Source organism: Aurantimonas litoralis (assembly GCF_026153195.1).
In the GTDB taxonomy this organism is placed as follows: domain Bacteria; phylum Pseudomonadota; class Alphaproteobacteria; order Rhizobiales; family Rhizobiaceae; genus Aurantimonas; species Aurantimonas coralicida.
On record NZ_JAPFBM010000012.1, the window covers coordinates 57,672 to 113,860 of the forward strand.

Below are 56,189 nucleotides of genomic sequence, written 5' to 3' on the forward strand. Positions count from 1 at the left end.
AGAGGTTGTGCGGGTCCGCGACCGCGTCGCGCGTAACCAGCCAGGGGCCGAGCGGGCCGAAGGTGTCGTGGCTCTTGCCCTTGGTCCACTGTCCCTGGCGCTTGGTCTGGAAGTCGCGCTCGGAGACGTCATTCATCACGGCGAAGCCGGCGACATGATTCATCGCGTCGGCTTCCGAGACGTATTTCGCCTTGGTGCCGATGACGACGGCCAGCTCGACCTCCCAGTCGAGGGCCTCGGAGTTGCGCGGCATCTCGACGTCGTCATTCGGACCGCACAGCGCGTTGAGCGCCTTGGCGAAGACGATCGGCTCGGTCGGCGGCTCGGCGCCGGTCTCGGCGGCATGGTCGGAATAGTTCAGGCCGATGCAAAGGATCTTGCTGGTCTGGCCGACGCAGGGACCGAAGCGTGGCGAACCGTCGACCGCCGGCAGCGAGGCCGGATCGAGCGCGGCGAGCCTGGCGATGCCGGCGTCGGACAGGATTTCGCCGGAGATGTCGGCGACGTGGCCGGAGAGATCGCGCAACTGGCCGTCGGCGTCGATCATGCCGGGTTTTTCCTGGCCCGCGGGGCCGTAGCGAACGAGTTTCATGGCGTCCTTTCGCATTGTGTCGATGGGTTGGGGAGGGATCAGTAGACGGCGCGGCCGCCGGAAATGTCGAACACCGCGCCGGTGGTGAAGGAACAGTCTTCCGAGGCAAGCCAGGCGATCATCGCGGCGACCTCGGCCGGCTCGAGAAAGCGCTGCAGCGGGATCTTCGAGAGCATGAAGTCGATATGCTCCTGACTCATCTGGTCGAAGATCGAGGTGCGCGCGGCGGCCGGGGTGATGCAGTTGACGAGGACGCCGGTGCCGGCGAGCTCCTTGCCCAGCGACTTGGTCAGCCCGATCAGGCCGGCCTTGGACGCGGAATAATGCGAGGCGTTGGGATTGCCTTCCTTGCCGGCGATGGAGGCGACGTTGATGATCCGGCCGTAGCCGGCGTCCATCATCAGCGGCACGATCGCCCGGCTGGTGATGTACGGCGCAATCAGATTGACCTCGATGGTCTTGCGCCAGACGTCCGGCGCCAGGTCCCAGGTCTTGCCGTTGCCGCCGGTGATGCCGGCATTGTTGACCAGGATGTCGATCTTGCCGGCGGCGTCCATCGCCTGCTGCGTCGCGGCGGCGACGGCCGCCTCGTCGGTCAGTTCGACCGCCGTGCCGCTGGCGCGCGGGCCCAGATCCGCGACCGCCTTGTCGACCGCCGCGCCGTCGATGTCCCAGAGAACGACGGATCCACCGCTCTCGATGATGCGCTCGGCCGTGGCATAGCCGATGCCGCGCGCCCCGCCGGTGATGACAGCGATGCGGCCTTCGAGATCGATTTTGTTCATGACATCCCCCCAGAAGTCGCGCCGATGGCCGTTCGCACCGTCCCGCCGAGCCGGTGCCCGCGGCTTCGCCGCCATCGCGTTCCCGCCGGGATGCCATATCCACCCGGCGGTTGCAATGTATACGTTGATGCGGCGACGGGATGGGCCGGTCTGGCCGCGCCGGCAGCGGCGGCCCCGTCGGCATTGTCGACCGACACGGCTCGCCGATCCGCGGGGTAAGGTACGACTATAGACCATAGTCGAAGCAATTTGCGGTTGCCTCCGGACGGTACTTCACGCAATCATCAGACCATTGCAGGGAGGGGAGGCTCGGCAAGGTGCTTCAGGCGAATGCGCGGACGATGCATGGAGAGCGGGCCAGCCGCACCATGAGCCTGGCGGCCACGTTTGGCCGCCGGATCGCGTCCGGCCGCCTGGCCTGCGGCGAGGCACTGCCCACCGAAAAGGAGTTGCAGACGCAATACGGGGTCTCGCGGACCGTGGTGCGCGAGGCCGTCCGCCATCTGGTCGCCAAGGGTCTGGTCAGCGTCGGTCCGAAGGTCGGCACGCGGGTGCGCGAGCGGATCGAGTGGAACATGCTCGACCCGGACGTGATGGGCTGGCACCTGACCGCCGCGATCCGGCGACCCTTCATCGAGTCGCTCTACGAGATGCGGCTGATCAACGAGCCCCAGGCGGCGCGGCTCGCCTGCGACCGGATCTCGCCGGAGCAGGCGGCGCGGCTCCAGGCGGCAATGGCCGGCATGCGCGAGAACCCGCGCGGTTCGCCGGAGCTGATCGCCGCCGATCTCGCCTTTCACCGGGTCATCCTCGAGGCGACTGGAAACCCCATGCTGGTGTCGCTCGGCGCGATGATCGAGCGCAGCCTGTCGATCTCCTTCTCCCTGTCCTGGCGGCAGAACCCGCAGGAGGAGACGCTACGCCAGCATGGCCGGGTGATGGACGCCATCCTCGCCGGCGACCGGGAGGCGGCGGAACTGTTCATGCGAAGGCTCATCGAGAGTGCCTTCAACGACGTCATCCTCGCCCTCTACGCCGATGACGGCAGCCGGGGTGACGATGCAGGCGAGGCCGGCGATACCGATGCCGGCGGCCGCGAACGGGATCACGGCGCAAGGTCTGCGCCGTGACGGGAGCATTGCAGAGGGCGCGTCATGCGCCGAACCAAGGTCCAGGGAGGACAATCATGAACGTGACGAAGACGCTGATCGCGGGGCTTGCCGCGACGGTCATGGCGCTGTCGGTGCCGCTCGGTGCGAGCGCGCAGGACAAGGGCACCGTGGGCATCTCCATGCCGACGAAATCCTCGGCCCGCTGGATCGCCGACGGCGACAACATGGTCAAGCAGTTCGAGGCGGCCGGCTACGCCACCGACCTGCAATATGCCGAGGACGACATTCCCAACCAGCTCGCCCAGATCGAGAACATGGTGACCAAGGGCGTCGACGCGCTGGTCATCGCCTCGATCGACGGCACGACGCTCTCCAACGTGCTGGCCAACGCCGCGGCGATGGACATTCCGGTGATCGCCTATGACCGCCTGATCCGCGACAGCGAGAATGTCGATTACTACGCCACCTTCGACAATTATCAGGTCGGCGTGCAGCAGGCCGAGTCCCTGGTCGCCGGGCTGGAGCAGCGCTTCCCCGACGCCGAAGCCTGGAACGTCGAGCTGTTCGGCGGCTCGCCGGACGACAACAACGCCTACTTCTTCTACGACGGCGGCATGAGCGTGCTGCAGCCGCTGATCGACGAGGGCAAGGTCAAGATCGTCTCCGGCCAGATGGGCATGGACACGGTCGGCACATTGCGTTGGGACGGCGCGGTGGCACAGGCCCGCATGGATAACCTCCTGTCGGCCAATTACACCGACCAGCAGCTGCATGGCGTGCTGTCGCCCTATGACGGCCTGTCCATCGGCATCATCTCCTCGCTGAAGGGCGTCGGCTACGGCTCGGGCGACCAGAAGATGCCGATCGTCTCCGGTCAGGACGCCGAGGTCCCCTCGGTCAAGGCGATCCTGCGCGGCGAGCAGTATTCCACCATCTTCAAGGACACCCGCGAGCTCGCCAAGGTGACCGTGAACATGGTCGATGCCGTGCTGCAGGGCAACGAGCCCGAGGTCAACGACACCAAGACCTACGACAACGGCGTCAAGGTGGTGCCGTCCTACCTGCTCAAGCCGGTGCTGGTCACCGAGGAGAACTGGGAAGAGGTCCTGGTCGGCGGCGGTTACTACACCGAAGACCAGATCAAGTAGGGCGATCCGGCGGGCGCTGCCGGCGTCCGCCCTCGCCATGCCGTCGCCGTTCACCAGAGCGGCCGCGGCACCCTGACGGACGGCCGAAGCGCCGTGACCCATCCATTCGGATCGAGGCGCCGCTTGCGGCTGCCGATCTGCCGGAAGAGCCGCCATGACGACCATCCTGGAAATGCGCAACATCACCAAGACCTTCCCGGGTGTGAAGGCGCTGGACGATGTCAGCCTGAGCGTCGAGGCGGGCGAGATCCACGCCCTTGTCGGCGAGAACGGTGCCGGCAAGTCGACGCTGATGAAGGTGCTGTCCGGCGTCTATCCGCACGGCTCCTATGACGGCGCCATCACCTATCAGGGCGAGGAGTGCCGCTTCTCCGGCATTTCCGATTCCGAACGCCTCGGCATCATCATCATCCACCAGGAACTGGCGCTGGTGCCGCTCCTGTCGATCGCCGAGAACATCTTCCTCGGCAACGAGCGGGCGACGAACGGCATCATCGACTGGAACGAGACCTTCTCGCGCACCCGCGAGCTGCTCGCCAAGGTCGGGCTGAAGGAATCGCCGACGACGCTGGTCACCGATATCGGCCTCGGCAAGCAGCAGCTGGTGGAGATCGCCAAGGCGCTGTCCAAGGAGGTCAAGCTCCTGATCCTCGACGAGCCGACCTCCAGCCTCAACGAGACCGATTCAGAGGCGCTGCTGAAGCTGCTCCTGGAGTTCAAGGCGCGCGGCATCTCCTCGATCCTGATCTCCCACAAGCTGAACGAGATCGCCAAGGTCGCCGACACCATCACGGTCCTGCGCGACGGCAGCGCCGTCTCGACGCTCGACTGCGGCACCGGCACGATCAGCGAGAACGACATCATCCGCGACATGGTCGGCCGCAGCCTGACCGACCGCTTTCCGCCGCGCGAGCCGAAGATCGGCGAGACGGTGCTGGAGGTGTCGAACTGGACGGCGCACCACCCGATCCATTCCGACCGCAAGGTGGTCGACGACGTCAGCCTGCATGTGAAGCGCGGCGAGGTTGTCGGCATCGCCGGTCTGATGGGGGCCGGGCGCACCGAGCTCGCCATGAGCCTGTTCGGCCGTGCCTATGGCGTCAACATTTCCGGCGAGGTGAAGATCGACGGCCGCAAGGTCGACGTCTCGACCATCTCGCGGGCGATCGACAACGGCCTCTGCTACGTCACCGAGGACCGCAAGACCTACGGCCTCGTCCTCGAGGAGACGATCCGGCGCAACATTCCGCTGGCCAATCTGCCGGGCGTCGCCAACGGCATCGTGCTCGATTCCGAGAAGGAGACGGCCGTCGCGCGCGACTACCGCGACCGGGTCCGCATCAAGAGTTCGAGCATCGGCCAGGAGGTGATCAACCTGTCCGGCGGCAACCAGCAGAAGGTGGTGCTGTCGAAATGGCTGTTCGCCGGCCCGGAGGTGCTGATCCTCGACGAGCCGACGCGCGGCATTGATGTCGGCGCCAAATACGAAATCTACGCGATCATCGCCCAGCTCGCCGCCAGCGGGAAGGCGATCATCGTGATCTCGTCGGAAATGCCCGAGCTGCTCGGCATCACCGACCGCGTCTACGTCATGAACGAGGGCCGCTTCGTCGGCGAACTCCCCACGTCAGAAGCCACGCAGGAGAAGATCATGGCGATGATCATCCGCGCCGGGCACCGAAACCGAGGAAACAGCGATGTCTGATCAGGCGACGCAGCAGATCGATCTGGAAAAGGACCGGGCCGCACCCGGCGCGTCCTGGGGCTTCGTGCGGCGGCACATGCGCGAATACGGCATTCTCGTCGCGCTCGTCGTCATCATGGCCTTCTTCCAGATCATGACCGACGGCATTCTCCTGAAGCCGATCAACCTGACCAACCTCGTCCTGCAGAACAGCTACATCATCATCATGGCGCTGGGCATGCTGCTGGTGATCGTCTCCGGCAACATCGACCTGTCGGTCGGTTCGGTGCTGGGCTTCGTCGGCGCGCTCGCCGCGGTGATGATCGTCAACTGGGACATGAACTATGTCCTGGCCGGGGTCATCTGCCTGTTCGTCGGCGCGGTGATCGGCGCCATGCAGGGCTACTGGATCGCCTATTGGCGCATTCCCTCCTTCATCGTCACCCTGGCCGGCATGCTGGTCTTCAAGGGTCTGACGCTCTGGCTCCTGGCCGGCCAGTCGGTCGGGCCGTTCCCGCGGGGCTTCCAGCTGATCTCCTCGGGCTTCCTGCCGGACCTCTTCGGCGGCGAAGACATCAACCTCTTGTCGCTGGCTCTCGGTGTGGCGCTGGCCGGGCTGATCCTGTTCCTGGCGGTGCGGGCTCGCATGCGCAGCCAGGCCCATGGCGGCGAGGACGAGCCCTTCGCCTTCTTTGCGGCGCGGATCGTCATCGTCGTCGGCGCGATCCTCTATCTCGCCTGGATGCTCGCGACCTTCCGGGGCTTCCCGAACGTCCTCATCGTCATGGCGCTGCTGATCGCGCTCTATTCCTTCGTCACCTCGCGCACGACCATCGGCCGGCGCATCTATGCGCTGGGCGGCAACGAGAAGGCGGCCAAGCTTTCCGGCATCAAGACCGAGCGGCTGACCTTCCTGACCTTCGCCAATATGGGCATGCTGGCGGCGCTGGCCGGCCTCGTCTTCGCTGCCCGCCTCAACACGGCGACGCCCAAGGCCGGTCTCGGCTTCGAGCTCGACGTCATCGCCGCGGTCTTCATCGGCGGCGCCTCCATGTCCGGCGGCGTCGGCACCATCGTCGGCGCGGTGATCGGCGCCTTCATCATGGGCGTGATGAACAACGGCATGTCGATCCTGGGCATCGGCATCGACTACCAGCAGGTCATCAAGGGCCTCGTCCTGCTGCTCGCCGTCATCTTCGACGTCTACAACAAGAACAAGGGGTGAGCCGGGTGCGCCGCCAACCAGAAGCGCCTGCGGCCGGGCCTGACGACCGCCGGCTTGCCGGGAGCCGCTCCAGATGACCCCGCCGATCCGGCTCGGCCTCGTCGGCGTCGGCAAGATCGCCCGCGATCAGCACATTCCCTCGATCGGCCGCAACCCGGCCTTCGAGCTTGTCGCGACGGCGAGCCGCAGCGCCTCCGTCGACGGGGTCGCGCGCTTCGCCACGCCCGCCGAGATGCTCGACGCCATGCCGCAGATCGACGCGGTCGCCCTCTGCGTCCCGCCCCAGGTGCGCCATGTCATGGCGGCCGACGCGCTGCGCCGGGGCAAGCACGTGCTGCTGGAAAAGCCGCCCGGCGCCACTCTGTCGGAGGTCGCGCATCTCGCCGATCTGGCGGAGACGCAAGGCGTCAGCCTGTTCGCCACCTGGCATTCGCGCTTTGCCCCCGGCGTCGCGCCGGCGCGTCGCTGGCTTGCCGGACGGCAGGTGCGATCGGTGCGGGTGGAATGGAAGGAGGATGTCCGCCACTGGCATCCGGGCCAGGACTGGATCTGGGAGCCGGGCGGGCTCGGCGTCTTCGATCCGGGCATCAATGCCCTGTCGATCGTCACAGACATCCTGCCGGAGCCAATGTTCCTGACCGGCGGCGAACTGTCCTTCCCCGAGAACCGCGCCGCGCCCATCGCCGCCTCGCTGCGCTTTGCCGGCGCGTCCGGTGCGGCGATGAATGCCGAATTCGACTGGCGCCAGACCGGTCCGCAGACCTGGGACATCCATGTCGGCACCGATGCCGGCGATCTTCTCCTGTCGTCGGGCGGCGCGCGCCTGTGGATCGACGGGGAATCGGTGGTCGATCAGGCCGAAGCCGAATATGACGGCATCTATGCACGCTTCGCCGAACTGGTGGCGAGCGGCGGGTCCGACGTGGATCTCGCGCCGCTCCGCCATGTCGCCGACGCGTTCATGCTGGGCCGCCATCTGACGGTCGAGCCGTTCCACGATCAACCGAACCGGGACACTGCATGAACGCCTATTGCGCGGCCGTCGACTGGGGCACCACCAGCTTCCGTCTCTGGCTGCTGGACGCCGCCGGCGAAATTCTCGCCGAACGCCGCAGCGGCGAGGGCATGCTCGCCGCCGGGCCGGACGGCTTTGCCGCCATTCTCGACGCGCATCTGTCGACCGTCGGTGCGTCGGCCGACCTGCCGGTCATCGCCTGCGGCATGGTCGGTGCGCGCCAGGGCTGGGTCGAGGCGCCCTATGTCGAGACCCCGGCGACCGCCGCCTCCATCGCCGCCAGCGCCTGCCGCGTGCCGGGCCTGGAGCGGCCGGTGCACATCCTGCCCGGCGTCGCGCAGCGCAACGCGTCGACGCCCGACGTCATGCGCGGCGAGGAAACCCAGATCCTCGGCCTGCCCGAGCGGGCCGGCGGAACGGGCGGCCTCGATCTCGTCTGCATGCCGGGCACCCATTCCAAATGGGTCGCGCTGGAGGCGGGCCGGATCGCCGGCTTTGCCACCTTCATCACCGGTGATTTGTTCGCCGCGGTGGCCAAGCACACGATCCTGCGTCATTCGGTGGCCGATCCGGCCGCGCCCTTCGATCGGGCCGGCTTTGTCGACGGCTTCCGGGCCGGGCTGGAATCGCCCGCCGAAGCCACCAACCGCATGTTCGCGATCCGCGCCGGCGGGCTCCTGGATGTCGGTGCCGGCGGCGACGGCGGATCGCAACTCTCCGGCCTCGTTCTCGGCCTCGAATTCGCCGGCGCCCGCAGCCGCTTCGGCGCGACGCCGCGGGTGACGCTCGTCGCCTCCGGCCAGCTTCTCGACATCTATACGGTGGCATGCGAACTGGCGGGCATCGAAGCCGTGGCCGCCGATGCGGACGCGGCGGTGCGCCGCGGCCTCTTCGCCGCCGCCAGGGAGATTCTCGCATGACCGACCTTCGCTCCGCTCCATGGCCGACGCTGAAGCGCGACCTCGTCGCGATCCTGCGCGGCCTGACGCCGGACGAGTGCGAGCCGATCGTCGGCGCGCTGCTGGAGGCCGGCTTCGAGGCCATCGAGATTCCGCTGAACTCACCGGACGCCTTCACCTCGATCGCCGCCGCAGCCCGCATGGCGCCGGATGGCGTACTGATCGGCGCCGGCACCGTGCTGACGCCGGACGACACCGACCGGCTGCATGCGGCCGGCGGCCGGCTGCTGGTCAGCCCGAATGTCGACCCGGCGGTGCTGCATCGCGCAGCGGTCCACGGCATGGTGACCATGCCCGGCGTCTTCACCCCGACCGAGGCGCTGGCAGCGGCGGCGGCGGGCGCCTCGGCGCTGAAATTCTTCCCGGCGAACGTCCTCGGGCCGAACGGCATCAAGGCGATCAGCGCCGTGCTGCCCAAGGGCCTTGCGGTGGGCGCTGTCGGCGGCGTCTCGGAAGCGGATTTTGCCGCCTATGGTGCCATCGGCGTCCGGCATTTCGGGCTCGGCTCGTCGCTCTACAAGCCGGGCGACGAGGCGGCGACGGTGCGCGCGCGCGCCGACAAGGCAGTCGCCGCCTATGACGCGGCGTTCCCCGCGGGGCAGTAGGCGCCTTTCAGCGAACGTCCCTTAGCTCAGACGCCGAGGGCGCGCTTGTCGTCGATGACCTTGCCGTCATTGGGCAGGGTGCCGTCCTCGGCAAAGGCGACCTCGCCGCGCACCCGGCATTCGGCGCGGATCGCCTCGGCCACCGTTTCTGCGAAGGCCGCGCCGCGCTCGGTGCTCTCGATATGCAGCAGCAGCGTGTCGCGGCCGCCATCCTCGCCCACTTCCAGCCGCGCCCGGGCGATCTGCGGGAAGCGCCGGACGATATTGGCGACCTGGCGTGGATGCACGAACATGCCGCGCACCTTGGTGGTCTGGTCGGCCCGGCCCATCCAGCCCTTCAGCCGGCGGTTGGTGCGCCCGCACGGGCTCTGCCCGATCATCACAGCCGACAGGTCGCCGGTGGAGAAGCGGATCAGCGGGTAGGCGGCGTTGAAGGTGGTCACCACGACCTCGCCGACCTCGCCGTCGGGGACCGGATCGCCGGTGCCGGGGCGCACGATCTCCACCAGCGCATCCTCGTCGATCACCATGCCGTCGCCGGGGCCGGCCGCCTCATAGGCGATCAGGCCGAGTTCGGCGGTGCCGTAGCACTGGCGCACCGCGATGCCGCGCTCGGCGTACCATTGCCGCAGATTGGGAAACAGCGGCCCGCCGCTGACCAGCGCCCTGGTCACCGAGCTGAGCGCCACGCCGGCCGCATCGGCCTTTTCCAGGATGATCTTCAGGAAGTCCGGAGTGCCGATATAGCCGCGGACCCCAAGCCGGGCGAAGGCCTCGACCTGCGTCTCCGTATTGCCGACGCCACCCGGAAACACCGCGCAGCCGATCGCGGCGGCGGCGTGGTCGAACATGAAGCCCGCCGGCGTCAGATGGTAGGCGAAGCAATTGGCGACGATGTCGCCGCGGCGAAAGCCTGCGGCATAGAGCGCCCGGGCCATGCGCCAGTGCTCGTGTTCGGCCTCCGGCTCGACGATCGGGCCGGGCGACAGGAACAGCCGGCGAAAGCCGCCGGCGCTCTGCGGCGTCAGCCCGCCGAAGGGTGAGTGGGCCTCCTGCATCTCGATCAGGTCGGACTTGTAGAGGACCGGCAGGGCGGCGAGCGCCGCCCGGTTTCCGATGGTGTCGGGATCGATGCCGGCGAGGCTGCCGGCGTAGTGCGGCGACGTGGCAATCGCATGCCGCAACTGCACGCGCAGCCGCTCGAACAGGTTGGCCTCGCGGGCGGCGGGGGCGCGGGTCTCGCGGTCGTCGAAATGGTCGCTCATGCCGGAGCCTTCCGGGATCGTTCGGTGCAGGTCGGGGGCAGGGCGCGCGGCGCCGTCATAGCCATCTCTTGCGCCGGCGGAAGCTCTTGACGTTCTTGAACGAGCGCCGCTCGCCGCCGCCGAGATAGAATTCCTTGACGTCCTCGTTGTCGGCGAGCTCGGCGCCGGTGCCGTCGAGAACGATCTTGCCGTTCTCCATGATGTAGCCGTAGTCCGCCGCCTTCAGCGCCATGTTGGCGTTCTGCTCGACCAGCAGGATCGAGATGCCGAGCTCGCGGTTCAGCCGCCGGATGATGCCGAACACCTCCTTCACCAGAAGCGGCGACAGGCCCATGGACGGCTCGTCCATCAGGATCAGCTTGGGCTTGGCCATCAGCGCCCGGCCGATCGCCAGCATCTGCTGCTCGCCGCCGGACAGATAGCCGGCGAGGCCGCTGCGCTCGCGCAGCCGCGGGAAGAACTCGTAGACCTGTTCGATCTCCTCGCGGATGTTGGCCTTCGGACGGGTGAAGGCGCCCAGCCGCAGGTTCTCGGTGATCGTCATGTCCTGGACGATGCCGCGGCCTTCCATGACCAGGAAGATGCCGTTGCAGACCTTCTGGTCCGGCGACATGCGGGTGATGTCCTGGCCCTCATAGGACACCGAGCCGCGGGTGATGGCGCCGTCCTCGGTGTGCAGCAGGCCGGCAATCGCCTTCAGCGTCGTCGACTTGCCGGCGCCATTGGCGCCCAGCAGGGCCGTTATCTGCCCGCGCTTGGCGGCCATCGACATGCCGCGCAGGACGAGGATGACGTCGTTGAAGACCACCTCGACATTGTTGAGGGCGAGAATGTCCTCGGCCGGGGCCGTTGCGGGCTCGGGGGCGGAAAGCGGCTCTGCGACGGTCATGGGGGCGACCCTTTTCGTTTCCCTGGATGCGGCCGGCCGGGACGCGGGACGTCCCGGCCGATGCGGTCGGGCTTACTGGCCGAGCCAGTCGTCGCGGCGCGGCAGATCGATCTCGGCGATCTCCTCGATCTCCGCCTTGCCGTCGGTCATCGAGCCGGAATTGATCGCCACGGTCATCAGGCCGCGATGATCCTCGGGGGTCCAGGTCGAGGGCAGGCAGACGCCTTCCAGCCCCTCGGGCACCCACTCGCTCTTCTGGTACATGCCGTCACGGATGCCCTTGCCGGTGATGCCGCCATTGGCCTTCGCCCACTCCATGGCTTCCTTCATGTAGTAGGCCGCGCAGACGCCGCGCAGGTAATGGTGGGTCGGCCGGTCGCCGACCTGCCCGCCGCCGTTTTCGAGGATGGTCTTGACCAGCGCCATGCCCGGCACCTCGGCGCCGTAGAACGGCGTCGAGGTCGGGAAGATCAGGTTCTGCGCCTCGGCGGCTTCCACCGTCTGGTAGTCGCCCGCCCAGGGGTTGCCCATGTAGGTCGCCTCGACGCCGACCGTGTTGCAGGACTTGATCAGCGAGACGACCGAACCGCCGAGATTGCCCATGTAGACGTACTGCGCGCCGGTATCCTTGATGGTCAGGCACTGGGCCTTGAAGTCGCCCGGTGCCAGCGGCACCACCACCGGCGGCGCGACCGTCATGCCGAGCTCCTCGGCATAGGCGGCGCAGGCCTCCTTGGGGGCGTTCGGATAGGGATGATTGTCGCCGGTATGGACGAAGGTCGGGTTGTCGATGCCCTTGCCCTTGGCATCCTCTGAGGCCCACTGCACCAGCGCCCGGCAGGCGTCGGAATAGGACGGGCCGTAGAAGAAGTTGAACGGCGCCGGCAGCTTGGTGTTGGGGTTCTTGCCGCTCGGATCGGTCAGATGCGCCGAATAGGAGCCGGAGATGTTGGGGATCTCGTCGCGGGTGATGAAGGTGATCAGCGCCTCGGTATCGGCGGTGCCCCAGCCCTGCAGCGCGACCATGCCGTTGCCGATCCAGCGCTTGTAGAGCGAGATCGCCTCGGGGACCTTGTAGGCGTAGTCGACCGTGTCGAGCTCGACCATGGTGCCGTCGATGCCGCCATCGGCATTGATCTGCTTGAAGGCGTCGGTGACGCCCGGCGCGTACTGCTTGCCGACGAAGGAGGTCGGGCCGGTATAGTCGGCGAGATGGCCGACGAGCACGCTGTCCTGCGCCTGCGCGGTGCCGAGCATCGTGCCGGCGGCGAGCGCCACGCCGGCCAGGATCTTCAGTTTGGTCATGTCTTCCTCCCGTTCGCGGACTGGTTCGATCCGAAGGCGGCGGTGCCGCGAAGCCCGCCGGACCCGGGGTGCCCCGTCCGGTCTGACGCCGGGTTCGGGGCAAGAATGGCTAGTGCGAGAAGGGGAAGAGCTTCCAGCTGGCCCGCATCAGCCGCCAGCGATGGACAAGCCCTTCCGGCTCGAGCACGAGGAACAGGATGATCGCCGCGCCCACCGACATCTGCTTGATGTAGGCGGTGCCCTGGGCGATGGCGGGAAACACGTCGGCGAGGCCGTTGGCGAAGATCTCCATCACCTGCGGCAGGAGCAGGATGAAGGCCGCGCCGAGCAGCGATCCCGAGACCGAGCCGAGGCCGCCGATGATGATCATCGCCAGGAACTCGATCGACAGGAGAATGGTGAAGCCCTCGCCGGAGACGAAGCCGAGATAGTGGCCGTAGAGGGCGCCGCCGATGCCGGCGAAGAAGCTGGAGATGCCGAAGGACATGATCCGGTAGCGGGTCAGGTTGATGCCCATGATCTCGGCCGAGAGATAATGGTCGCGCACCGCCACCAGCGCCCGGCCGTCGCGGGTGCGGGCCAGATTGGCCACCGCCAGGAAGCAGATCACCACCCAGAACAGGACGAGGTAGAAATAGCGCTCGTCGGTGTTCAGCGGAAAGCCGAACAGGGTCGCGGTCTCGGCCAGCGAGCCATAGGGGCCGCCGGTGAACCATGCCGCCCGGCCGAAGAAATCCTCCAGGATGAACTGCGAGGCGAGGGTGGCGATGGCCAGGTACAGGCCCTTCAGTCGCGCCGCCGGAATGCCGAAGATCATGCCGACCGCCGTCGTCATCAGGCCGGCGAGCGGGATCGCGATGAGCACCGGGATGCCCTTCGACGCGATCCAGGCCGAGGCGAAGGCACCGAAGCCGAAAAACGCGCCGTGGCCGAGCGAGATCTGCCCGGTCATGCCGGTGAGGACGTTGAGGCCCAGAGCGGCGATCCCGTAGATGCCGATCAGGATCATCTGCGACAGGACATAGCCGCCGAAGACCAGCGGCATCAGCGCCACCAGCACGACGAGGGTGACCACCGCCCATTGCTCGAAATGGGTGCGGAACAGCGACTGGTCCGCCTTGTAGCTGGTGCGGAAGTCGCCGGCCGGGCGCGGATTGGGAACGTGGGCCATCAGATGCGCTCGATGTCGGGCGTGCCGAACAGCCCGTAGGGACGGATCATCAGGATCACGATCAGGACGTAGAAGGGCGCGACCTGGTACATGTTGCCGACCTGCAAATACTGGCCGTCGACGAATTCGGCGAGGTTCTCCAGAAGCCCGATGGTCAGCCCGCCGACGATCGCCCCGACGATGGAGTCGAGGCCGCCGACGATGACCGCCGGGAACACCTTGATGCCGATGATCGCCAGCGAGTTGGACACGGCGCTGACGAGGCCGATGACGACGCCGGCGATGCCCGAGACCACCGCCGAGATGGCCCAAGCCATGGCGAAGACGCGGCCGACATTGACGCCGAGCGACTGGGCGACCTGCTGGTTGTAGGCGGTGGCGCGCATGGCGAGCCCCCAGCGCGAATAGCGGAAGAACCAGAAGAACATCACCATGACGATGAGCGACAGGACGAGGCTCATCAGATAGGCGGTCTCGACGTTGAGGCCGCCGATGGAGACGGTGCTCCGGTCGAAGACCTGCGGGAAGCGCACCGCGTTGTTGCCGAAGATCCAGTTCATCAGCGCCCGCATGAAGATCGACAGGCCGATGGTCGCCATGATGACCGAGATCACAGGCTCGCCGACGAGGGGGCGCAGCAGCAGCACCTGCACCAGGATGCCGAACAGCGTCATGAAGACGAGGGAGAAGATGAAGGCCAGCCAGAAGGGCAGGCCGAGGGAGACCACGAGGGCGAGACACACCCAAGCGCCGAGGACGACGAATTCGCCCTGCGCGAAATTCACCACCTGGGTCGATTTGTAGATCAGCACGAAGCACATCGCGACGATGCCGTAGAGCATGCCGACGATGACCCCGTTGATGACGAGCTGGAGAAGGAGTTCGGTGTTCATTCGGCTGCCTCCTGCCTGTGGCCCGCATCCGGTACCAGCGTCTCGATCGGCAGCGTCGTGACGATCCGCTGCTTCGAGCCGTCCTGGAAGTGGATCACCGTGTCGACGTCGACGTGGTCGGCGCCGGAATAGAGGCGGGCGATGATGTCCTCGTATTTCTCGGCAATCACGCTGCGCCGGACCTTCTTGGTGCGGGTCAGCTCGCCGTCGTCGGCGTCGAGCTCCTTGTAGAGAAGCAGGAACCGGGCGATCCGCTGCTGGGCGGGCAGCGTCGCGTTGACCCGCTCCACCTCGGCGCGCAGGAGGTCGTAGACCTCGCGGCGGGCGGCGAGGTCGGAATAGGTGGTGAAGGAGATCCGCCGCTCCTCCGCCCATTTCGAGATGATCGGGAAGCGGATGCAGATCATCGCGGTCAGATAGTCCCGCCGGTTGCCGAGGATCACGGCCTCGGCGACATAGGTCGAGAATTTCAGCTTGTTCTCGATGAATTGCGGCGAGAAGCGCACGCCCCTGGCGGTCGTCGCCAGATCCTTGATCCGGTCGATGACAACGAGATGGCGCTTGTCGGTGAGGTAGCCGGCGTCGCCGGTCTGGAACCAGCCCTCGGCATCGAGACTGGCCGCGGACTCGGCCTCGTTGCGGTAGTAGCCGCTCATCATGTTGGGATGCTTGACCAGCACCTCGCCGAGCCCCTCGGGATCGGGGTCGCGGATCTTCAGCGCGCAGCCGGGCATCGGATAGCCCACCGTCTCGTTGTCGACCTCGCCGTCCTTGTGGATGGTATGGGCGCCCATCGCCTCGGTCTGGCCGTAGAGCTGCTTCAGCGGCACGCCCATGGCCTGGAAGAAGCGGAAGGTGTCGGGCCCCATCGCGGCGCCGCCGGTGGCCGCGGATTTCAGATTGGTGAAGCCGAGCCGGTCGCGCAGGTGCCGGAACAGGAGAAGGTCGGCGGCGCCCGAATGGCCGCCATGCGCGACCGCGGCCATGCCCTTGGCGACGCCCCAGTCGTAGATCGCCCGCTTCCAGCGCTTGCTGTCCATGATCCGGGCGCGGATGTCGGCGGCGACCGTCTCCCAGACGCGCGGCGAGAACAGGACGAAGGTCGGCCCGATCTCGCGCAGGTCGGCCATGGTGGTCTGTTCTTCCTCGGGGAAGTTCACCTTCATCCGGGCAAGGAAGTTCCAGGCGACGGAATACATCTGTTCCATCACCCATGAAAGCGGCAGCACCGCCACATATTCGTCGTCCGGCCCGCGCGGATCGGCCCGCAGATAGCTTGCCGCATGGCCGATGAAGGCGGTGCCGGTCCACATGGCGAGCTTGGGATGGGCCGTGGTGCCGGAGGTGGTGCACAGGATCGCGACGTCGTCGCCGCGCGTCGCGCCGACCATGTCGCGCCACAGATTGGGCGAGAGGTCGAGCGCGTCCTTGCCGGCCGCCTCCAGCGTCTCGATGGGGATCAGCCGCGGATCGTCGTATTTCCGCATGCCGCGCGGGTCGGTGTAGACGATGGCGACGACGCTCGGGATGGCGTCGCCGAGCGCCAGCAGCTTGTCGACCTGCTCCTCGTCCTCGGCGACGACGATCTTCGGCTGGGCATAGTCGAAGAGGTAGCGGATCTCCTCTTCCAGCGCGTCGCGATAGATGCCGAGGCTCATCGCCCGGCAGGCATGGGCGGCGACCTCGCCCCAGACCCATTCCGGCCGGTTGTCGCCGATCAGCGCGACGATGTCGCCGGGTCCGAGGCCGAGGCCGGCGAAGCCGACGGCCATGCGCGCGACATGCGTCTCGACGCTCTCCCAGTCATAGGGCACCCAGATGCCGAATTCCTTCTCGCGCTGGGCGATGGCCTTGGGGTGCAGGAGGGCGTTGTGGGCCAAGAGCTTCGGCAGGGTGTCGAGACCGGCGGCCTGTTTCACCTCCGGCGTGTCGTCCGGCCAGGGCAGTTCCGAACCGCTGACGGCGAGAGGGGCGGTCATGCCGGTTCTCCCGTCTCGGCGGCCAGCGCGTCCAGCGTCTCGTCGTCCTCGCCGAGATAGGCGCGCTTGACGTGCTCGTCGGCCAGCACCGCGTCGGGCGTGCCGGCGGAGATCACCTTGCCGAAATCGAGCACGATCACCCTGTCAGAGAGGTCCATGACCACGCCCATGTCATGCTCGATCATAACGATGGTCATGCCGAATTCCTGGTTCAGCGCGACGACGTAGCGGGCGATGTCTTCCTTCTCTTCCAGGTTCATGCCGGCCATCGGCTCGTCGAGCAGGATCAGCTCCGGCTCGATCGCCATGGCGCGGGCCAGCTCGACCCGCTTGCGCAGCCCGTAGGAGAGGGTGCCGGCCGGTTCGCCGCGCACATGCTGGATCTCGAGGAAGTCGATGATCTCTTCGACCCGCCGCCGCTCGGCCAGTTCCTCGGTGCGGGCACCGCCGACCCAGTAGGCCATGCCGGTGAAGAGGTTGTTCTTCAGGCGGTGGTGGCGGCCGACGAGGATGTTGTCGAGGACGCTCATATGGCCGAACAGCGCGAGGTTCTGGAAGGTGCGGCCGATGCCGAGGCGGGCGCGATCGTTGATCGAGCGCTTCAGCAGCGAGCCGCCCTTGTAGAGGACGTCGCCCTCGGTCGGCTTGTAGCGGCCGGAAATGCAGTTGAGCATCGAGGTCTTGCCGGCGCCGTTCGGCCCGATGATCGAGAACAGCTCGCCGGCCTCGACGTGAAAGCTGGCATTGCTCAGGGCGCGCACGCCGCCGAATCGCAGCGAGACATCACGGACCTCCAGGAGGCGTTCGCCTGACGTCACAATTCATCCTCCCGTCGGCGTTTGCCCGCCGACCTGTCCGCGGGGCACCGGCTGCTGCGCCGTGCGACCCGCGTTTCGATGCCCGCTCCCGAGGGCACTGTGTCACGCTGGCAGGCAATTGTTGCGAGAGTTTTTCCAGAAGCGATGCAATGGCGGTTGCGCCTTGCTAGGCTGCCGCGTGGCCGGACAGGGAGGCATCGGCGGCGTTGGGAGAGACACAGACGGGCGCGGGCGTCGCGGCATCCGAGCGGGGGCAGGCGGGAACGCTCGCCATGCTGATGGCCGGCCTCGACCGGCTCGATCAGGGAATCACGCTGTTCGGTCCGGATCTGAAGCTGGTCTTCGCCAACAGCCGGCTGGTCGAACTGGTCGGCCTGCCGCAGGCGCTGGCCGAGCCGGGCACGCATTTCGAGACGATCGTGCGCCACAACGCGGCCCATGGCGAATACGGCCATGGCGACATCGAGGCGATGGTTGCCGATCGGGTCGCGGCGGCGCGTCGCTTCGAGCCGCACACGCTGGAGCGCACGCGGCCCAACGGCGTCGTCATCCGGGTCAGCGGCTGGCCGCTGCCCGAGGGAGGCTTTGCCACCGTTTACACCGACATCACCGACCAGCGCCGGCGCGAATTGCGGCTGGAGCAGCGGCTGCTGCGCCAGACCGAGGATCTGCGCCGCAGCGAGGAGAGGCTGCGGCTGATCGCCAACGAGGTGCCGGCCGGCATCGCCTATCTCGACCGGGACGAGGTGTTCCGTTTCGTCAATCGCCGCTTCGCCCGGGCCTACGGCCTGTCACCCGATGCAATCCCCGGCCTAGGCCATGACGAGGTGCTGAGCGCTGCCACCATGGCCCGCGTACGCCCGTTCTTCGCCCGCGCCAAGACCGGCGAGGCGCTCGACTTCGACCAGGAGATCGCCTTTCCGGACGGGCGGGTTCTCGACACGCGCACCTTTCTTCGGCCCGACCGCGACCCCGACGGCACGCCGCGCGGCTTCTACGTGCTGACGGTGAACGTCACCAAGGAGAAGGAGGCCGCGGCGGCGCTCTTGCAGGCCCAGAAGATGGAGACGCTCGGCCAGCTTTCGTCCGGCATCGCCCATGACTTCAACAATCTCCTGACCATCATTCTCGGCAATCTGACGCCGCTCGTGGCCAGGATCGACGATCCGTCCCTGAAGGCGGAGATGCTGGAGCCGGCCATCCGCGCCACGCGGCGTGGCGCCGACCTGATGCGGCGGCTTCTGGCCGTCGCTCGTCGCCAGCCGCTGGAGCCCGCCGTGGTCGATATCGGCGAGACGATCCGGACCATCGTCGAACTGGTGCGCCCGTCGCTGCATGACGGCACCTGCATCGCGGTGGAGATCGACGGCACGCCCCACGCCTTCGTCGATCCCGCCCAGCTCGAAGCCAGCCTGATCAACCTCGTGGTCAATGCCGCCGATGCCTGCCTGACCGGCGGCCGTATTCGGGTGGCGGCGGAAAACGACGCGGCGAGCGGCGCGGTCGTGATCGTCGTTGCCGACGACGGCAAGGGCATGGACGAGGCCACGCGGCGGAAGATCTTCGACCCCTTCTTCTCCACCAAGACCGGCACCGAACGCTCCGGTCTCGGCCTGACCATGGTGCAGGGCTTCGTCACCGCCTCGCACGGCACGGTGGCGCTCGACACGGCGCCCGGCGAGGGCACGACTTTCACCCTGCGCCTGCCTGCCGCAGAGGTGCCGGCAGAAGACGGGACGGCGGCCGGGAGCGATGCGGCCCTGGACTGCACTGACGGGCTGAGGGACCGGTTCGTGCTTCTGGTCGACGACGACGAGGAGGTCCGCACCGTGCTGCGCCGCGATCTCCTCGGCTGCGGGGCCCGGCTGATCGAGGCGAGCGGCGGGGCCGAGGCGTTGCAGCTTCTCGAAGCGGTGGACGGTATCGACTACGTCCTCAGCGACATCACCATGCCGGGCGGCATGTCGGGCGTCGACCTCGCCGCCGAGATCGAGCGGCGTCATCCGGGCAAGCGGATCGTCCTGATGACCGGCTTCGGCCAGGACGGCGTACGGGCCGATCTCTCGCCGCGCGTGCGCGTCCTGCAGAAACCGTTCGAGCGGCGGGCCATCGTCTCCGCTTTCACGGCGGGAGCCTGACCATGCCGGAGCCGAGCCGTGCCCGGAGGGTGCCGACGGATGCATGAGCGCATCTTCATTCTCGAGGACGACCGCGATCTCGCCGCCGTCTTTGCCCGCGAGCTGACCGAGCAGGGCTTCGTGGTCGCGACCTTCCAGCGGATCGCCGAGTTCCGCCGTCAGCTCGGCGCCGCGCCGCCGGATCTGTGCATCGTCGATCTCGGCCTGCCCGACGGGGACGGGTTGGCGCTTCTGAAGGACGAACTGGGCCGCCACGGCCTGCCGATCGTCATCGTCAGTGGCCGCGGCGCGCTGGACGACCGGTTGCAGGGGCTGGAGAGCGGCGCCGACGATTATTTGACCAAGCCTGTCGAGCCCTTGGAACTGGCGGCCCGCATCCGCAGCGTCCTGCGGCGCACGTCGCGCAACCGGGAGGCAACCTCGACGCCGCGCGCCGGCTCGACGGCGCGCACCGACATTGCCGAATTCGCCGGCTGGCGGGCCGACTTCGGCTCGCTGACCCTGCGTGCGCCCGGCGGCGCCGAACAGCCGCTGTCACGCTCCGACGCCGAGCTCCTGCGCGCCTTCCTGGAAGCGCAGGGCAGGGTGCTCAGCCGCGACTTCCTGCTGGAGCTGTTCTCCGCCAGCGGCGAGGAGGCCTTCGATCGCAGCGTCGACGTGCGCGTCTCGCGGCTGAGGAAGAAGCTGGACGAGGATCCGAAGAAGCCCGTCCATGTGCGCACCGTCTATGGCGCCGGCTACGTCTTCGCGACGCGGGTCGACTGGATCGGCTGACCGCCCGGCTCTTGCACGTTCTCAGTCGGTGACGCCGAGCACGGCGATGCAGTCGCCCGCCTTGACGAGGCCGGGAAAATGCCGCGCCGCGAGGATGCCGTCCATCTTGGCGGTGTATTCGTAGGGCGCGACGCCGGTGCGGTCGATCGGCCAGGCCCGTCCGATGGGCTGGCCCCTGCGGACCGCCTCGCCCAGATCGACCAGCGGCTCCATCATCCCGTCGATCTCCGAGAAGGTGAAGCAATCGTCCGACGGCATGTCGAGCCAGCGGGTCGGCCGTTCCTCGACCGCGCCCGACAGGATGCCGGCATGGCGCAGGAGATTGGCGGTGCCGCGCTTGGCAATGCCAGCGCTCTGGGCCGTCGCCGTGCCGCCGCCGCCCAGTTCCGTCGTCACGAACACCTTGCCGAGCTGTTCCACCGTGGTGTCGAACATGCCCACCGCGTCGATCTCGCGCATCTTCACCGACCAGGGGGCGCCGAAGGCGGCCACGGCCGCGATGCACTCCTCTTCCTGCCGGCTGTCGTCCAACGCATGGGCGGCGGCGAAGGGCAGGAAGTCCAGCGTCTTGCCGCCGGAATGGAAGTCGAGCACGACATGCGCCATCGGCAGCAGGTAGCGGGTGACGTAGTCGGCGATCTTCTGGCTCGGCGTGCCGACGGGGGAGCCGGGAAACAGCCGGTTCAGATTGCCCTTGTCGATCGGCGAGGTGCGCGTGCCGGCGCGAAAGGCCGGATAGTTCATCGCCGGCAGGATGATGACGCGGCCGGTGATCTCCTCCAGGGTCAGCCGCCGGGCGAGGTCGAACAGCGCGATCGGCCCCTCATATTCGTCCCCGTGATTGCCGCCGGTCAGGAGGGCCGTCGGACCGTCGCCGTTCCTGGCGACGGTGATCGGGATCAGCACCGAGCCCCAGGCCGAATCGTCGCGGCTGTAGGGCATCCGCAGGAAGCCGTGCTGAATGCCCTCGGCCTGGAAATCGACCGTCGCCACCAGCGGCGAGGGCGCCAGATTGTCCTGCCGCATGGCTCAGTCCTTCACGAAGAGCTGGCGCGGCACGTCGGCCAGAAGCTCGTAGCCGGTCTCGGTGATGGCAATCGACTCGGTGATCTCGATACCCATGTCCTCCTGCCAGATGCCGGTCATGAAGTGGAAGGTCATGCCGGGCTTCAGCTCGGTGCGGTCGCCGGGGCGCAGGCTCATGGTCCGCTCGCCCCAGTCCGGGGGATAGGACAGGCCGATCGGATAGCCGGCGCGGTTGTCCTTGATGATGCCGTAGGTCTTGAGCACCGCGAAGAAGGCGTTGGCCAGGTCCTCGCAGGTGTTGCCGGGCTTGGCCGCCTCAAGGCCCGCCTCCATGCCCTCCAGCGTCGCCTTCTCGGCATCGAGGAAGCTCTGCGGCGGCTTGCCGAGGAAGATCGTCCGCGACAGCGGGCAGTGATAGCGGTTGTAGCAGCCGGCGACCTCGAAGAAGGTGCCTTCGCCGCGCTCCATCGGCAGATTGTCCCAGGTCAGGTGCGGCGCCGAGGCGTCGAGGCCCGACGGCAGCAGCGGCACGATGGCCGGATAGTCGCCGCCATAGCCGTCGACGCCACGCGTGCCGACGTCCCAGATCTCGGCGACGAGATCGCATTTGCGGATGCCTGGCTCGGCCTTCTCCAGGATGCGCTTGTGCATGGCGCCGACGATGCGCCCGGCGATGCGCATATATTCCAGTTCCTGCGTGCTCTTGACCGCACGCTGCCAGTTGACGAGGCCGGTCGCGTCGACGAAGCGCGCCTCGGTCAGATAGGTCTGCATCGACAGGAAGGCGGCGGCGGAGAACCAGTAATTGTCCATCTCGACGCCGATCGAGAGGTTGGCCCAGCCGCGATCCTTGATGACCGTGGCGAGGTAATCCATCGGATGTCGTTCCGACGACTGCACGTAGTGGTCCGCATAGCCGACGATGTTGTCGTTGCCGATATAGGCGGTGCGCCGCGCGCCGTTGGCGTCCTGCGACCGGCCGAACCAGACCGGGTCGCCCTCCGGCGGCACCAGCACGCCCTGGTGGACGTAGAAGGACCAGCCGTCATAGCCGGTCAGCCACGCCATGTTCGACGGGTCCGACACGAACAGGAGTTCGATGTCCTTTTCGGCCATCGCCGCCCGGGTCTTTTCGAGGCGTTCGGCATATTCCGGGCGGGTGAACTTGAATCGCGGCTCACGCATGGGTGCACCTGTGGTCGGAGGGGTCAGCTGGTAAAGGCGGTGCCGGCAGAGGCCGCGATGGCGCGGTCGCTGGCCAGTGTGGCGATCGCGGTGTCCTGGACGCCGGTGCCGGTCAGATCGCAGATTGTCAGCGCCTCGGGCGAACGACGGCCCGCATTGCGACCGGCGACGATGGCGCCGAGTTCCGCGAAGGGCGCGTCCGCAGGGACCGCGCCGGCGGCGATCGCGTGGTGCAGTTCGCCCAGCCGCCGGGTCTGCGACAGGCTGTCGGCGACATAGAGGTCGGCGTCCGCGATGGCGGCCGGATCGAGCTCGTTCTTGTGCTCGGCGTCGGAGCCCATGGCGGTCACGTGCTGGCCGGGCGCAAGCCAGCCTGCCATGAGGATCGGCGTCTCGGACGGGGTCGTCGTCACCACGATGTCGGCGCCGGCAACGGCCCGCTTGCCGTCGGCGACCGCGGTGACCGGGATCCCCAGCTCCGCCGAAAGCTCGGCCGCCGCTCTGTCCGCCTTGCCGGCGTCGCGGGCCCAGATCCGCGCCTCGGCGATCGGCCGCACCAGGGTCAGCGCCTTGAGCTGCAGCCGCGCCTGGACGCCGGCTCCGAAGATCGCGGCGACGCTGGAATCCAGCCGGCTGAGATGCCGGGCAGCGACCGCACCGGCCGCGGCCGTGCGCACATCGGTCAGATAGCCGTTGTCCAGAAGCAGCGCCTCCACCAGCCCGGTGGTGGACGACAGCAGCACCATCATGCCGTTGACGCTCGGCAGGCCCAGCTTCGGATTGTCGAAGAAGCCCGGGCTGATCTTGACGGCAAAGCCCGACAGGCCCGGCACATAGGCGGTCTTCACGTCGACCTCGCCGCGATGCTCGGGAATGTCGAGCCGCAGGATGGGCGGCATCGCCACGGCCTTGGTCGCCAGCGCCTCGAAGGCGCCTTCGACGGCGGCAATCGCCTCCAGATCGAGCGGCACCAGTCCGCGCAGATCGGTTTCGGTGAGGATGCGCATCTGCGGCATCAGGCAGCCTCCTCCAGCGTGTTCGCCCCATTGAGGATGGCGCGATGCAGCTGCATGTCGATGTTGCGGCCCGACAGAAGTGCCAGCGTCGGCCCGTTCGGCCGCACCTTGCCGGCCAGAAGCGCCGCGATGCCGACGGCGGCGCCGCCTTCGACGATCTCGCGCTCCTCGGTATAGGCGTGGCGGATGCCGGCAGCGATCTCCGCCTCGTCGAGCAGCACCGCCTCGTCGACGAGGTTGCGCACAGCCTCGAAGGTCCAGCCGTTGCCAAGACCGATGCCGCCACCGAGGGAATCGGCGAAGGTCGGCAGTTCCTCCACCTCGACCGGATGGCCGGCGGCGAGGCTCGCCTGCATGGCGGCGCCGCGACGCATGGAGATCGCGATCACCCGCACCCCCGGGCGCAGGCCCTTCACCGCCGCGGCGATTCCGGCAACGAGACCGCCCCCCGACAGCGGCACCAGCACCGTCTCGACGTCCGGCAGGTCGGCAACGATCTCCAGCCCGATCGTGCCCTGGCCGGCGACGATGGCCGGATGATCGAAGGGCGGCACATTGGTCATGCCTTCCTCGGCAACCAGCCGGTCGACCTCGATCTGGGCCTCGTCCTGCGAACGGCCGACGATCCGGGTCTCGGCGCCCAGCGCGGCGATGGCATCGAGCTTGTTGCGCGGCACCAGCGCCGACATGCAGACGATGCAGCGCACGCCCTCGGCGGCCGCCGCATGGGCGAGCGCCCGACCGTGATTGCCGGTCGAGGCGGCGGTCACGCCCTTCGCGCGTTGTTCAGGCGTCAATTGCAGCAGGGCGTTGGTCGCGCCGCGCAGTTTGAAGGCGCCGGTGATCTGCCGGTGCTCGTGCTTCAGATGGACGGGAACGCCGACCCGGTCCGACAGGCTCAACGAGGGATCGACCGGCGTGCGCCGGACGCGGCCCTCGATCCGGCGGGCCGCAGCTTCGATGTCGGTGAGTGTCACGATCCCCATGACGTCACGCGGCGGCGGGCAGGGACCGCGCCATCAGGCGGCCGGCGTCCGGTCGTGCGGCGAGGGCGCCGCAATGGCCAAGCGTCGCCCAGACCGTCGCCAGATTGCTGGTGACGACCGGCCGGCCGATGCGGGCCTCGATCTCCGGCACCGCGGCGGCCGAGCGCAGGGCTGTGCAGGAGATGAACAGGGCCTCGGCGGACGGAGCGGTTGCGGCGACGGCTGCCTCGACCAGGCTGGCCCGCGACATCCGGGCCATGTCGCCGTCGTCTTCCATCTCGAGGCAGGTAAAGTTTTCCAGCGTGAAGCCGGCATCGACGAAATAATCCGCCATCAATTCGCCGACCGGCACGACATAGGGCGTCAGGACGCTGATCTTCTGGGCGTCGAGGGCGCGCAGGGCCATGGCGGCGGCAGCCGGCGGGGTCACCACGGCGGCTTCGGGCTTGGAGGCGTGGATCGCCGCGGCGATCTCGTCGTCGCCGATGAGCACCGTGCCCGACGTGCAGGAGAAGCAGATCACGTCGAAGGCCTCGCCGGGCAAAAGCAGGCTGGCCGCGGCGGCGAGGCGCGGCTTCATTGCCCGCAGGTTCTCCGTCGTGGTGGGATTGGCGAACTCGATGCGGGTGCCGAAGACATGGATCGTGTCGGAGGCGACCATGCGCGTGAAATCGGCCTCGGTGGACTGGTCGGTCGCAAGAAGAATCAGGCCGACACGGCGCTCGCAGGCCCGCTCATCGAGAGCGAGAGGCAGGTCCGAGGTGGTGATCGGGACGCTCATGGCAGAAACTTTCAACAGGGAAAACAGAGTTTTGTCGCCATGGCCTGATGCTCTCTGCGAACCCGTCGCCGCCGGTGCATGCGCAAGGTGCCGAGAACGGAATCCGGACCGGGCAACACGGAGCCGAAAAGGCGCATTTCCCTTCGCCCCGGTCAACCCGCGAACCGCTTGTTCCCCGACGTTACAGCGCTCAAATGATCACGCCTTGGGCATGCCCGGCAATTAGGCGAACCATCCTTTTTCGCTGGCGCCAGAAGTGTATTCTGCTGCCGGCCCGAACGCATTCGGGCGAACGCTCGCTCGACACAGCGCGATAATATTCGGAAGCTGATCTTCGGCGATCCAGAGGATGCGAACGTTGACTGACGGTCGTCGATGTGCAGGCTTGGGCTCCCTTCAAGCAGGAGCCCGGTGCTTCACGACGGTTCGTGCAATCGAACCCTGTGCTGAGCAGGCGAAATATCCGAGATCGACTGATCTCGCCGGCGATGATCCTGAATTCCATTGCCGATCGTGCGCCGTCGGCGGATTTTTCGCGGGCTACGCTTTTCCTGCTGATTTCGAATGCTATGGTTTGTTGACCTCCTGTCGTCGAACCGAGAAACGGAGATCGTTGAATGACCAATCCGATGAAGACCCGCCGCCGCAATCTGGTGGCCAAGACTCTGGCAGCCACGACCGCGCTGACCCTTCTGGCCGGCCCGGCCTTCGCCGCCGAGTGGAAATACGCCATCGAGGAAGCGCTGGAAGAGGTTCAGGGCGTCTACGCCACGAAGTTCAAGGAGCATATCGAGGCGAATTCGGACCACACCGTCGCCATCTTCCCGTTCGGCACGCTCGGCGAGTCCGCTGACACGACCGAGCTCGCCCAGATGGGCGCCATCCAGTTCGTCGATGCCTCGCCCGGCTTCACCGGCAGCCTGATCCCCGAGCTGCAGGTCTTCCTGATGCCTTACGTGCTGCCGGAAGACCCGGCCGTGCTGGCCGATTTCTACAAGACGTCGCCGACGATCAACGAGGATCTGGCCGAGCTCTACGAGGCGCAGAGCCTGCACCTGATCGACATGTTCCCGGAAGGCGAGGTCGTGATGACGACCAAGGAGCCGGTGACGTCGCCGGCCGATCTGGAGGGCGTGAAGTTCCGCGTGATGACCACGCCGCTGCTCGTCGAGACCTACAACGCCTTCGGCGCGACGGCGACGCCGCTGCCCTGGGGCGAGACCTTCTCCGGCCTGCAGCTCAACATGATCCAGGGCCAGGAGAACCCGATGTTCTTCGTGGAATCCACGAAGATGTACGAGGTGACCGACCACATCACCTTCACCGGCCACAACACCTTCACCACCGCCGTGGCGGCCAACAAGAGCTTCTATGACGACCTGTCCGACGAGGACAAGGCGCTCGTCACGGAAGCGGCCGATGCCGCCTACGACTACATCATCGACTACCAGAAGGGTCTCGAGGACGAGGCGCTCGCCAAGATCCAGGAAGCCAAGCCGAGCATGACGGTGACGCGCCTGAACGACGAGCAGCGCGAGCCGTTCCGCAAGGCGGCCGAGCAGGTCCGCGAGAAGTTCGTCGAGATGACGGGCGACAGCGGCAAGGCCGTGCTCGACGGCTTCGAGGCCGACATCAAGGCCTCGCAGGAGCGGGTCGGCAGCGGCGGCTGATCCGACAGGAATCCGGCCGGCGGTTTGTTTCGCCGGTCGCCGAAAGCTGCTGCCGCGCTATCATCATGCGCGGCAGCATATGTGTGGCGCCATAGGATGGAACGCCGATGAACCGACCCGACCCGTCGACCGACCCGGACGCCCCCGCCGAAAGTCTGGGTGGCCCGAGGCCCTCCGAGGATTCCTCGACCAACAAGACGGACGCGCCCGAAAGCGGCTTTTCCGGCGTTCTCAAGCCCTTCCAGATTCTCGACCGGTCGATTGCGGTGCTGGAATCCGTCATCCTGACGGCCGGCATCCTGATGATGGCGGTCAATTCGGTCGCCAATGTCATCGGCCGGTTCGCCTTCGGGCGCAGCCTCTATTTCTCGCAGGAACTCAACCAGTTCCTGGTCATCCTGGTGACCTTTGCCGGCATCGGCTTCGCCGCGCGCCATGGCCGCCATATCCGCATGTCGGCGATCTATGACGAGCTGCCCGATCCGGTGCGCCGCGCCCTGATGATCGTGATTGCGCTGGTCACCGCGGCGACCATGTTCATCCTCGCCTGGTTCTCCTGGTTCTACGTCGTCAGCGTCTTCGACACCGGCCGGATTTCGCCGGTGCTACGCCTGCCGATCTACGTGACCCTCGTCTGGCTGCCGATCGGCTTCGTCATCACCGGCATCCAGTACGTGCTGACGGCCCTGGCCAATCTGACCCGGCCGGAAATCTACCTGTCCGTCTCCGTGGTCGACTCCTACGAAGACACCGAAACCCAGATCTGACGCCGCCACCGCCGTCGACCTGCTTAAACATCCGCCGCCGCGCGCTCTGACCAGAGGAAATCCATGGCAACTGCGATGCTCTCGACCATGGTGGTTCTCCTGCTCCTGGGGTTCCCGATGATGGTGCCGCTGCTCATGGCGACACTGGTGGGGTTCTTCTTCTTCCTGCCCATCGGGCCGGAGATCATGGTCCAGCAGATGATCGCGGGCATCCGGCCGGCCGCGCTGGTGGCGGTGCCGATGTTCATCCTGGCCGCGGACATCATCACCAAGGGCCATTCGGCCGACCGGTTGATCGACATGGTGATGCGCTTCGTCGGCCATATGCGCGGTGGTCTGGGGGTCGCGACGGCGATGAGCTGCACCCTGTTCGGCGCCGTCTCCGGCTCGACCCAGGCGACCGTGGTCGCGGTCGGTGGTCCGTTGCGGCCGCGCATGCTGAAGGCCGGCTACAGCGACAGCTTCACTTTGGCGCTGATCATCAATTCCTCCGACATCGCCATGCTGATCCCGCCCTCGATCGCGATGATCATCTACGGTGTCGTGTCCGGCACCTCGATTTCGGAACTGTTCATCGCCGGTGTCGGTCCGGGCCTTTTGATCCTGTTCCTGTTCTCGATCTACGCCGTGATCTACGCGCGGATGCACAATCTCGAGACCGAGCCGAAATCCACCTGGGGCGAGCGCGGCCAGGCGATGGTGGCGGCGATCTGGCCGCTCGGCTTCCCGCTGATCGTCGTCGGCGGCATCTATGGGGGCATCTTCAGCCCGACCGAGGCCGCCTCCGTCTGCGTCGGCTATGCGCTGCTTCTGGAGATGGTCATCTTCCGCTCGCTGAAGCTGAGCGACATCTTCGACATCGCCAAGTCGACCGGCCTGATCACCGCGGTGGTGTTCATCCTGGTTGCGGCCGGCGCGGCGTTCTCCTGGGTCATCTCGTTCCAGCAGATCCCGCAGATGCTCCTCGGGGCGATCGGTCTGACCGAGGCCGGGCCGGTGGGCGTTTTGATCGCGATCTCGATCGCCTTCTTCGTCGGCTGTATGTTCGTCGACCCGATCGTGGTCATTCTGGTGCTGGTGCCGATCTTCTCGCCGCTCGTCTCCGGTCTCGGGCTTGACCCGGTGCTGGTCGGCGTGATCATCACGCTGCAGGTTGCGATCGGGTCGGCCACGCCGCCCTTCGGCTGCGATATCTTCACGGCGATCGCGATCTTCAAACGTCCCTATATCGAGGTGATCCGCGGTACGCCGCCGTTCATCTTCATCCTGCTCCTGGTCAGTGCGTTGCTCATCGCATGGCCGCCGCTGGCGCTGTTCCTTCGCGATCTGGCCTTCCGCTAGGCCGCGAGGGGCCGGGGCCTGTCGACACGATCCGAACCGCTCCTGGAGGCGATGCATGTACAAGACGGTCCTCGTGCCCGTGGATGGCTCCCCCATGGCCACGCGCGCCCTCGACGTGGCATCCGAGATGTGCCGGCTCTTTGGCGCGCGCCTGATCACCTTGTGCGTCTATCGGCATCATTCGCCACTGGAAGCCTCGCTTTCCATGGTCCGGGTCAAGCAGCCGGCCGAGCGACCGGACGATTCCCTCAAGACCTATGCCAGCGAGATCGCCGCGGCCGCCAAGGCCCGGGCCCTCGATTCCGGCGTCGAGGAGGTCACCGCCTATGCCAAGCGCGGCCAGCCCTCGCGCGCCATCGTCGCCTTCGCGAAGCAGCATGACTGCGACCTGATCGTGCTCGGCGCCCGCGGCAATGGCGACATCGAGGGCTTTCTCCTCGGTTCGGTGTCCCACAAGGTGGCCTCGCTCGCCCCCCAGCATTGCCTGATCGTGCGCTGAGACACGACACTCGGCGGTGGACGCCGGCCAAACCGGCAGTCTATTGAAGGGGATCGACCTCTTCGGACCAGGACTCGCCATGCCACCGGGCCGCATCAAGCTGGACGACCGCGATATCAAGATCCTGACGATCCTCCAGTCGGAGGGTCGGATTCCGAAGGCGACGCTGGCGGAGCGCGTGAACCTGTCGCCGACGCCCTGCTGGGAGCGGCTGAACCGGCTGGAAGAAGCCGGAATCATCGAGGGCTACGGCGCGATGATCGCCGAGAGCACTTACGGGCCGCTCACCGTCCTGTTCGTGATGATGGAGATCGAGAGCCACCGCACGGAGGATTTCGCGGCTTTCGAGGCGGCGATCCGCGACGTGCCGGAGATCGTCGAGTGCTTCTCGGTGTCGGGTGGCTTCGACTATCTCTGCAAGTTCGTCACCCGCGACCTCGCCAGCTACCAGGCGATCATCGACCGGCTTCTGTCGAACGGCTCCGGGGTCAAGCGCTACTTCAGCTATCCGGTGATGACGTCAATCAAGAAGGCGCCGATCCCCATCCAGATGATCGCCGACACGCCGCGCTGAGGGGCGGGCGACGAGCCATCGCCGCAAGGGCCCTTCGGCAGGAGAGAATTCGCTTCCCGGGCCGATCTATGGCCGACGTCTCGCCTGCGAACGCGATAGCGTTCTCCTGACGGAACAGGAGAGCGCCATGTCTGCAGCGATACGCCATCTCGACACCCTTCACCCTCTGGCCGCGCTGGACGACGCGACGCTGTTCATCCAGGCGGCTTTTCTGGGGGGCCGCTGGATCACCAGCGAGACGACCGTCGCCGTCACCGATCCGGCTACCGGCGAGACCCTGGGGTCCATCCCCGCTCTGACCTCGGCGGACACCAGCCGGGCGATCGACGCGGCCGAGGCCGCGCTGCCGGCCTGGCGCGCCCTGCTGCCGCAGGAGCGGGCGCGGATCCTCAAGCGCTGGCATGACCTGATCCTGGCGTCGCGCGAAGATCTGGCGCTCCTGATGACGCTGGAGCAGGGCAAGCCCCTGGCCGAATCCCGTGGCGAGATCGACTATGCCGCCTCCTTCGTCGACTATTATGCCGAGGAGGCGCGGCGCATCGCGGTCGAGGGGCTCACCAGCCATCTGCCGAATGCCCAGATGACGCTCTCCCGCGTGCCGCTGGGCGTCGTCGGTCTGGTGACGCCGTGGAACTTCCCGGCCGCCATGCTGACCCGCAAGGCGGCCGCGGCGCTCGCCGCCGGCTGCACCACGGTGGCCCATCCTTCGTCGGAAACCCCGTTCTCGGCCCTGGCGCTGGCGGCACTGGCCGAACGTGCGGGCATGCCGGCCGGCGTCTTCAACGTCGTCACCGGCAAAGCCGCGACGATCGTCGGGCGCCTCTGCGAGGACAGCCGCGTGCGGGCCATGAGCTTCACCGGCTCGACCGAGATCGGCCGGATCATCGCGGCGCAGGCCGCGCCGACGGTCAAGCGGCTGATCATGGAGCTTGGCGGCCACGCGCCGCTGATGATCTTCGCCGACAGCGACCTCGACCGGGCCGTCGACATCGCCATGGACGCCAAGTTCGCCACCTCCGGGCAGGACTGCCTGGCGGCCAACCGCATCTATGTCGAGCGGTCGATCTACGAGCCGTTCCTCGCCGCCTTCAAGGCGCGGATCGAGGCGCTGGCGGTCGGGCGGGGCCTCGATGCCAGCACGGAGATCGGCCCGCTGATGCACGCCCGCGCCATCGCCAAGGTCGAGGCGCAGGTGCACGACGCCGTCGGCCGCGGCGCCCGCTGCCTCGCCGGCGGTGGCCGCGATGCGGCCGGGCCGCTTTTCTACCGGCCGACGCTGCTGGCCGATGTGCCGGAGGATGCGCTGATCATGCATGAGGAGACCTTCGGCCCTGTGGCCGCCGTCACGCCCTTCGACGCGGAGGACGAGGTTCTGGCCCGCGCCAACGACACCGAATATGGCCTCGTCGCCTATCTGGTGACGCGTGACGCCGCGCGGATCGCCCGCATGACCGCCTCGCTCGAATACGGCATGGTCGCCGTCAACCGGGTCAAGATCACCGGCGCGCCGATCCCCTTCGGCGGCGTCAAGCAGTCGGGCATCGGCCGGGAAGGGGCCCGTCACGGCCTCGAAGCCTTCACCGACCTCAAATATGTCTGTCAGGACATCGGCTGACCGCCGCTTTCGACAGAACCGCATTCAGTCACGACGCATACAGTCAGGAAAGGAGCAGACGATGCTCGACCGGAACAACGAACTCGCCGCCTTCGACCGCGATCATTTCTTCCATCCGTCGACCCATATGGGCAGCCATGCCCGGGGTGAGACGCCGACCCGGGTGATCGCCGGCGGCAAGGGCGCGACCATCGTCGATACCAACGGCCGCGAAAGCCTCGACGCCTTTGCCGGTCTCTACTGCGTCAATGTCGGCTACGGCCAGACCGAGATCGCCGATGCGATCGCCGCCCAGGCGCACAAGCTGCCCTATTACCACGCCTATGTCGGTCACGGCTCCGAGGCGTCGATCCAGCTCGCCAAGATGATCATCGACCGGGCGCCGGACCACATGAGCCGGGTCTATTTCGGCCTGTCGGGATCGGACGCCAACGAGACCAACATCAAGCTGATCTGGTACTACAACAACATTCTCGGCCGGCCCGAGAAGAAGAAGATCATCTCGCGCTGGCGCGGCTATCACGGCTCGGGCGTGATGACCGGCTCGCTCACCGGCCTGAAGCTGTTCCACAACGCCTTCGACCTGCCGCGCGCGCCGATCCTGCACACCGAGGCGCCGTATTATTTCCGCCGCGAAGACCGCTCGATGAGCGAGGAGCAGTTCTCGCAGCATTGCGCCGACAAGCTGGAGGAGATGATCCTCGCCGAGGGGCCGGACACCGTCGCCGCCTTCATCGGCGAGCCGATCCTGGGCACCGGCGGCATCGTGCCACCGCCGGCCGGCTACTGGGAGAAGATTCAGGCAGTGCTGGCGAAATACGACATCCTGCTGGTCGCCGACGAGGTGGTCACCGGTTTCGGGCGCCTCGGCACGATGTTCGGCTCCGAGCATTACGGCATCAAGCCGGACATCATCACCATCGCCAAGGGCCTGACCTCGGCCTATGCGCCGCTGTCGGGCAGCATCATCTCCGACAAGGTCTGGGAGGTTCTCGTGCGGGGCTCCGACGAGATGGGCCCGATCGGTCATGGCTGGACCTATTCGGCGCATCCGCTGTGTGCGGCGGCCGGCGTCGCCAATCTCGAACTGATCGACAAGCTGGACCTCGTCGAGAATGCCGGCACCGTGGGCGCGCATTTCCGCAAGGGCCTCGCCGACGCCTTGGCAGGGCACGCCCATGTCGGCGAGGTGCGCGGCGACGGCCTGATGGCCGCGGTGGAGTTCGTCGAGGACAAGGACGACCGCAAGTTCTTCGACCCGTCGCTGAAGGTCGGACCGCAGATCGCGGCGGCGCTGCTGGAGCGCGGCGTCATCGGCCGGGCCATGCCGGAAGGCGACATTCTCGGCTTTGCGCCGCCCTTCGTCCTGACCCGTGAAGAGGCCGACATGGTGGTGGAGCGCACCGCCGATGCCGTGGAGGCGGTGACGGCCAAACTCGGCTGATCGCCACCGGCGCCTATCGCGCCCAAACGAAAAGCGCCCGGCATTGCCGCCGGGCGCTTTTCGTTGTCGGCTTGAGGCGACGGGTCAGACGGCCAGATATTGCAGCCGCATTTCCTTGTCGTCGATGATCTGCTGGGCGGTGCCGTCGAAGACGATCTCGCCCATCTCCAGGATGATCGCGCGGTCGGCCAGATGCAGCGCGGCGATGGCGTTCTGCTCGACCAGGATCGTGGTGATGCCGATCTGCTTGATCTCCTCAAGAATTCGCTCGATCTCCTGCACGATGACCGGCGCGAGCCCCTCATAGGGCTCGTCCAGCAGCAGCAGCTTCACGTCCCGGGCCAGTGCCCGGGCGACGGCCAGCATCTGCTGCTCGCCGCCGGACATGGTGATGCCCTCCTGGGTGCGGCGCTCGGCCAGCCGGGGGAAGTGTTCGTAGATCCGCTCCAGCGACCAGCCGATGGGCGGCTCGATCTGCGCGAGCTTGAGATTCTCCTCCACCGTCAGACCGGCGATGATCCGCCGGTCCTCGGGTACCAGCTGCACGCCGAGGCGGGCCGCCTCGTAGCCCTGCATGGTGTGCAACGGCTGACCGTCGAGCCAGATCTCGCCATGCTTCAGCTCCGGCGAACCGGCCCGCGCGATGGTGCGCAGCGTCGAGGTCTTGCCGGCGCCGTTGCGGCCGAGCAGGGCGACGATCTCGCCTTCCCGCACCTCGAAGGAGACGCCCTGCACGATGTAGCTCTCGCCGTAATAGGCATGCAGGTCGCGGGCAGCGAAGAAGGGCTGGCCCTCGGACCGGACGCTTTCTGCCCGGGCGCTGCGACCATGCGGCCGGACGGCGTCGATCGTGTCGCTCATAGATGGGCTCCCCCCAGATAGGCTTCCTGCACGCGCGGATCGGCCTTGATCGCCTCGGGCGTGCCTTCGGCGATCACCGTGCCCTGCGCCATCACGCTGACGGTCGAGGCCAGCGAGAACACGACATGCATGTCGTGCTCGATGATCACCTTGGTGATGCCGCGCTTGGCGATCGCCTTGAGGAGATCGACGGTGTTGTTGGTGTCGGCCCGCGACATGCCGGCGGTCGGCTCGTCGAGGAGCAGCAGCTTGGGTCGCTGGACGAGGCACATCGCCAGCTCCAGCCGCCGCTTGTCGCCGCGGGACATGGAATCGACCCGCTGGTGGCGCTGGGCGGCCAGGTTGAGATCCTCGAGGATCTCCTCGGCCTCTTCCAGCACCACACGCCGGTCGTTGGCACGCCCCCAGAGATTGATCTTGAAGGCGCCGTCCTTGCGGGCGAAGGCCGGGATCATGACGTTTTCCATGACCGTCAGCTCAGCGAAGGTCTCCGGCGTCTGGAACACCCGCGCGATACCGGCCTGGTTGATCTCGTACGGATTGTGCCCGAGCAGCGGTGCGCCGTTGAACTCGACGGTGCCCTCGTCCGGGACGATCCGCCCGACCAGCGTGTTGAGCAGGGTCGACTTGCCGGCGCCGTTCGGCCCGATGATCGCGTGGACCGTGCCTTCCTTGACCCTGAGATTGACGTCGTCGAGGGCTTTCAGGCCGCCGAAGCGCTTGCTGACGCCGTTGATGGTGAGAATATCCATGCCGGCTCTTTCTATTCGTGGTTCGCGCGGGCAGCGGCGGTGTCGCCGGTGGTCCCGTCAGCCGGTTTGGGCTTGTGGAACAGGGCGCCGATGCGGCGCAGCCCCTCCATGATTCCGCCCGGCAGGAAGATGACGATGACCATGAACAGGAGGCCGAGCGTCAGGTGCCAGCCTTCGCCGACGAAGGGGCTGGTGATCTCGACCGCCAGGTTCTGTGCCCAGCCGGGCAGGAAGTCGAAGCTGCGATAGAGGAAGCCGTCGTTGAAGGACGAGAAGATCTGCTCGAGATACTTCATCACGGCCGCCCCGATCACCGGTCCGAGCAGCGTGCCGACGCCGCCGAGAATGGTCATCAGCACGACCTCGCCCGACGCCGTCCACTGCATCCGGTCGGCGCCGGCGAGGGGATCGGTGACCGCCAGGAGGCCGCCGGCGAGGCCGGCATACATGCCCGAGATGACGAAGGCGGTGAGCAGATAGGGGCGGGCGGCAAAGCCGGTATAGCCCATGCGGTTCTGGTTCGACTTGATGGCGAAGAGCATCATGCCGAAGGTCGAGTTGCGGATCCGGAGCGCCAGGAAGAAGCCGAGGACCAGCAGGATCGCGCAGAAATAGAAGCCCGGATAGCCCTGCAGCTCGATGCCGAAGAAGTTCGGCTTGGGCAGACCCGCGCCGACTTCGCCCAGTGCCCGGTCGATCAGCCGCGGGTCGGAGCGGGAGATCTGCAGTCCGGTCTCGCCGTTGGTGATCGGCGTCAGCACCGAATATGCGAGATTGTAGGACATCTGCGCGAAGGCGAGCGTCAGGATCGAGAAGTAGATGCCGGCGCGGCGCAGGCAGACGAAGCCGATGACCAGCGCCAGGAGCCCGGCGACGATGATCGCGAAGGGGATCGCGAAGATCGCGTTCATCGACAGGAGCTTGAACATCCAGACCGCGGCGTAGGATCCGGTGCCGAGGAAGGCTGCATGGCCGAAGGACAGATAGCCGGAGAAGCCGAACAGGATGTTGAAGCCGATCGCGAAGATCCCGAAGATCGCGAATTTCTGCAGGATGTCCGGATAGCCCGCGCCGATCGGCGCGAGCCAGATCGGCATGGTCAGGACGGCCGCCGCGAAGATCGCGGTGAAGGCGTAGTCGCCCATCGTGGTCGCGAAGAACGGCCGCGTGTCGCGGGTCTTGCGGGTGGTCTCGTGCGGCGTGCCGCCGAGGTCGGTCGAGGTGATGGCGCTGTTCATCGATCAGGCCTCCATGACGCCCTTGCGGCCCATCAGTCCACGCGGGCGGACCAGCAGGACGACGACGGCAACAAGGTAGATGATGATCTGGTCGATGCCCGGCAGGATCGCCTTGATCTCGGTCATCGAGGAGAAGGACTGCAGGATGCCGAGCAGGAAGCCGGCGACCACGGCACCGCCCAGTGACCCCATGCCGCCGACGACCACGACCACGAAGGAGAGCACCAGGAAGTCCATGCCCAGATGGTAGTTGGGTGACAGGATCGGCGTGTACATGACGCCCGCCAGCCCGGCGACGACGGCGGCGAGGCCGAAGACGATGGAGAACTTGCGGCCGATATTGATGCCCAGCAGGCCCACCGTCTCGCGATCCGCCATGCCGGCCCGCACCACCATGCCGAAAGTGGTGAGCTGCAGGAAGGCGAAGACCGCGCCGATGATGGCCAAAGAGAACAGGAAGTAGACGATGCGCCACATCGGGTAGCTGAGGCCGGGAATGCCGAACCATTGGCCGATATCCGCGCTGCCGGCGAAAGCCGGGGGAGCGGTCATCGGGATCGGATTGGCGCCGAAATAGTGCTTCACGATCTCCTGCAGGACGATGGCGAGGCCGAAGGTCACGAGGATCTGCTCGGCATGGCTGCGCTTGTAGAAGAAGCGGATCAGGCCGCGCTCCATCGCCAGTCCGACGAGCAGCATGAAGGGGATCGCGACGAGGATCGACAAGGGGACCGACCAGTCGAGGATCGTGCGGCCGGTGTCGCCGAACCAGATCTCCAGATAGGGGACTTCCTTGTAGGCCTCGAAGAAGGTCACGCTCTCGTCGCGCACGCGCTCTGAGATCGACAGGACCATGGAGAAGGCGACGGCGCAGAAGGCGCCGAGCATGAAGAGGGCGCCGTGGGCGAAATTGACCACCCCGAGCGTACCGAAGATCAGGGTCAGGCCGAGGGCGATGAGCGCATAGGCCCCGCCCTTGTCGAGACCGTTGAGGATCTGAAGAATGATGGCGTCCATGTGCCCCTTGGTCGCTCCTGGCATTGCCGCTTTGAATTGTCGGGGTCGATACGCGCGGCCCTGGCGAGCGGCAGTTCGATTGCCTCGTGTCGCCGTCGCCCGCTGGGCCGGCGCCTGTCGTCTTGATGTCTGCGATGCTGGACGGTCGCCGGCATGTCTGCCGGCGACCTGATCGGGTCAGGATGCGATCAGCATTCCTTGGCGTCGTAGGGACCGAGTTCGCCGCCGAAGATCGACGCGTCGTAGGTCACGTCGTCGCGCGGCACGACCTTGACGATCTCCATCAGGTCGAACTGGTTGGTCGGCTCCTGCTTGCCGCGCACGACCAGCACGTCCTTGAAGCATTGGTGGTCCTCGGCGCGGTAGAGCGTCGGGCCATTGCCCATGCCGTCGAACTCGAAGCCTTCCAGCGCCTTGATCAGCTCCGGCGGATAGAAGGTGCCGGCGGTCTCGGCGGCGTTGGCGTAGAGCAGCGTCTGGACGTAGCAGGTGTGGGCGGCCTGCGACGGCGGGCTGCCATATTCCTCGCCGAAGGACTTGGAGAACGCCTTGGTGGCGGCGTTGTCGAGCTTCCAGTCCCAGTTGGCGGTGCCCAAGATGCCCTTCACGGCCTCGCCCGCACCCTGTGCCATCAGCTCGGAGAACAGCGGCACGACGATCTGGAAGTCCTTGCCGTTGACCTGCTTGGAGCGCATGTCGAACTGGGTGACGGCCTGGCGCAGCGAATTGACCATGTCGCCGCCGTAATGGTTCAGGATCAGCACGTCGGCGCCCGAATTCAGGACCGGCGTCAGATACTGCGAGAAGTCGCCGGCGCCGAGCGGGGTGCGAACGGCCTCCACCGTTTCCCATCCGAGCCCTTCGGTGGCGTTCTTGATCGACTCTTCCTGGGTCCAGCCCCAGGTGTAGTCGGCGGTCAGGTGGTAGGCGCGACGGTCCTTGCCGTATTCCTCGGCGAGGATCGGGCCGAGCGCCTGGCCGGACATGTAGGCGTTGAAGAAGTGGCGGAAGCCGTAACGCCGCTTGTCCTTGCCGGTGGTGTCGTTGGAGTGGGTCAGGCCGGCCATGAACATTACGCCCATGTCCTGGCACAGCGACTGCACTGCCACGGCGACGCCCGAGGACGAGCCGCCGGAGATCATGATCGCCTTGTCGGCCTCGATCATGCGCTTGGCCGAGGCGCGGGCCGCGTCGGACTTGGTCTGGGTGTCGCCGGTCACGAACGCGACCTTCTTGCCCAGGATGCCGTTGCCCTTGAGGTTGGACGGCTGCATTGTCGACAGCATGCCGCCGTCGCCTTCGCCGTTCAGGTGCTTGACCGCCAGCTGGAAGGCGCGCAGTTCGTCGGCGCCTTCATCCGCATACGGACCGGACTGCGGCACGTTGAAGCCGAGCGTCACGGTGCCACCGGACGGGTTGTTGCAGAATGCCTGATCCTGCGCCCAGGCCCCGCGCGTGAAGACATGCGGCATGGCGAGACCGGCCGTGATGCCGGCGCCGGTCGTCAGCAGTCGACGACGGGTCCATCCGTCCTTGTAAAATGCCATTGGTCACCTCCCGATTATCCCATTCCGGCCGTAGCGGCAGACAGCACGACATATCGATCGCCCGCCCCAGATCCCGCCGGATGACGCGCATCGTCCACGAGTCCGCGGTTTTCGACTATAGTACTTTCGGATGAACCGGCTTCGACGTCTGTCCTATATTGTCCCTCCGTGCGATAATGCAGTGCAATATTGCAATGCAGCAATATCAATCTGCGCCATGACTGGCCGGTTGCTGGCGGGGCGCGAGCCGGCGTCGCGCCGGCTCGCCGGATGACGCATCGCGGGCGCTGCGACCGGCTGGCGAGTTGACCTTCGCACGGGGAGGGGAGACCTTCGCCGCAATGCCGGCAGCCGGATCGAGACCGGCACGATTCGCGGTCGGTCCCGAACGCCCGTCCTGCGGACGGTCGGGGTCAGGGAGGAACAGGACGATGTTCGACAAGAGCATGAATTTCGCGCTTGGCGAGGAGATCGACGCGCTGCGCGACATGGTGCGCCGCTTCGCGCAGGAGCGGATCGCCCCCCGCGCGTCGGAGATCGACCGGACCAACGAATTCCCGAACGAACTCTGGAAGGAGCTCGGTGCCCTCGGGCTCCTCGGCGTCACGGTGGAGGAGGAATATGGCGGCTCGGCCATGGGCTATCTCGCCCATTGCGTCGCCATCGAGGAGATCTCCCGCGCCTCGGCCTCTGTGGGCCTGTCCTACGGCGCCCATTCCAATCTCTGCGTCAACCAGATTCGGCGCAACGGCACGGCCGACCAGAAGGCGAAATACCTGCCGAAGCTCGTCTCTGGCGAGCATGTCGGGTCGCTCGCCATGTCGGAATCCGGCGCCGGCTCCGACGTCGTCGGCATGAAGCTGCGGGCCGACAAGCGCAACGACCGCTTCGTCCTCAACGGCACCAAGATGTGGATCACCAACGGTCCCGACGCCTCGACCCTGATCGTCTACGCCAAGACCGATCCGGATGCCGGCCCGCGCGGCATCACGGCCTTCCTGATCGAGAAGGACATGGCCGGCTTTTCGACCGCCCAGAAGCTCGACAAGCTCGGTATGCGCGGCTCCAACACCTGCGAGCTGGTGTTCCAGGATTGCGAGGTGCCCTACGAGAACATCCTCGGCGAGGAGGGCGGCGGCGCCAAGGTGCTGATGAGCGGCCTCGACTACGAACGGGTGGTGCTCTCGGCCGGGCCTCTCGGCATCATGGCCGCCTGCCTCGACGTCGTCCTGCCCTATGTCCACGAGCGCGAGCAGTTCGGCCAGCCGATCGGCGAGTTCCAGCTGATGCAGGGCAAGCTCGCCGACATGTATGTCACGATGAATGCCTGCCGGGCCTATGTCTACGCGGTGGCGGCGGCCTGCGACCGCGGCGAGACCAGCCGCAAGGACGCCGCCGGCTGCATCCTCTATGCCGCCGAGAAGGCGACCCAGATGGCGCTGGAGGCGATCCAGGCGCTGGGCGGTAACGGCTATATCAACGACTATCCGACCGGCCGGCTGCTGCGGGACGCCAAGCTCTACGAGATCGGCGCCGGCACCTCGGAAATCCGCCGCATGCTGATCGGCCGCGAGCTGTTCCGGGAGACCGCGTAGGTGGCGGTCCTCACCTCGTCCATCTCGCCGCGCTCGGACGCCTTCGCGGCCAATCGCGACGCCATGGCAAGGCAGATGCAGGCGGTCGAGGCGGCCGCTGAAGCCGCCATGGCGGGCGGTGGCGACAGGGCCCGCGAGCGGCATCTGTCACGCGGCAAGCTGCTGCCGCGCGACCGGGTGGAGGGCCTGCTCGATCCCGGCTCTCCGTTTCTGGAAGTCGGCCTGTTCGCCGCCCACGGGCTTTACGAGGACGCGGTGCCGGCTGCCGGCATGATCGCCGGCATCGGCCGGGTGGCGGGCCGCGAGGTGATGGTGCTCGCCAACGACGCCACGGTGAAGGGCGGGACCTACTTTCCCACCACGGTGAAGAAGCATCTCAGGGCCCAGGAGATCGCCGAGCAGAACGGCCTGCCTTGCGTCTATCTGGTCGATTCCGGCGGCGCCAATCTGCCGAACCAGGACGAGGTCTTCCCGGACCGCGACCATTTCGGCCGCATCTTCTACAACCAGGCGCAGATGTCGGCGAAGGGCATTCCCCAGATCGCCGTCGTCATGGGCTCCTGCACGGCCGGCGGCGCCTATGTGCCGGCGATGAGCGACGAGACCATCATCGTGCGCAATCAGGGCACGATCTTCCTCGCCGGCCCGCCGCTGGTGAAGGCGGCCACGGGTGAGGTGGTCTCGGCCGAGGATCTGGGCGGCGGCGATGTCCATACGCGGCTGTCCGGCGTTGCCGACCATCTCGCCAATGACGATCTCCATGCGCTGGAACTCGCCCGCCGCGCCGTTGCCAATCTGAACCGGCCGAAACCGTTCACGGTGGAACTGCAGGCGCCCGAGGCGCCGGCCTACGATCCGGAGGAACTGCTCGGCATCGTGCCCGCCGACCCGAAGACGCCCTACGACGTGCGCGAGGCCATCGCCCGCATTGTCGATGGCTCGCGCTTCGACGAGTTCAAGGCGCGCTACGGGCCGACGCTGGTCTGCGGCTTCGCCCATGTCTGCGGCATCCCGGTCGGCATCGTCGCCAACAATGGCGTGTTGTTCGCCGAAAGCGCCGTGAAGGGCGCGCATTTCGTCGAGCTCTGCTCGCAGCGCAGGATCCCGCTGGTCTTCCTGCAGAACATCACCGGCTTCATGGTCGGCCGCGCCTATGAAGCGGGCGGCATCGCCAAGCACGGCGCCAAGCTGGTCACCGCCGTCGCCACCACGTCAGTGCCCAAGGTGACCATGCTGATCGGCGGCTCCTACGGCGCCGGCAATTACGGCATGTGCGGGCGGGCCTACAGCCCACGCTTCCTGTGGACTTGGCCGAACAGCCGCATTGCCGTGATGGGCGGCGAGCAGGCGGCCGGCGTGCTGGCGACGGTCAAGCGCGACGGCATCGAACGGCACGGCGGCGAATGGTCGGCTGAGGAGGAAGCCGAGTTCAAGCGCCCGACCATCGAGATGTTCGAGCGCCAGAGCCATCCACTCTACGCCTCCGCCCGGCTGTGGGACGACGGCATCGTCAATCCTGCCAGGACCCGCGAGATCCTGGCCCTGTCGCTCTCGGCCTCGCTGAACGTGCCGATCCCGGAGACACGGTTCGGCCTGTTCCGGATGTGATCTGACATCGGAGGCGACGATGAAACACCCGGTCATTCTACAGCTCGACGAGACGATGCTCGAAAGCCTCGGTGTGGGTGCCGGGCGGAATCGTCGCTCTGTGGAAATGGCATTCGGCGCTAACTTGGCTGACGCGGCGGCGCGCGCACTCAATAATAGCTGGTCCAATCTGCCGGAGATCGCATGATGCCTGCACCAATCCGATCTCTCCTCATCGCCAATCGTGGTGAAATCGCCTGCCGGGTGATCCGCACGGCGAAGCGGCTTGGCATCCGCACCGTCGCTGTGTTCTCCGACGCCGATCGCGATGCCATGCATGTCGCCATGGCCGACGAGGCGGTGCGGATCGGCCCCGCGGCGGTGGCGGGCAGCTATCTGCGCGGCGACCGGATCATCGAAGCCGCCCGCCGCACCGGCGCCGAGGCCATTCATCCGGGCTATGGTTTCCTGTCCGAGAACCCGGATTTCGTCGATGCCGTCACGGCGGCGGGGCTGATCTTCGTCGGCCCGTCGGCGTCTGCGATCAGGGCAATGGGCCTGAAGGATGCCGCCAAGCGGCTGATGCACGAGGCCGGCGTTCCGGTGGTGCCGGGCTATCATGGCGACGCGCAGGACCCGGAGTTTCTGGCCGGCGAGGCCGACCGGATCGGCTATCCGGTGCTGATCAAGGCGCGGGCCGGCGGCGGCGGCAAGGGCATGCGCCGGGTCGACGATCCGGCGGAGTTCCGCGCCGCGCTGGACGGCGCGAGGCGGGAAGGGCAGGCGTCCTTCGGCGATCCCCACTGCCTGATCGAGAAATACGTCGAGAAGCCGCGGCATATCGAGATCCAGGTCTTTGGCGACAGCCACGGAAACGCGGTGCATCTCTTCGAGCGCGACTGTTCGCTGCAGCGGCGCCACCAGAAGGTGATCGAGGAAGCCCCGGCGCCGGGCATGCCGGACGAGATGCGCGCCGCCATGGGCGAGGCGGCGGTCACGGCGGCGAAAGCCATCGGTTATGCCGGCGCCGGCACGATCGAGTTCATTGTCGACGCGTCCGACGGGCTGCGGCCGGACCGGTTCTGGTTCATGGAGATGAACACCCGCCTGCAGGTCGAGCATCCGGTCACCGAGGCGATCACCGGGCTGGATCTGGTGGAGCTGCAATTGCGCGTCGCCTCCGGCGAGCCGCTGCCCTTCGCCCAGCCCGATCTGGCGATCGACGGCCACGCCTTCGAGGCGCGGATCTATGCCGAGGATGCGGCGCGCGGTTTCCTGCCGGCGACCGGCACGCTGACCCATCTGCGGTTTCCGGCGACAGGCGCCCGCATCGATACGGGAGTGCGGGAAGGCGACCGGATCACTCCGCATTACGACCCGATGATCGCCAAGTTGATCGTCCACGGGCCCGACCGGGAAAGTGCCCTGGGGCTGTTGCGCGCCGCGCTGGCCGAAACCCGCATTGCCGGGTCGGTGACCAACGTTGCCTTCCTGTCGCGGCTGGCAAGCCATGCGGGTTTCGCCGCCGGCGACGTCGATACCGGCCTGATCGGCCGCGACCAGGAGGCGCTGACCGCGCCGGAAGCCCGCTCCGCCGAAGCTGCGGCAATCGCCGCGCTGGCGCAGCTCGGCCATGTCCCGGCAGCCGGCGAAGGGTCGGGCGATCGGGACGCCGATCCCTGGGCACGCCTGCGCGGCTTTCGCGCCTGGGGCGTTGCCCGGCAGGCCGCGCGCTTCGAAGGCGAGGGGAACACCCGCCACGACCTCATCGTCTCCGATCTCGGCAGGGGTCGCTTCTCGGTCGCAGGCGAGGGGGCGACATTGGAACTGGCACTGGCAAAGTCCCCCGGGGGCCACACGATCCGTGCCGAGGCCGATGGCCGCGTCTTCGGCGCCGCAATTGCCCGTGAGCCCGACGCATTGACCGTCTTCCTCGACGGGGCGGCGCATCGCTTCGCCGATTACAGCGCCATGGCCCATGCCGACGAGGGCGCCGGGGGAGATCGCGTTGCCGCGCCGATGCCGGGTCTGGTCAAGCTGGTCGCGGTGAAGGCCGGCGCGACGGTGGCTAAGGGCGAGGCGCTGATCGTGCTCGAAGCCATGAAGATGGAGCACACGCTGAAGAGCCCGCGCGACGGCACGGTCGCCGAACTGCTAGTGGGCGAGGGCGATCAGGTCGAGGATGGCGCGCTGCTCCTGGCGCTGGAGCCGGAGGCCGGATGACCCTCACCCTCCACCATTGCCACGAGGCGCGCTCGATGCGCTCGCTCTGGCTGATCCACGAACTGGGGCTGGATGTGGACGTGATCGTCCATCCCTTTGGCCGCGAGTTGCGCGATCCCGCCTACCTTGCGGTCCATCCGCTCGGCCGCGTGCCGGCGCTGGTCGACGGGTCGGTGACTTTGTTCGAAAGCGGCGCCATCGCCGAATATCTCTGCGAGGCCTATGGGGGCGATTCCGGCCTCTGGCGCCCGCCCGGCACGCCGGAGCGGCCCGAATGGCTGCAATGGCTGCATTATGCCGAGACGGTCTCGGTGCATGTGGCCAGCCTCACCCAGCAGATCCTCGTCATTACCGATCCGGCGCTGCAATCGCCGACCCTTGTGAAACTGGAGACGCGGCGTCTGGAAAAGGCGCTCGGCGTCGTCGAGGACTGGCTGGAGGGCCGCGACCACCTGCTGTCCTCGGGCTTCTCGGCGGTGGATGTCGGGGTCGGCTACAGCCTTCACATCGCGCGGCTGTTCACCGACCTCGCCGCCTTTCCGCAGGTTGCGGCCTATTACGCGCGACTGGCCGAGCGGCCGGGCTTCCGTGCCGCGCTGCCGGCACCGGATGCTGCCCATCGCATCTATACGCGCGAACGCTATTTCGAGCCGTCATGACCGTGCCAGACATCACCCTCTTCGAGATGAGCCCACGCGACGGGCTGCAGAACGAAACGCGCCTGATTGCCACGGACGACAAGATCCGGCTCGTCGATCTCCTGTCCGCCTGCGGCTTCGCCAAGATCGAGGTGACCAGCTTCGTCTCGCCGAAATGGGTGCCGCAACTGGCCGATGCAGCAAGCGTGCTGGCCGGCATCGCCCGGCGGCCGGGGATCGCCTATACGGCGCTCACTCCCAACCTGCGCGGCTTCGAGGCGGCGCTTGCAGCGAAAGCCGACGAAGTGGCGATCTTCGGTGCGGCCTCGGAGAGCTTCAGCCGGAAGAACATCAATTGTTCGATCGCCGAGAGCCTTGAGCGGTTCCGCCCGGTCGCCGAGGCGGCGAAGGCCGCGGGCGTGCCGGTGCGCGGCTATGTCTCCTGCGTCACCGACTGCCCCTATGAGGGCCCGGTCGCGCCCGGCGCGGTGGCCTCCGTCACCGAGGCGCTCCTCGCCATGGGTTGCTACGAGGTCTCGCTCGGCGACACGATCGGCCATGGCACGCCCGAGACCATCGCCGCGATGCTGACGGCGGTGCTGGACGTCGCGCCGGCCGGGCGGATCGCCGGGCACTACCACGACACCAGCAACCGGGCGCTCGACAACATCGCCGCCAGCCTGGAATTCGGCCTGCGAACCTTCGATGCCGCCGTCGGCGGACTGGGCGGCTGCCCCTATGCGCCTGGCGCCAAGGGCAATGTCGACACGCTGAAGGTCGACGCGCTGCTGCGGGAGCGCGGCTTCGAAACAGGGCTGGACCCCGCCGCGCTGGCAGAGGCCGCCACCTTCGCGCGCACGCTGCGGCCGGCCGAGCCCGCGGACGCCTGATCGCATAACGGCCGGCAGGGCCGGGGAGACACCATGAGCGACACGATCCGCATCGACACCGACGACAGGGGCGTCGCGACGCTCACCCTGGCGCGGGCCGAGCGCCACAACGCCATGGATGCGGCGATGATCGGCGAATTGCACGCGGCGGCGCATCAGCTCGGCGGTGATCCGGCGGTGCGGGTGGTCGTCCTGACCGGTGAAGGGCGCAGCTTTTCGGCCGGCGCCGATCTGAACTGGATGAAGGCCCAGTTCGCCGCCACCCGCGAGGACCGCATCGCCGAGGCGATGAAACTCGCCGGCATGCTCAGGGCGCTGAACGAATTGCCGAAACCCCTGATCGGCCGGATCAACGGCCAGGCCTTCGGCGGCGGTCTCGGGCTGATCTCGGTTTGCGACGTCGCCATCGGCAGCGACGCGGCGCGCTTCGCCTTTACCGAGGCGAAGCTCGGCCTGATCCCGGCGACGATCTCGCCCTACGTCCTGACCCGCATGGGCGAGGGCCGGGCCCGCCGGGTGTTCATGTCGGCCCGCCTGTTCGGCGCGGCCGAGGCCGTCGATCTCGGGCTTCTGGCAAAGGCGGTTCCGGCGAACGAGCTGGATGCGGCGATCGCAGAAGAAGTGACGCCCTATCTCGCCTGCTCGCCCTCTGCTGTGGCGGCGTCGAAGGCCCTGGCCCGGTCGCTCGGTCCCGTCATCGACGATGCGACGCTGGAGGAGACCGCCCGCCGGCTCGCCGACACCTGGGAGACGGCCGATGCCCGCGAGGGTGTCGGCGCCTTTTTCGACAAGCGGGCTGCTACCTTCGCCGGCTGACGCCGTCCGGTCTGCGGCCGCCTTGGAGCGCGGCCGCAGATGGTCGGTCTATTCGCCCGCGAGGCAGCTCCGCAGCGAGCCGGCCAGACTGCCGATCAGGGTGAAATACAGCTCCGGCCCCTCGGGGATGCCTGCGCCCTCCGGGTCGAGCACGCCGGAACGCGCCGCCGATCCCTCGATCGCCACGTCGACGAGCTGCGGCTCGAACTGGGGTTCGGCGAAGACGCAGGCAGCGCGGCTGTCGCGTACCTTCGCCTGGATCTCGGCAATCCGCTGGGCGCCCGGAAGCCGGTCGGGACTGACGGTGATCGAGCCTGCCGCCTGCACGTCGAAGCGGCGCTCGAAATACTGGTAGGCGTCGTGGAAGACGATGAAGGGCGTGCCGCGGACATCGGCGAGTTGCCCGTCGATCTCGGCGATCAGCCCCGCCAGCCGCGCGTCGAGCTCCTTGGCGTTGTCCTGATATCGGGCGGCGTTCTCGGGGTCGGCATCCGCCAGGACGCTGGCGATATGAGCGGCCATGGCGCGGGCATTCGTCGGATCGAGCCAGACATGCATGTCCAGTTCGCCATGATCGTGGCCATGCGCATCCGCGCGATGGTCGGCCTCGTGACCGGCATGAGCATCCGCTTCCCCGGCGTACTCCCCGCCCTTGTGGTCGCCGTCGGTCTGCGCATGGTCTTCATGGCCGGCCTCGCCATGCTCGCGGCCCTGATGCCCGGCCTCGTCGTGACCGTCTTCCTCGTCCTCATGCTCCTCGAACGGGCCGCCCTCGCGGAACGGCAGTGTTTCCAGCCCCGGCGTGTCGATCATCTCGACGCTGGTGGCGTCGCCCGCCATCGTCCCGATCGGCTTGACGAGGAATGTCTCCAGCGCATCGCCGACCCAGAAGACGATGTCGGCGTCCTGCAGGGCTGCGGCATCCGACGGCTTCATGGCGTAGGTATGCGGCGACGCCGAACCCGCGACCAGCAGCGTCGGCTCGCCAACGCCGTCCATGACCGAAGAGACAAGCGAATGGACCGGCTTGATCGACGCAATGACCTTGGGCGCCTCGGCCTGGGCCGGCGCGAAGGATGCCAGCGACGTGGCACTGGCAAGAAGCAGGAGGCGAAGCATGCGCATGGGGAGAACCTTCCAGTGTCAAAACGGAGCGATATGTTATGTCATTACGTCTGGCTTGCGTAATGCTATAACGTCTGCCATATCGCTCGACAAGCCCTCATTCGCAGGTATCGCATGCGCCACCAGCCTCCGACGGAACCGAACGCCCTGGTCGAAATGCGCGGGGTCGGCGTGCGCCGGTCCGGCCGCTGGCTGGTGCGCGGCATCGACCTGACCTTGCGGCGCGGCGAGATCGTCACGCTGATCGGGCCGAACGGCTCCGGTAAGTCGACGACTGCCCGCAGCGCCATCGGCGTCCTGACCCCGGACGAGGGCACGGTGCGCCGCGCCGCGAAGCTGACCATCGGCTATGTTCCCCAGAAACTGTCCATCGACTGGACCCTGCCGCTCAGCGTCGAACGGCTGATGACCCTGACCAAACCGGCCACGCGGGCCGCCGTCGAGGCGGCGCTGGCGCGTGTCGGCATCGGGCATCTGGCACGCTCCGAAGTGCATCATCTGTCCGGCGGCGAGTTCCAGCGGGCGCTTCTCGCCCGCGCCATGCTGCGCAAGCCCGATCTCCTGGTCCTCGACGAGCCGGTGCAAGGCGTCGACTTTTCCGGCGAGGTGGCGCTCTACGATCTGATCTCCGACATCCGGGACAGCGAGGGTTGCGGCATCCTGCTGGTCTCCCACGACCTGCACGTGGTGATGGCCAAGACCGACACGGTGGTCTGCCTCAACGGCCATGTCTGCTGCCAGGGCTCGCCCCAGTCGGTCGCATCCTCGCCGGCCTATCAGCGCATGTTCGGGCCGCGCGCCGCCGAGACGCTGGCGATCTACGCCCATCATCACGATCATGCCCATCTGCCCGACGGGCGGGTGCGCTTCGCCGACGGCACCATCGGCGACGAATGCACCCCCGTCACCGGGCACCATGGCGCGCATGATCACCATGCCGGCCATGACCATCATCACCACGGGCCGCACGCAACGCCGGCTGAAGCCGAGAATGCGGGCACGATTAGCAAGGAGCCCGTCGATGCTCGATGATTTCTTCGTCCGCGCGGTGCTCGCCGGCATCGGCATTGCGCTGGTCGCGGGCCCCCTCGGCTGCTTCGTCGTGTGGCGCCGCATGGCCTATTTCGGCGACACCATGGCCCATTCGGCGCTGCTCGGCGTCGCCCTGTCCACCGCCTTCGAGATCGACTTGATGCTCGGCGTCTTCGGCGTCGCGGCGATCGTCGCCGCCGCGCTGGTCCTCCTGCAGCGGCGCGGCGGGCTCTCCACCGATGCGTTGCTGGGTATCCTGTCCCATTCCACGCTCGCCCTCGGACTGGTGCTGATCGCCTTCATGACCTGGGTGCGGATCGATTTGATGGGCTTCCTCTTCGGCGACATTCTCGCCGTCTCCCGCGTCGATCTCCTGGCGATCTATCTCGGCGGCATGGTGATTCTCGTCGGCATGCTGTTCCTGTGGCGCCCGCTCTTGGCGTCGACGGTCAGCGCGGAACTCGCCGAGGCCGAGGGCCTGTCGCCCGAGCGGACCCGCTTCCTGTTCATGCTGCTGATGGCACTGGTCATCGCCATCGCCATGAAGATCGTCGGCATCCTGCTGATCACCTCGCTGCTGATCATCCCCGCCGCTACCGCCCGGCGCTTCGCCGCGACGCCGGAGCTGATGGCACTGCTGGCCGCCGGTATCGGTGCGGCCGCGGCGGCCGGCGGCCTCTTCGGCTCCTTGCATTTCGACACGCCGTCGGGCCCGTCCATCGTCGTTGCCGCGCTCGCCCTGTTCCTTGTCAGCCTGCTGCCGTGGCCATTGCGCGGCGCGGCGCGCGACCCGGCCGCGGAGGCATCGCAATGAGCGCCCGACCGAATCTCACCCGCAACCAGAGCCTCGTCTTCGACACGCTCGACGGGGCGGACGAACCGCTAAGCGCCTACACCATCCTCGATCGCCTGCGCGACGAAGGCTTTCGCGCGCCGCTGCAGGTCTATCGCGCCCTCGACAAGCTGATCGATTGCGGCCTGATCCACCGGATCGACAGCCGCAAGGCCTTCGTTGCCTGCACCCATCCGGGCGAACATCACGGCAGCGCCATGATCGCCTTCGGCATCTGCGAATCCTGCGCCCGCGTCTGGGAATTCTCCGACGATGTGATCTGCGAAAGGCTGCAGGGCTGGGCGGAATCGGAAGGGTTCCGGCCGGTGCGCACCTCGATCGAGATCAACGGCCGCTGCGCCGAATGCAGCCGGAACGAGGCCGGGAGCTGAGCCGTCCGGCGCCGGATCGCGAGAGCGCAAGCAGGCCGTCGGCACCGTTGGCGGAAAATGCGAAATTTGCACGACAGAATGCGTGATCTGCGCTTGCAGGCGAAGGACACCGTCGCTATACACCGCGGCGCAGGTCACGGAGTGTAGCGCAGCCTGGTAGCGCACCTCGTTCGGGACGAGGGGGTCGCAGGTTCGAATCCTGCCACTCCGACCAGCCTACTCAGGGGATTGAGAGAGGTTCCCGGCCTCGACGATCCGGACCCCGACAGTTTCCCCGACAGATTGGTTCCCGGTAGCTTCAGGCAAGCGGGGAACGCTAGGGTCCAGTAACCCAGTCCCCTACGGCAAAGGCCGAACCTCATGTTCCTCGCTCACTGGACCCAGGCACGGCTGATGGACCGCATCGGGGCGGACGTGCGGCGCCGCACTGACCTCCTGCGAGATCTGTTCGGTGTCGGCGAACGGACTGCGCAGCGCTGGGCGATGTGCAAGCAGGACATGAACCCGGAGGTCATCATCAAGCTCGGGACCGCCCTGAGCCAGATGGACGCGATCCGCAAGGAGATGGACGCGGACGAACGGCCAAATGTTCTGTTGAAATGGGCCGCCGCAAAGCTAAAAGTCGACCCAATCGATTGACGGATTCCTAACGGGGCTTTGCTAGTGTCCTGACTCCCCGGCGGTATTGACCGCCTCACAGGTCAGGACCTCAATATGACGCAAGACGCGCGATCCGCGCCGCTCTCCCCCCATGACGGTATCGGCAGTTTTCAGGTTCGCCTCCGGCGCAACGAAGAGCTGTCCGCCCGTATCGTCGCCGGCGATCACTTTCCCTCTTTCGAAGAAGTCGTCAGCGGTCTGCCGATGTTTCGCGAATCCATTCGCGAGGACGCCCGCAAGCTGGCCGAGATCCTGGAAGTCCGGGGTCGCACGACGGCCCGCTTTCGCAAGCTGCTGCGGCTCTATGCCGACACCGGGGCCGACGAGGATCTGGACGCTGTCGTCGCAGCCAGCGAGAAGACGCTGTCGCCGCTCGACATGAACCAGGCACGCATCTGGCTGTATAATCTCACGCAGAGGTGGCCCGCTTCCATCGACGACTGCCCCGCCGCAGCCAAGCGTGCTTGTGAGAGGGGCCTTGCGCGGGTCTGGCTTGAGGGCCTCATCTCCGACTTCCCGTCTACCGACGACGCGCTCTTCGACGCCGGCCGCCAGAAGGTACGTCTGGCGCAGGGCGTGACCGCAGGTGTCCTGCAGTCGATGAATACGCTGCTTATAGGTTTGTCGGTCCGCCGCGAGCATGGGATCGTCACGGACGGAACGCTCGCTCCGATCGTTTCTCTTCTGACCCAGGACGGCTGGTTCGAGAGGCGCGAGGAAAAAGGTGAGATGCCCGGGAAGCTGAGCAAGCTCCGGAAGTCCGCGTCGGACGACGAAGGCAATACCGGCAAGCCTCGTGTTCCCAAGGGCATGCAGGCGGTCATCGTATACGGCAAGCAGACGACCCAGAGCGGCAGCACGGCGTCCAGAGATCTGCGCAAGAGCCTCGAGCGGATCGCCGGCAACCCGGTGCCGATCCGCGAGGTCATGCAGGACGTCAGCCAGATGCTGCTCGACGAATGGCCCCACGCTGCGCCGGTCATCAACCGGCTAGTGGGTAAGATGCAGGTCGGCGATCCGATCCGGATCAGGCCGCTGCTGCTCGTCGGGGAGCCGGGAACGGGCAAGACCAGCTTGTTGCAGGCGTTTGCAGCGTTCCTCGAGCTGCCTTACGTCGTCTTCGGCTGCGCTTCCTCGTCCGACAACGCCTTCGGGGGCACGCCGAGCCGGTGGAATACCGCTGCCTTGTCGATGCCCGCGGAGCTGATCCGGCAGAAGGAGATCGCCAACCCGCTCGTGATCCTAGACGAGATCGACAAGGCCGCGAGCAGCCCGTCGAACGGCGCCCTGGTGGATTCGCTGCTGCCCATGCTCGAGCCCCACACGGCGGCCGAGTATTTCGAACATGGCGTCGACGGCACGTTCAACCTGGCGCATGTGAACTTCGTCGCCACGGCGAACACGACCAACATCCCGGCGCCGCTGAAGGATCGCTTCACGGTGATCCGGATGCCCGACCCGGGGCCTGAACATGTCGGGTCGATCGCCCGCCGGATCGTCGAGGAGATCGCCGAGAAGCGCGGGGAGGAGGGCATGATCGCACCCCTTGCGCCAGATGAAGAAGACATCCTGCGCCGGACCTGGAAGAGCGGGTCGCTGCGCAAGTTGCAGCGAGTGGTCGAGACGATGATCGATACCCGCGAACGTCACGAGGTGCGCCAGTGATCATCCTCTTCGACAACCACGTGCAGGAACGTCTCAACCGCATTGAAGAGGTAAGGGAATTCCCCAGAACGAATTCGTGCGCCAGGCCGTCTCGGCGTGGGCCTACACCCACCCCGAACACCGCCAGTCGCTGGCGCTGCAGATCATGAGCGCGGTCATGCGCCACGGAGTACCCCACGAATGAGCACCGAAGATCGTTTCACTGTCGATATCCCGCTCGCGCAGCAGCTGCAGAATCGTTTGAAGGAGATCGCCAATGAGGGGGGCCGGACGGTGGAGAGCGTCGTCACTGAAGTGATCGCGCTTTTCATCCTGCAGCGGACCCTCGAGAAGGCGGCGAAGGAGAGGGCGCAATGAAGTTCTACACCGCCGACACCCACTTCAACCACGCCGGCGTCATCGACATGTCGAAGCGGCCGTTCCGGTCCGTCCACGAGATGAACGAGGCGATGATCAGCCGCTGGAACGAGCGGGTCACGGATAAGGACGAAGTGTATTTTTTGGGCGATTTCTCGTTCAAAGCCCTAGACGCGGCACGGGAGATCTTTGTCCGCCTCGCCGGTCAGAAGCACCTCATCGTCGGCAATCATGACAAGTCGGGAATCCACGATTGGGGCTGGGTCTCGATCAACCAGACGACGATGGTCTACGACGGCGACGAGCGGATTTTTCTGTCGCACTATCCGGTCCTGGAATGGCCCGGCTACTACCGCGGCGTCCGGCATTTCTTCGGCCATGTGCACGGCAACAAGCGGGTGCCAGGGGCCACGGATGTGGGCGTCGATCTGTGGAACTATCAGCCGATCACGGCCAAGGAAGCCATCGCTGGGGAGACGCCGCTCGAGCCCGTCGCCCGGAAGGCGACGATGGCAGACTTCGGCGGCGAGGCCACACGGCAGACCCTCGAGCGGGCCGACAACTGGATGGTGCCCTGGGAGCGGTCGGTCCTCGCCGATGCCCTCGACCGGGCTGCCAACCAGACGCTGGACGACATCTTGAACCAAAGGGTCGATCAGGCCGGCTGTCGGTAGGCGCTATTAGAGCGGTTCATCGGCTGATGGAATCCGTGCGGATTCCGTTGGGGCGTGATGTGTGATTCAAGATGCTGGCTGGAGTAGGAGGCCAGCATCGATGACCCGACCTCTTTCCAATGATCTGCGTGAGCGCGTTGTGGGAGCGGTTCTGGCTGGCGAGAGTTGCCGGTCAGCCGCCAGTCGGTTCGGGGTGGCGGTTTCCTCGGCGGTGAAGTGGTCGCAGCGCTACCGCCAGACCGGCTCGGTGGCGCCGCGCAAGATGGGTGGGCACCGCAAACGGGTGCTCGATGCGCATCGCGACTTCATCATCGAGCGGATCAGCGCGATCCCGCATCTGACGCTGCACGGGCTGAAGGACGAACTGGGCGCGCGCGGGATCAAGGTCTCGCATCATGCCGTCTGGCTGTTCCTGCGCCGCGAGGGGCTGCAGTTCAAAAAAACGTATGGCTCGCCCCGCCTGCAAGCGACTCTTTGACGGGACTGATGGGGTGGACGCCCCCCCGACGGCATCGATGTGCCAGGATGGTGGGTGTTTGACATCCACGAAAGAGGAGCGTCCGAGATGGAAATTAGCACCATCGGCCTACATCTGGCGAAAAGTGTGTATCAGGTGCATGGGGCGGATGCCTCGGGCGCTGTCGTCTTCCGCAAGCGTTTGCGGCGCGACAAGGTGATCGCGTTCTTCGCCCGCCTACCGCCCTGCACGGTGGCGATGGAAGCCTGCGGTGGCGCGCATCACTGGGCACGCGAGATCGCCAAAGCTGGCCACGCGGTTCGCTTGATCCCGGCGGCCTATGTGAAGCCCTTCGTGAAGCGGCAGAAGAATGATGCGGCCGACGCCGAAGCGATCTGCGAAGCGGCGCAGCGGCCGACAATGAGGTTCGTCGCCGTGAAGAGCGAGGAGCAGCAGGCGAGCGCCGCCGTCTTCCGGGCTCGTGATCTTCTGGTTCGCCAGCGTACGCAAACGATCAACGCACTGCGCGGTCATCTTGCGGAGTACGGCCACGTGGTGGCTCAGGGGCCTGCCCATGTTGCCCGATTGCTCGCTCGGGTGGAGGATCCGGGCAGCAATCTGCCGAAAGCGGCCTGCCTCGCGATCGCCGTGCTGACCGATACGCTGCAGTCCCTGAACGAACGGATCGGACAACTCGATAAGGAGATCGCCCGTCGCGCACGCGAGGACGAAGACGCGCGGCGACTACTGACGATCCCAGGCGTGGGGCCATCAGCGTCTTCCCTTTGGCCAATGATGGCGGTGCCGCTCGCGCTCCGTGGATCAGCATTCGCCGGAGATAGCCGTTGCCGCGTTTGGTGATCCCCAGAAGTCGCGGCTTGCCCCCGGTCGTCATCTGTCGAGGGACGAGATCAAGCCAGGCTGCGAGGTCACGGCCCCGGCCAAACGTCTCGGCCTTTCCAATCGATGCGACGAAGGCGGTCGCATTCAATGGGCCGATCCCCGGTATCGTCGACACCAGCCTCATCAATGCATCCGTGCGGGCGAGGTCCGCGAATTCCGCATCGAGGGCCCCGATCCGGTTGTCGAGGGCATGCCATTCGTCCCGCATATCCTCGATCAGCACCCTCATCCGACGGCCGATCGCCGTCTCTTCGGCGAGAAGCTGTTCCAGCCGAAGTTGAAGCCTGCGCCGCCCCTTGGCGATCACGATGCCCCGCTCAAGCAAGATCGCCCGAAGTTGGTTGATCAGAGCCGTGCGCTCTCCGACAAGCCGATCTCAGGCCCGGTGCAGGCTCTGCATGTCGAGCTGCTCGTCGCTCTTCAGATCAACGAAGCGCATTGTGGGACGGGTCGCGGCTTCCGCGATCGCCTCGGCATCCCGCTGCCCGCCCCCATGCCGACACCAACCATAAGCGACATCGGCGTCGCCAGTCCCAAAGCGCAGGGACAGGCGATGATCAGCACCGACACGGCCGAGACCAGAGCGAAGGTGATGGAGGGTTCGGGACCGAAGATCGACCAGACGATGAAGGCGAGGACGGCAGGAACAAACCAGCCGGCGACTTGGTTGGCGAGCTTCTAGATCAAATCGATTGTAGTGAATAAATTATATAAAAATCGCTTCGAAATGCGATGTCAATTTTGGCTGTAGAGTAAAATCGGTATGCCACACTTCTCATCATCAGAGAGGAGGCGGGAATGTTAAAAAAATACAAACTAGTTATTAAATCAATACTTGCAATGCTGGTTGTTGCTATTTTCGCAAACACCGCGTTGGCACAGCCATCGCAAATGCCGTTGTTGGAGCGCTCATCGCAGCCCGTCGGCCACTACGAATTCTGCCAACAATATCAAAGCGAGTGCCAGCCGAATCCGCCGGCTGTCGTTCCGACCCTGACCGAGGATCTCTGGTCGCAGTTGATCGAGGTGAACGGCTCCGTTAACACGGTCATCATCCCGCGAACCGACGAAGAGATCTTCGGTGTAGCCGAGCGTTGGGCCTACCCCACTAAACAAGGTGATTGCGAAGACTTTGCGCTTCTGAAGCAGTATATGCTCCAGCGTGCAGGTGTTCCCCGTTCAGCCCTCCTTATCACTGTTCTTCGTCAGCGCAACGGTGCCGGCCATGCGGTGCTGACAGTGCGAACCAGCGAAGGCGACTTTGTGCTCGACAATCTGGACGAGCGAATCCTTCCTTGGAACGAGACGGATTATCTCTATCTAAAGCGGCAGTCGGAACTGGACTCCGGAAAATGGATTGGCATAGCGGATGATCGGGACATCCTCGTCGGTAGCGTACGGTGATCAGCTACTGGATAGGATAACTATCGAGACGGGTTTTCGTAGGGTTGCTGGCGATATCGTAGCAGGCATCACAGGGTGGATCCATTCTATTTCAGCCATTTATCCCTTGCGCCTCCAGTGGGTAGAGGAGCTAGGGGTGGCCGAATGCCGAACAAGGAGTTCATCGATGACGTCCATCCTCCCGAGACAGTTGGTCAGTGACAAATCCGACTGTCTCTCCGAAAACCCGGCGAGCGCGATAGCAGGACTTCGGCCGCCGCTGA

The 56,189-nt window shown here is 66.6% G+C and carries 51 protein-coding genes, 1 tRNA gene and 4 pseudogenes (1 of these 56 only partly in view); 34 read left to right on the plus strand and 22 right to left on the minus strand.

Annotation, left to right across the window (positions count from 1 at the left end; genetic code table 11):
- Positions 1-592, minus strand: partial view of a fumarylacetoacetate hydrolase family protein gene (locus tag N7I30_RS19590; RefSeq protein WP_228240889.1) — the 5' portion only. The gene continues 251 nt to the left of window position 1, outside the view; only the first 592 of its 843 coding nucleotides appear in the window; its start codon is at positions 590-592; its stop codon lies off the left edge, out of view.
- Between the two features lie 38 nt (positions 593-630).
- Positions 631-1,377 carry an SDR family NAD(P)-dependent oxidoreductase gene (locus N7I30_RS19595; RefSeq protein ID WP_188077149.1) on the minus strand — a complete coding sequence of 249 codons (747 nt, stop codon included), beginning with the start codon at positions 1,375-1,377 and terminating at the stop codon, positions 631-633.
- 317 nt (positions 1,378-1,694) lie between these two features.
- Between N7I30_RS19595 and N7I30_RS19600 the strand changes: the two genes are divergently transcribed.
- The 7 genes from N7I30_RS19600 (at position 1,695) to N7I30_RS19630 (ending at position 9,125) form a co-directional block, all read left to right on the plus strand.
- The gene (locus tag N7I30_RS19600; RefSeq protein ID WP_498640865.1) at positions 1,695-2,507 is read left to right on the plus strand and encodes a FadR/GntR family transcriptional regulator; all 813 of its coding nucleotides are present in this window, start codon (positions 1,695-1,697) and stop codon (positions 2,505-2,507) included.
- 56 nt (positions 2,508-2,563) lie between these two features.
- Positions 2,564-3,637 carry a multiple monosaccharide ABC transporter substrate-binding protein gene (gene chvE, locus N7I30_RS19605; RefSeq protein ID WP_050767505.1) on the plus strand — a complete coding sequence of 358 codons (1,074 nt, stop codon included), beginning with the start codon at positions 2,564-2,566 and terminating at the stop codon, positions 3,635-3,637.
- Between the two features lie 154 nt (positions 3,638-3,791).
- Positions 3,792-5,342, plus strand: a complete 1,551-nt coding sequence (gene mmsA / locus N7I30_RS19610) for a multiple monosaccharide ABC transporter ATP-binding protein (protein ID WP_024351088.1) — start codon at positions 3,792-3,794, stop codon at positions 5,340-5,342.
- Entirely contained in the window at positions 5,335-6,546 is a 1,212-nt protein-coding gene (gene mmsB / locus N7I30_RS19615; protein ID WP_024351089.1) for a multiple monosaccharide ABC transporter permease, read from the plus strand. Before mmsA ends, mmsB begins: the two co-directional genes overlap by 8 nt.
- Before the next feature lie 73 nt (positions 6,547-6,619).
- The gene (locus N7I30_RS19620; RefSeq protein WP_024351090.1) at positions 6,620-7,570 is read left to right on the plus strand and encodes a Gfo/Idh/MocA family protein; all 951 of its coding nucleotides are present in this window, start codon (positions 6,620-6,622) and stop codon (positions 7,568-7,570) included.
- Positions 7,567-8,481 carry a 2-dehydro-3-deoxygalactonokinase gene (locus N7I30_RS19625; protein WP_024351091.1) on the plus strand — a complete coding sequence of 305 codons (915 nt, stop codon included), beginning with the start codon at positions 7,567-7,569 and terminating at the stop codon, positions 8,479-8,481. The genes N7I30_RS19620 and N7I30_RS19625 overlap by 4 nt, the downstream gene beginning before the upstream one ends.
- Positions 8,478-9,125: a 2-dehydro-3-deoxy-6-phosphogalactonate aldolase gene (locus N7I30_RS19630; protein WP_024351092.1), complete on the plus strand. Its 648-nt coding sequence runs from the start codon at positions 8,478-8,480 to the stop codon at positions 9,123-9,125. Before N7I30_RS19625 ends, N7I30_RS19630 begins: the two co-directional genes overlap by 4 nt.
- Positions 9,126-9,151: 26 nt before the next feature.
- Here the strand turns inward: N7I30_RS19630 and N7I30_RS19635 are convergent, their stop codons facing one another.
- From N7I30_RS19635 to N7I30_RS19665, 7 genes are all read right to left on the minus strand, one after another.
- Positions 9,152-10,390 (minus strand): phenylacetate--CoA ligase family protein, encoded by a 1,239-nt coding sequence (locus N7I30_RS19635; protein WP_491390317.1) that lies wholly within the window; start codon positions 10,388-10,390, stop codon positions 9,152-9,154.
- A gap of 55 nt (positions 10,391-10,445) precedes the next feature.
- The gene (locus N7I30_RS19640) at positions 10,446-11,279 is read right to left on the minus strand and encodes an ABC transporter ATP-binding protein (protein ID WP_024351094.1); all 834 of its coding nucleotides are present in this window, start codon (positions 11,277-11,279) and stop codon (positions 10,446-10,448) included.
- A 72-nt stretch (positions 11,280-11,351) separates the two neighbouring features.
- Complete coding sequence (locus N7I30_RS19645; RefSeq protein ID WP_491390316.1) at positions 11,352-12,584, minus strand: ABC transporter substrate-binding protein; 1,233 nt, start codon at positions 12,582-12,584, stop codon at positions 11,352-11,354.
- A gap of 109 nt (positions 12,585-12,693) precedes the next feature.
- Entirely contained in the window at positions 12,694-13,755 is a 1,062-nt protein-coding gene (locus tag N7I30_RS19650; RefSeq protein ID WP_024351096.1) for a branched-chain amino acid ABC transporter permease, read from the minus strand.
- Positions 13,755-14,648 (minus strand): branched-chain amino acid ABC transporter permease, encoded by an 894-nt coding sequence (locus tag N7I30_RS19655; protein WP_024351097.1) that lies wholly within the window; start codon positions 14,646-14,648, stop codon positions 13,755-13,757. The genes N7I30_RS19650 and N7I30_RS19655 overlap by 1 nt, the downstream gene beginning before the upstream one ends.
- The gene (locus N7I30_RS19660) at positions 14,645-16,627 is read right to left on the minus strand and encodes an AMP-binding protein (protein WP_277021667.1); all 1,983 of its coding nucleotides are present in this window, start codon (positions 16,625-16,627) and stop codon (positions 14,645-14,647) included. The genes N7I30_RS19655 and N7I30_RS19660 overlap by 4 nt, the downstream gene beginning before the upstream one ends.
- On the minus strand, positions 16,624-17,445 hold the full coding sequence (locus N7I30_RS19665) for an ABC transporter ATP-binding protein (protein WP_491390315.1): 822 nt from the start codon (positions 17,443-17,445) through the stop codon (positions 16,624-16,626). Before N7I30_RS19665 ends, N7I30_RS19660 begins: the two co-directional genes overlap by 4 nt.
- 206 nt (positions 17,446-17,651) lie before the next feature.
- On the opposite strand from N7I30_RS19665, the gene N7I30_RS19670 reads away from it, so the two are divergent.
- Both N7I30_RS19670 and N7I30_RS19675 read left to right on the plus strand, forming a co-directional pair.
- Entirely contained in the window at positions 17,652-19,583 is a 1,932-nt protein-coding gene (locus N7I30_RS19670) for a hybrid sensor histidine kinase/response regulator (protein ID WP_498640866.1), read from the plus strand.
- A 39-nt stretch (positions 19,584-19,622) separates the two neighbouring features.
- Complete coding sequence (locus tag N7I30_RS19675; protein WP_277021659.1) at positions 19,623-20,357, plus strand: response regulator transcription factor; 735 nt, start codon at positions 19,623-19,625, stop codon at positions 20,355-20,357.
- A gap of 21 nt (positions 20,358-20,378) precedes the next feature.
- On the opposite strand, the gene doeB is transcribed toward N7I30_RS19675, so the two are convergent.
- The 5 genes from doeB to eutA are packed head-to-tail and all read right to left on the minus strand — an operon-like array spanning position 20,379 to position 25,351.
- Positions 20,379-21,383 carry a N(2)-acetyl-L-2,4-diaminobutanoate deacetylase DoeB gene (doeB, locus tag N7I30_RS19680; RefSeq protein WP_277021656.1) on the minus strand — a complete coding sequence of 335 codons (1,005 nt, stop codon included), beginning with the start codon at positions 21,381-21,383 and terminating at the stop codon, positions 20,379-20,381.
- A 3-nt stretch (positions 21,384-21,386) separates the two neighbouring features.
- Entirely contained in the window at positions 21,387-22,568 is a 1,182-nt protein-coding gene (gene doeA, locus N7I30_RS19685; RefSeq protein ID WP_188077137.1) for an ectoine hydrolase DoeA, read from the minus strand.
- A 23-nt stretch (positions 22,569-22,591) separates the two neighbouring features.
- Positions 22,592-23,584: an ectoine utilization protein EutC gene (gene eutC / locus N7I30_RS19690; RefSeq protein WP_277021650.1), complete on the minus strand. Its 993-nt coding sequence runs from the start codon at positions 23,582-23,584 to the stop codon at positions 22,592-22,594.
- Complete coding sequence (eutB, locus tag N7I30_RS19695; protein WP_491391230.1) at positions 23,584-24,570, minus strand: hydroxyectoine utilization dehydratase EutB; 987 nt, start codon at positions 24,568-24,570, stop codon at positions 23,584-23,586. The genes eutC and eutB overlap by 1 nt, the downstream gene beginning before the upstream one ends.
- A 4-nt stretch (positions 24,571-24,574) precedes the next feature.
- The gene (gene eutA, locus N7I30_RS19700; RefSeq protein ID WP_491391231.1) at positions 24,575-25,351 is read right to left on the minus strand and encodes an ectoine utilization protein EutA; all 777 of its coding nucleotides are present in this window, start codon (positions 25,349-25,351) and stop codon (positions 24,575-24,577) included.
- Between the two features lie 617 nt (positions 25,352-25,968).
- Between eutA and dctP the strand changes: the two genes are divergently transcribed.
- The 7 genes from dctP (at position 25,969) to N7I30_RS19735 (ending at position 33,261) form a co-directional block, all read left to right on the plus strand.
- A complete protein-coding gene (gene dctP / locus N7I30_RS19705) occupies positions 25,969-27,021 on the plus strand; it encodes a TRAP transporter substrate-binding protein DctP (RefSeq protein ID WP_491391232.1) in 1,053 nt (350 codons plus the stop codon).
- A 107-nt stretch (positions 27,022-27,128) separates the two neighbouring features.
- Complete coding sequence (locus tag N7I30_RS19710) at positions 27,129-27,788, plus strand: TRAP transporter small permease (RefSeq protein ID WP_491391233.1); 660 nt, start codon at positions 27,129-27,131, stop codon at positions 27,786-27,788.
- A gap of 63 nt (positions 27,789-27,851) precedes the next feature.
- On the plus strand, positions 27,852-29,129 hold the full coding sequence (locus N7I30_RS19715; protein ID WP_491391234.1) for a TRAP transporter large permease: 1,278 nt from the start codon (positions 27,852-27,854) through the stop codon (positions 29,127-29,129).
- Between the two features lie 55 nt (positions 29,130-29,184).
- The gene (locus tag N7I30_RS19720; protein WP_187391732.1) at positions 29,185-29,628 is read left to right on the plus strand and encodes a universal stress protein; all 444 of its coding nucleotides are present in this window, start codon (positions 29,185-29,187) and stop codon (positions 29,626-29,628) included.
- A gap of 79 nt (positions 29,629-29,707) precedes the next feature.
- Positions 29,708-30,202: an Lrp/AsnC family transcriptional regulator gene (locus tag N7I30_RS19725; RefSeq protein ID WP_491391235.1), complete on the plus strand. Its 495-nt coding sequence runs from the start codon at positions 29,708-29,710 to the stop codon at positions 30,200-30,202.
- A gap of 127 nt (positions 30,203-30,329) precedes the next feature.
- Entirely contained in the window at positions 30,330-31,817 is a 1,488-nt protein-coding gene (locus N7I30_RS19730) for an NAD-dependent succinate-semialdehyde dehydrogenase (protein WP_491391236.1), read from the plus strand.
- A 61-nt stretch (positions 31,818-31,878) separates the two neighbouring features.
- Positions 31,879-33,261 carry an aspartate aminotransferase family protein gene (locus N7I30_RS19735; protein WP_370196407.1) on the plus strand — a complete coding sequence of 461 codons (1,383 nt, stop codon included), beginning with the start codon at positions 31,879-31,881 and terminating at the stop codon, positions 33,259-33,261.
- Between the two features lie 84 nt (positions 33,262-33,345).
- On the opposite strand, the gene N7I30_RS19740 is transcribed toward N7I30_RS19735, so the two are convergent.
- The 5 genes from N7I30_RS19740 to N7I30_RS19760 form a co-directional block, all read right to left on the minus strand.
- The gene (locus N7I30_RS19740; RefSeq protein ID WP_024351114.1) at positions 33,346-34,122 is read right to left on the minus strand and encodes an ABC transporter ATP-binding protein; all 777 of its coding nucleotides are present in this window, start codon (positions 34,120-34,122) and stop codon (positions 33,346-33,348) included.
- Positions 34,119-34,874: an ABC transporter ATP-binding protein gene (locus N7I30_RS19745; RefSeq protein ID WP_024351115.1), complete on the minus strand. Its 756-nt coding sequence runs from the start codon at positions 34,872-34,874 to the stop codon at positions 34,119-34,121. The genes N7I30_RS19740 and N7I30_RS19745 overlap by 4 nt, the downstream gene beginning before the upstream one ends.
- 11 nt (positions 34,875-34,885) lie before the next feature.
- Positions 34,886-36,019: a branched-chain amino acid ABC transporter permease gene (locus N7I30_RS19750; protein ID WP_188077246.1), complete on the minus strand. Its 1,134-nt coding sequence runs from the start codon at positions 36,017-36,019 to the stop codon at positions 34,886-34,888.
- Positions 36,020-36,115: 96 nt separating this feature from the next.
- Entirely contained in the window at positions 36,116-37,129 is a 1,014-nt protein-coding gene (locus tag N7I30_RS19755) for a branched-chain amino acid ABC transporter permease (protein WP_024351117.1), read from the minus strand.
- Positions 37,130-37,317: 188 nt separating this feature from the next.
- Entirely contained in the window at positions 37,318-38,676 is a 1,359-nt protein-coding gene (locus N7I30_RS19760) for a substrate-binding protein (RefSeq protein WP_024351118.1), read from the minus strand.
- Between the two features lie 446 nt (positions 38,677-39,122).
- Between N7I30_RS19760 and N7I30_RS19765 the strand changes: the two genes are divergently transcribed.
- Genes N7I30_RS19765 through N7I30_RS19795 form a run of 7 tightly spaced genes read left to right on the plus strand, consistent with a single transcriptional unit; the run spans position 39,123 to position 46,425 of the window.
- Positions 39,123-40,271, plus strand: a complete 1,149-nt coding sequence (locus tag N7I30_RS19765; protein ID WP_491390265.1) for an isovaleryl-CoA dehydrogenase — start codon at positions 39,123-39,125, stop codon at positions 40,269-40,271.
- Entirely contained in the window at positions 40,272-41,879 is a 1,608-nt protein-coding gene (locus N7I30_RS19770) for a carboxyl transferase domain-containing protein (protein ID WP_491390251.1), read from the plus strand.
- Positions 41,880-41,898: 19 nt separating this feature from the next.
- Positions 41,899-42,066, plus strand: a complete 168-nt coding sequence (locus N7I30_RS19775; RefSeq protein ID WP_491390252.1) for a hypothetical protein — start codon at positions 41,899-41,901, stop codon at positions 42,064-42,066.
- Positions 42,063-44,081 (plus strand): ATP-binding protein, encoded by a 2,019-nt coding sequence (locus N7I30_RS19780; protein WP_498640867.1) that lies wholly within the window; start codon positions 42,063-42,065, stop codon positions 44,079-44,081. The genes N7I30_RS19775 and N7I30_RS19780 overlap by 4 nt, the downstream gene beginning before the upstream one ends.
- Positions 44,078-44,740 (plus strand): glutathione S-transferase family protein, encoded by a 663-nt coding sequence (locus N7I30_RS19785; RefSeq protein ID WP_491390254.1) that lies wholly within the window; start codon positions 44,078-44,080, stop codon positions 44,738-44,740. Before N7I30_RS19780 ends, N7I30_RS19785 begins: the two co-directional genes overlap by 4 nt.
- Complete coding sequence (locus N7I30_RS19790; protein ID WP_491390255.1) at positions 44,737-45,609, plus strand: hydroxymethylglutaryl-CoA lyase; 873 nt, start codon at positions 44,737-44,739, stop codon at positions 45,607-45,609. The genes N7I30_RS19785 and N7I30_RS19790 overlap by 4 nt, the downstream gene beginning before the upstream one ends.
- 33 nt (positions 45,610-45,642) lie before the next feature.
- Positions 45,643-46,425 carry a crotonase/enoyl-CoA hydratase family protein gene (locus N7I30_RS19795; RefSeq protein ID WP_491390256.1) on the plus strand — a complete coding sequence of 261 codons (783 nt, stop codon included), beginning with the start codon at positions 45,643-45,645 and terminating at the stop codon, positions 46,423-46,425.
- Positions 46,426-46,473: 48 nt separating this feature from the next.
- Here the strand turns inward: N7I30_RS19795 and N7I30_RS19800 are convergent, their stop codons facing one another.
- A complete protein-coding gene (locus N7I30_RS19800) occupies positions 46,474-47,550 on the minus strand; it encodes a zinc ABC transporter substrate-binding protein (RefSeq protein WP_491390257.1) in 1,077 nt (358 codons plus the stop codon).
- A gap of 114 nt (positions 47,551-47,664) precedes the next feature.
- On the opposite strand from N7I30_RS19800, the gene N7I30_RS19805 reads away from it, so the two are divergent.
- From N7I30_RS19805 to N7I30_RS19850, 10 genes and pseudogenes are all read left to right on the plus strand, one after another.
- Positions 47,665-48,582 (plus strand): ATP-binding cassette domain-containing protein, encoded by a 918-nt coding sequence (locus N7I30_RS19805; RefSeq protein ID WP_491390258.1) that lies wholly within the window; start codon positions 47,665-47,667, stop codon positions 48,580-48,582.
- Positions 48,572-49,396, plus strand: coding sequence for a metal ABC transporter permease (locus N7I30_RS19810; RefSeq protein ID WP_187391745.1), 825 nt, complete (start codon positions 48,572-48,574; stop codon positions 49,394-49,396). Before N7I30_RS19805 ends, N7I30_RS19810 begins: the two co-directional genes overlap by 11 nt.
- Positions 49,393-49,806 (plus strand): Fur family transcriptional regulator, encoded by a 414-nt coding sequence (locus N7I30_RS19815; protein ID WP_188077119.1) that lies wholly within the window; start codon positions 49,393-49,395, stop codon positions 49,804-49,806. The genes N7I30_RS19810 and N7I30_RS19815 overlap by 4 nt, the downstream gene beginning before the upstream one ends.
- A gap of 137 nt (positions 49,807-49,943) precedes the next feature.
- Positions 49,944-50,020 (plus strand) — tRNA-Pro (locus N7I30_RS19820).
- A 146-nt stretch (positions 50,021-50,166) separates the two neighbouring features.
- Positions 50,167-50,445 (plus strand): hypothetical protein, encoded by a 279-nt coding sequence (locus N7I30_RS19825; protein WP_498640868.1) that lies wholly within the window; start codon positions 50,167-50,169, stop codon positions 50,443-50,445.
- Positions 50,446-50,520: 75 nt separating this feature from the next.
- Positions 50,521-52,131: an AAA family ATPase gene (locus N7I30_RS19830; RefSeq protein ID WP_498640869.1), complete on the plus strand. Its 1,611-nt coding sequence runs from the start codon at positions 50,521-50,523 to the stop codon at positions 52,129-52,131.
- Positions 52,132-52,311: 180 nt separating this feature from the next.
- Positions 52,312-52,488, plus strand: a complete 177-nt coding sequence (locus tag N7I30_RS19835; RefSeq protein ID WP_498640870.1) for a hypothetical protein — start codon at positions 52,312-52,314, stop codon at positions 52,486-52,488.
- Positions 52,485-53,162 (plus strand): metallophosphoesterase, encoded by a 678-nt coding sequence (locus N7I30_RS19840; RefSeq protein WP_498640871.1) that lies wholly within the window; start codon positions 52,485-52,487, stop codon positions 53,160-53,162. The genes N7I30_RS19835 and N7I30_RS19840 overlap by 4 nt, the downstream gene beginning before the upstream one ends.
- Before the next feature lie 100 nt (positions 53,163-53,262).
- Positions 53,263-53,607 (plus strand): annotated as a pseudogene (locus N7I30_RS19845) (helix-turn-helix domain-containing protein); the annotation flags it as partial.
- Positions 53,608-53,727: 120 nt separating this feature from the next.
- Positions 53,728-54,426: pseudogene (locus tag N7I30_RS19850) on the plus strand (IS110 family RNA-guided transposase); the annotation flags it as partial.
- On the opposite strand, the pseudogene N7I30_RS19855 reads toward N7I30_RS19850, so the two are convergent.
- Together N7I30_RS19855 and N7I30_RS19860 are read right to left on the minus strand one after the other, a co-directional pair.
- A pseudogene (locus N7I30_RS19855) lies at positions 54,425-54,628 on the minus strand (transposase); the annotation flags it as partial. The pseudogenes N7I30_RS19850 and N7I30_RS19855 sit on opposite strands and share 2 nt — an antisense overlap.
- Before the next feature lie 368 nt (positions 54,629-54,996).
- Positions 54,997-55,200 (minus strand): annotated as a pseudogene (locus tag N7I30_RS19860) (hypothetical protein); the annotation flags it as partial.
- Positions 55,201-55,320: 120 nt separating this feature from the next.
- Here N7I30_RS19860 and N7I30_RS19865 point away from each other — a divergent pair.
- Positions 55,321-55,926 carry a transglutaminase-like cysteine peptidase gene (locus N7I30_RS19865; RefSeq protein WP_498640872.1) on the plus strand — a complete coding sequence of 202 codons (606 nt, stop codon included), beginning with the start codon at positions 55,321-55,323 and terminating at the stop codon, positions 55,924-55,926.
- Positions 55,927-56,189 lie beyond the last annotated feature (263 nt).

Coding starts and splice junctions, on each gene's coding strand:
- N7I30_RS19595 (WP_188077149.1), bottom strand. CDS start 1,377: ATGAACAAAATCGATCTCGAAGGCCGCATCGCTGTCATCACCGGCGGG.
- chvE (WP_050767505.1), top strand. CDS start 2,564: ATGAACGTGACGAAGACGCTGATCGCGGGGCTTGCCGCGACGGTCATG.
- mmsA (WP_024351088.1), top strand. CDS start 3,792: ATGACGACCATCCTGGAAATGCGCAACATCACCAAGACCTTCCCGGGT.
- mmsB (WP_024351089.1), top strand. CDS start 5,335: ATGTCTGATCAGGCGACGCAGCAGATCGATCTGGAAAAGGACCGGGCC.
- N7I30_RS19620 (WP_024351090.1), top strand. CDS start 6,620: ATGACCCCGCCGATCCGGCTCGGCCTCGTCGGCGTCGGCAAGATCGCC.
- N7I30_RS19625 (WP_024351091.1), top strand. CDS start 7,567: ATGAACGCCTATTGCGCGGCCGTCGACTGGGGCACCACCAGCTTCCGT.
- N7I30_RS19630 (WP_024351092.1), top strand. CDS start 8,478: ATGACCGACCTTCGCTCCGCTCCATGGCCGACGCTGAAGCGCGACCTC.
- N7I30_RS19635 (WP_491390317.1), bottom strand. CDS start 10,390: ATGAGCGACCATTTCGACGACCGCGAGACCCGCGCCCCCGCCGCCCGC.
- N7I30_RS19640 (WP_024351094.1), bottom strand. CDS start 11,279: ATGACCGTCGCAGAGCCGCTTTCCGCCCCCGAGCCCGCAACGGCCCCG.
- N7I30_RS19645 (WP_491390316.1), bottom strand. CDS start 12,584: ATGACCAAACTGAAGATCCTGGCCGGCGTGGCGCTCGCCGCCGGCACG.
- N7I30_RS19650 (WP_024351096.1), bottom strand. CDS start 13,755: ATGGCCCACGTTCCCAATCCGCGCCCGGCCGGCGACTTCCGCACCAGC.
- N7I30_RS19655 (WP_024351097.1), bottom strand. CDS start 14,648: ATGAACACCGAACTCCTTCTCCAGCTCGTCATCAACGGGGTCATCGTC.
- N7I30_RS19660 (WP_277021667.1), bottom strand. CDS start 16,627: ATGACCGCCCCTCTCGCCGTCAGCGGTTCGGAACTGCCCTGGCCGGAC.
- N7I30_RS19675 (WP_277021659.1), top strand. CDS start 19,623: ATGCATGAGCGCATCTTCATTCTCGAGGACGACCGCGATCTCGCCGCC.
- doeB (WP_277021656.1), bottom strand. CDS start 21,383: ATGCGGCAGGACAATCTGGCGCCCTCGCCGCTGGTGGCGACGGTCGAT.
- doeA (WP_188077137.1), bottom strand. CDS start 22,568: ATGCGTGAGCCGCGATTCAAGTTCACCCGCCCGGAATATGCCGAACGC.
- eutC (WP_277021650.1), bottom strand. CDS start 23,584: ATGCCGCAGATGCGCATCCTCACCGAAACCGATCTGCGCGGACTGGTG.
- eutB (WP_491391230.1), bottom strand. CDS start 24,570: ATGGGGATCGTGACACTCACCGACATCGAAGCTGCGGCCCGCCGGATC.
- eutA (WP_491391231.1), bottom strand. CDS start 25,351: ATGAGCGTCCCGATCACCACCTCGGACCTGCCTCTCGCTCTCGATGAG.
- dctP (WP_491391232.1), top strand. CDS start 25,969: ATGACCAATCCGATGAAGACCCGCCGCCGCAATCTGGTGGCCAAGACT.
- N7I30_RS19710 (WP_491391233.1), top strand. CDS start 27,129: ATGAACCGACCCGACCCGTCGACCGACCCGGACGCCCCCGCCGAAAGT.
- N7I30_RS19715 (WP_491391234.1), top strand. CDS start 27,852: ATGGCAACTGCGATGCTCTCGACCATGGTGGTTCTCCTGCTCCTGGGG.
- N7I30_RS19720 (WP_187391732.1), top strand. CDS start 29,185: ATGTACAAGACGGTCCTCGTGCCCGTGGATGGCTCCCCCATGGCCACG.
- N7I30_RS19725 (WP_491391235.1), top strand. CDS start 29,708: ATGCCACCGGGCCGCATCAAGCTGGACGACCGCGATATCAAGATCCTG.
- N7I30_RS19730 (WP_491391236.1), top strand. CDS start 30,330: ATGTCTGCAGCGATACGCCATCTCGACACCCTTCACCCTCTGGCCGCG.
- N7I30_RS19735 (WP_370196407.1), top strand. CDS start 31,879: ATGCTCGACCGGAACAACGAACTCGCCGCCTTCGACCGCGATCATTTC.
- N7I30_RS19740 (WP_024351114.1), bottom strand. CDS start 34,122: ATGAGCGACACGATCGACGCCGTCCGGCCGCATGGTCGCAGCGCCCGG.
- N7I30_RS19745 (WP_024351115.1), bottom strand. CDS start 34,874: ATGGATATTCTCACCATCAACGGCGTCAGCAAGCGCTTCGGCGGCCTG.
- N7I30_RS19750 (WP_188077246.1), bottom strand. CDS start 36,019: ATGGGCGACTACGCCTTCACCGCGATCTTCGCGGCGGCCGTCCTGACC.
- N7I30_RS19755 (WP_024351117.1), bottom strand. CDS start 37,129: ATGGACGCCATCATTCTTCAGATCCTCAACGGTCTCGACAAGGGCGGG.
- N7I30_RS19760 (WP_024351118.1), bottom strand. CDS start 38,676: ATGGCATTTTACAAGGACGGATGGACCCGTCGTCGACTGCTGACGACC.
- N7I30_RS19765 (WP_491390265.1), top strand. CDS start 39,123: ATGAATTTCGCGCTTGGCGAGGAGATCGACGCGCTGCGCGACATGGTG.
- N7I30_RS19775 (WP_491390252.1), top strand. CDS start 41,899: ATGAAACACCCGGTCATTCTACAGCTCGACGAGACGATGCTCGAAAGC.
- N7I30_RS19780 (WP_498640867.1), top strand. CDS start 42,063: ATGATGCCTGCACCAATCCGATCTCTCCTCATCGCCAATCGTGGTGAA.
- N7I30_RS19785 (WP_491390254.1), top strand. CDS start 44,078: ATGACCCTCACCCTCCACCATTGCCACGAGGCGCGCTCGATGCGCTCG.
- N7I30_RS19790 (WP_491390255.1), top strand. CDS start 44,737: ATGACCGTGCCAGACATCACCCTCTTCGAGATGAGCCCACGCGACGGG.
- N7I30_RS19795 (WP_491390256.1), top strand. CDS start 45,643: ATGAGCGACACGATCCGCATCGACACCGACGACAGGGGCGTCGCGACG.
- N7I30_RS19800 (WP_491390257.1), bottom strand. CDS start 47,550: ATGCGCATGCTTCGCCTCCTGCTTCTTGCCAGTGCCACGTCGCTGGCA.
- N7I30_RS19805 (WP_491390258.1), top strand. CDS start 47,665: ATGCGCCACCAGCCTCCGACGGAACCGAACGCCCTGGTCGAAATGCGC.
- N7I30_RS19810 (WP_187391745.1), top strand. CDS start 48,572: ATGCTCGATGATTTCTTCGTCCGCGCGGTGCTCGCCGGCATCGGCATT.
- N7I30_RS19815 (WP_188077119.1), top strand. CDS start 49,393: ATGAGCGCCCGACCGAATCTCACCCGCAACCAGAGCCTCGTCTTCGAC.
- N7I30_RS19825 (WP_498640868.1), top strand. CDS start 50,167: ATGTTCCTCGCTCACTGGACCCAGGCACGGCTGATGGACCGCATCGGG.
- N7I30_RS19830 (WP_498640869.1), top strand. CDS start 50,521: ATGACGCAAGACGCGCGATCCGCGCCGCTCTCCCCCCATGACGGTATC.
- N7I30_RS19835 (WP_498640870.1), top strand. CDS start 52,312: ATGAGCACCGAAGATCGTTTCACTGTCGATATCCCGCTCGCGCAGCAG.
- N7I30_RS19840 (WP_498640871.1), top strand. CDS start 52,485: ATGAAGTTCTACACCGCCGACACCCACTTCAACCACGCCGGCGTCATC.
- N7I30_RS19865 (WP_498640872.1), top strand. CDS start 55,321: ATGTTAAAAAAATACAAACTAGTTATTAAATCAATACTTGCAATGCTG.